The sequence below is a fragment of the Nocardia sp. NPDC050710 genome (assembly GCF_040654375.1).
GTDB lineage: Bacteria > Actinomycetota > Actinomycetes > Mycobacteriales > Mycobacteriaceae > Nocardia.
The window spans coordinates 1-56,109 of record NZ_JBFAHV010000032.1; the positions used below are offsets into that span (position 1 = coordinate 1).

The 56,109-nt window shown below is 67.7% G+C and carries 55 protein-coding genes and 1 pseudogene; 33 read left to right on the top strand and 23 right to left on the bottom strand.

Translation table 11 applies throughout. The annotated features are described in order from the left end of the window. Together AB0H61_RS35025 and AB0H61_RS35030 are read right to left on the bottom strand one after the other, a co-directional pair. Positions 1-91 (bottom strand): annotated as a pseudogene (locus AB0H61_RS35025) (haloalkane dehalogenase); the annotation flags it as partial. Positions 92-240: 149 nt separating this feature from the next. Continuing rightward, the gene (locus tag AB0H61_RS35030) at positions 241-678 is read right to left on the bottom strand and encodes a hypothetical protein (protein ID WP_357312122.1); all 438 of its coding nucleotides are present in this window, start codon (positions 676-678) and stop codon (positions 241-243) included. A gap of 87 nt (positions 679-765) precedes the next feature. On the opposite strand from AB0H61_RS35030, the gene AB0H61_RS35035 reads away from it, so the two are divergent. From AB0H61_RS35035 to AB0H61_RS35060, 6 genes are all read left to right on the top strand, one after another. Continuing rightward, entirely contained in the window at positions 766-1,356 is a 591-nt protein-coding gene (locus AB0H61_RS35035; RefSeq protein ID WP_357312125.1) for a TetR family transcriptional regulator, read from the top strand. 179 nt (positions 1,357-1,535) lie between these two features. Beyond that, positions 1,536-2,756 carry a hypothetical protein gene (locus AB0H61_RS35040; RefSeq protein WP_357312127.1) on the top strand — a complete coding sequence of 407 codons (1,221 nt, stop codon included), beginning with the start codon at positions 1,536-1,538 and terminating at the stop codon, positions 2,754-2,756. Then, positions 2,753-3,490 (top strand): ESX secretion-associated protein EspG, encoded by a 738-nt coding sequence (locus AB0H61_RS35045; RefSeq protein WP_357312129.1) that lies wholly within the window; start codon positions 2,753-2,755, stop codon positions 3,488-3,490. Before AB0H61_RS35040 ends, AB0H61_RS35045 begins: the two co-directional genes overlap by 4 nt. 63 nt (positions 3,491-3,553) lie before the next feature. After that, positions 3,554-3,991 (top strand): hypothetical protein, encoded by a 438-nt coding sequence (locus AB0H61_RS35050; RefSeq protein WP_357312131.1) that lies wholly within the window; start codon positions 3,554-3,556, stop codon positions 3,989-3,991. Between the two features lie 136 nt (positions 3,992-4,127). Further along, positions 4,128-5,114, top strand: coding sequence for a helix-turn-helix domain-containing protein (locus AB0H61_RS35055; protein ID WP_357312134.1), 987 nt, complete (start codon positions 4,128-4,130; stop codon positions 5,112-5,114). Positions 5,115-5,228: 114 nt separating this feature from the next. Continuing rightward, positions 5,229-6,047 carry a dienelactone hydrolase family protein gene (locus tag AB0H61_RS35060; protein ID WP_357312137.1) on the top strand — a complete coding sequence of 273 codons (819 nt, stop codon included), beginning with the start codon at positions 5,229-5,231 and terminating at the stop codon, positions 6,045-6,047. Positions 6,048-6,205: 158 nt separating this feature from the next. On the opposite strand, the gene glyA is transcribed toward AB0H61_RS35060, so the two are convergent. Together glyA and AB0H61_RS35070 are read right to left on the bottom strand one after the other, a co-directional pair. Then, positions 6,206-7,501, bottom strand: a complete 1,296-nt coding sequence (gene glyA, locus AB0H61_RS35065; RefSeq protein WP_357312139.1) for a serine hydroxymethyltransferase — start codon at positions 7,499-7,501, stop codon at positions 6,206-6,208. A gap of 110 nt (positions 7,502-7,611) precedes the next feature. Then, a complete protein-coding gene (locus AB0H61_RS35070) occupies positions 7,612-8,196 on the bottom strand; it encodes a TetR/AcrR family transcriptional regulator (RefSeq protein ID WP_357312141.1) in 585 nt (194 codons plus the stop codon). A gap of 166 nt (positions 8,197-8,362) precedes the next feature. Between AB0H61_RS35070 and AB0H61_RS35075 the strand changes: the two genes are divergently transcribed. The 3 genes from AB0H61_RS35075 (at position 8,363) to AB0H61_RS35085 (ending at position 9,489) form a co-directional block, all read left to right on the top strand. Beyond that, complete coding sequence (locus tag AB0H61_RS35075) at positions 8,363-8,812, top strand: PaaI family thioesterase (RefSeq protein WP_357312144.1); 450 nt, start codon at positions 8,363-8,365, stop codon at positions 8,810-8,812. Between the two features lie 13 nt (positions 8,813-8,825). Then, positions 8,826-9,266: a nitroreductase family deazaflavin-dependent oxidoreductase gene (locus AB0H61_RS35080; protein WP_357312146.1), complete on the top strand. Its 441-nt coding sequence runs from the start codon at positions 8,826-8,828 to the stop codon at positions 9,264-9,266. Between the two features lie 100 nt (positions 9,267-9,366). After that, the gene (locus AB0H61_RS35085; protein WP_357312148.1) at positions 9,367-9,489 is read left to right on the top strand and encodes a hypothetical protein; all 123 of its coding nucleotides are present in this window, start codon (positions 9,367-9,369) and stop codon (positions 9,487-9,489) included. A 265-nt stretch (positions 9,490-9,754) separates the two neighbouring features. Here AB0H61_RS35085 and AB0H61_RS35090 read toward each other — a convergent pair whose 3' ends face one another. Continuing rightward, complete coding sequence (locus tag AB0H61_RS35090) at positions 9,755-10,951, bottom strand: DUF885 domain-containing protein (RefSeq protein WP_357312150.1); 1,197 nt, start codon at positions 10,949-10,951, stop codon at positions 9,755-9,757. A 181-nt stretch (positions 10,952-11,132) separates the two neighbouring features. Here AB0H61_RS35090 and coaA point away from each other — a divergent pair, with 181 nt between their 5' ends. Continuing rightward, positions 11,133-12,065 (top strand): type I pantothenate kinase, encoded by a 933-nt coding sequence (gene coaA / locus AB0H61_RS35095; protein ID WP_357312153.1) that lies wholly within the window; start codon positions 11,133-11,135, stop codon positions 12,063-12,065. A gap of 4 nt (positions 12,066-12,069) precedes the next feature. Here the strand turns inward: coaA and AB0H61_RS35100 are convergent, their stop codons facing one another. Both AB0H61_RS35100 and AB0H61_RS35105 read right to left on the bottom strand, forming a co-directional pair. Continuing rightward, positions 12,070-12,681 (bottom strand): hypothetical protein, encoded by a 612-nt coding sequence (locus AB0H61_RS35100; protein ID WP_357312156.1) that lies wholly within the window; start codon positions 12,679-12,681, stop codon positions 12,070-12,072. A gap of 30 nt (positions 12,682-12,711) precedes the next feature. After that, complete coding sequence (locus AB0H61_RS35105) at positions 12,712-13,530, bottom strand: isoprenyl transferase (protein ID WP_357312158.1); 819 nt, start codon at positions 13,528-13,530, stop codon at positions 12,712-12,714. Positions 13,531-13,700: 170 nt separating this feature from the next. On the opposite strand from AB0H61_RS35105, the gene AB0H61_RS35110 reads away from it, so the two are divergent. Then, the gene (locus tag AB0H61_RS35110; RefSeq protein ID WP_357312293.1) at positions 13,701-14,324 is read left to right on the top strand and encodes a hemolysin III family protein; all 624 of its coding nucleotides are present in this window, start codon (positions 13,701-13,703) and stop codon (positions 14,322-14,324) included. 329 nt (positions 14,325-14,653) lie between these two features. Next, on the top strand, positions 14,654-16,267 hold the full coding sequence (locus tag AB0H61_RS35115; protein WP_357312161.1) for an adenylate/guanylate cyclase domain-containing protein: 1,614 nt from the start codon (positions 14,654-14,656) through the stop codon (positions 16,265-16,267). A gap of 52 nt (positions 16,268-16,319) precedes the next feature. On the opposite strand, the gene AB0H61_RS35120 is transcribed toward AB0H61_RS35115, so the two are convergent. The 3 genes from AB0H61_RS35120 to AB0H61_RS35130 all read right to left on the bottom strand — a co-directional run bounded on the left by AB0H61_RS35120 (position 16,320) and on the right by AB0H61_RS35130 (position 19,632). Next, a complete protein-coding gene (locus tag AB0H61_RS35120; protein ID WP_357312164.1) occupies positions 16,320-18,368 on the bottom strand; it encodes a thioredoxin domain-containing protein in 2,049 nt (682 codons plus the stop codon). Between the two features lie 622 nt (positions 18,369-18,990). Next, positions 18,991-19,416 carry a PIN domain-containing protein gene (locus tag AB0H61_RS35125; RefSeq protein WP_357312166.1) on the bottom strand — a complete coding sequence of 142 codons (426 nt, stop codon included), beginning with the start codon at positions 19,414-19,416 and terminating at the stop codon, positions 18,991-18,993. Continuing rightward, positions 19,417-19,632 (bottom strand): hypothetical protein, encoded by a 216-nt coding sequence (locus AB0H61_RS35130; protein WP_357312169.1) that lies wholly within the window; start codon positions 19,630-19,632, stop codon positions 19,417-19,419. It lies immediately after the preceding gene. A gap of 235 nt (positions 19,633-19,867) precedes the next feature. Between AB0H61_RS35130 and AB0H61_RS35135 the strand changes: the two genes are divergently transcribed. After that, positions 19,868-20,278, top strand: a complete 411-nt coding sequence (locus tag AB0H61_RS35135) for a nuclear transport factor 2 family protein (RefSeq protein WP_357312172.1) — start codon at positions 19,868-19,870, stop codon at positions 20,276-20,278. Positions 20,279-21,127: 849 nt separating this feature from the next. Further along, positions 21,128-21,253, top strand: coding sequence for a hypothetical protein (locus AB0H61_RS35140; RefSeq protein ID WP_357312174.1), 126 nt, complete (start codon positions 21,128-21,130; stop codon positions 21,251-21,253). A gap of 54 nt (positions 21,254-21,307) precedes the next feature. On the opposite strand, the gene AB0H61_RS35145 is transcribed toward AB0H61_RS35140, so the two are convergent. Beyond that, positions 21,308-22,663, bottom strand: coding sequence for an amidase family protein (locus AB0H61_RS35145; RefSeq protein WP_357312177.1), 1,356 nt, complete (start codon positions 22,661-22,663; stop codon positions 21,308-21,310). Between the two features lie 155 nt (positions 22,664-22,818). On the opposite strand from AB0H61_RS35145, the gene AB0H61_RS35150 reads away from it, so the two are divergent. From AB0H61_RS35150 to AB0H61_RS35160, 3 genes are read left to right on the top strand one after another with little or no spacing between them, the layout of a single operon-like run. Beyond that, positions 22,819-23,460: an urea carboxylase-associated family protein gene (locus tag AB0H61_RS35150; protein WP_357312179.1), complete on the top strand. Its 642-nt coding sequence runs from the start codon at positions 22,819-22,821 to the stop codon at positions 23,458-23,460. Next, entirely contained in the window at positions 23,447-24,565 is a 1,119-nt protein-coding gene (locus AB0H61_RS35155; protein WP_357312181.1) for an NADH:flavin oxidoreductase, read from the top strand. Before AB0H61_RS35150 ends, AB0H61_RS35155 begins: the two co-directional genes overlap by 14 nt. Next, positions 24,544-25,434: a polysaccharide deacetylase gene (locus AB0H61_RS35160; RefSeq protein ID WP_357312183.1), complete on the top strand. Its 891-nt coding sequence runs from the start codon at positions 24,544-24,546 to the stop codon at positions 25,432-25,434. Before AB0H61_RS35155 ends, AB0H61_RS35160 begins: the two co-directional genes overlap by 22 nt. A gap of 47 nt (positions 25,435-25,481) precedes the next feature. Here AB0H61_RS35160 and AB0H61_RS35165 read toward each other — a convergent pair whose 3' ends face one another. Further along, positions 25,482-27,065, bottom strand: coding sequence for a PucR family transcriptional regulator ligand-binding domain-containing protein (locus tag AB0H61_RS35165; RefSeq protein ID WP_357312186.1), 1,584 nt, complete (start codon positions 27,063-27,065; stop codon positions 25,482-25,484). A 36-nt stretch (positions 27,066-27,101) separates the two neighbouring features. On the opposite strand from AB0H61_RS35165, the gene AB0H61_RS35170 reads away from it, so the two are divergent. Then, positions 27,102-27,545 (top strand): cytosine permease, encoded by a 444-nt coding sequence (locus AB0H61_RS35170; RefSeq protein WP_357312189.1) that lies wholly within the window; start codon positions 27,102-27,104, stop codon positions 27,543-27,545. 114 nt (positions 27,546-27,659) lie between these two features. Beyond that, entirely contained in the window at positions 27,660-28,226 is a 567-nt protein-coding gene (locus tag AB0H61_RS35175; protein ID WP_357312191.1) for a GyrI-like domain-containing protein, read from the top strand. 16 nt (positions 28,227-28,242) lie between these two features. Here the strand turns inward: AB0H61_RS35175 and AB0H61_RS35180 are convergent, their stop codons facing one another. Beyond that, positions 28,243-28,806 (bottom strand): TIGR03086 family metal-binding protein, encoded by a 564-nt coding sequence (locus tag AB0H61_RS35180; protein WP_357312193.1) that lies wholly within the window; start codon positions 28,804-28,806, stop codon positions 28,243-28,245. Positions 28,807-29,759: 953 nt separating this feature from the next. Here AB0H61_RS35180 and AB0H61_RS35185 point away from each other — a divergent pair. Beyond that, positions 29,760-31,370 (top strand): TROVE domain-containing protein, encoded by a 1,611-nt coding sequence (locus AB0H61_RS35185; protein WP_357312196.1) that lies wholly within the window; start codon positions 29,760-29,762, stop codon positions 31,368-31,370. Positions 31,371-31,406: 36 nt separating this feature from the next. Here the strand turns inward: AB0H61_RS35185 and AB0H61_RS35190 are convergent, their stop codons facing one another. The 3 genes from AB0H61_RS35190 to AB0H61_RS35200 form a co-directional block, all read right to left on the bottom strand. Then, complete coding sequence (locus tag AB0H61_RS35190) at positions 31,407-32,360, bottom strand: pyridoxal-phosphate dependent enzyme (protein WP_357312198.1); 954 nt, start codon at positions 32,358-32,360, stop codon at positions 31,407-31,409. 112 nt (positions 32,361-32,472) lie between these two features. After that, positions 32,473-33,780 carry an FAD-binding protein gene (locus AB0H61_RS35195; RefSeq protein ID WP_357312201.1) on the bottom strand — a complete coding sequence of 436 codons (1,308 nt, stop codon included), beginning with the start codon at positions 33,778-33,780 and terminating at the stop codon, positions 32,473-32,475. Between the two features lie 70 nt (positions 33,781-33,850). After that, positions 33,851-34,372 (bottom strand): DoxX family protein, encoded by a 522-nt coding sequence (locus AB0H61_RS35200; protein ID WP_357312203.1) that lies wholly within the window; start codon positions 34,370-34,372, stop codon positions 33,851-33,853. A gap of 232 nt (positions 34,373-34,604) precedes the next feature. On the opposite strand from AB0H61_RS35200, the gene AB0H61_RS35205 reads away from it, so the two are divergent. After that, positions 34,605-37,595: a BTAD domain-containing putative transcriptional regulator gene (locus AB0H61_RS35205; RefSeq protein WP_357312206.1), complete on the top strand. Its 2,991-nt coding sequence runs from the start codon at positions 34,605-34,607 to the stop codon at positions 37,593-37,595. A gap of 6 nt (positions 37,596-37,601) precedes the next feature. Here AB0H61_RS35205 and AB0H61_RS35210 read toward each other — a convergent pair whose 3' ends face one another. Together AB0H61_RS35210 and mca are read right to left on the bottom strand one after the other, a co-directional pair. Beyond that, positions 37,602-37,865, bottom strand: coding sequence for a hypothetical protein (locus AB0H61_RS35210; protein WP_357312207.1), 264 nt, complete (start codon positions 37,863-37,865; stop codon positions 37,602-37,604). Further along, entirely contained in the window at positions 37,865-38,731 is an 867-nt protein-coding gene (gene mca / locus AB0H61_RS35215; RefSeq protein WP_357312295.1) for a mycothiol conjugate amidase Mca, read from the bottom strand. Before mca ends, AB0H61_RS35210 begins: the two co-directional genes overlap by 1 nt. A gap of 122 nt (positions 38,732-38,853) precedes the next feature. Between mca and AB0H61_RS35220 the strand changes: the two genes are divergently transcribed. Together AB0H61_RS35220 and greA are read left to right on the top strand one after the other, a co-directional pair. Then, positions 38,854-39,321 carry a DUF4307 domain-containing protein gene (locus AB0H61_RS35220; RefSeq protein ID WP_357312210.1) on the top strand — a complete coding sequence of 156 codons (468 nt, stop codon included), beginning with the start codon at positions 38,854-38,856 and terminating at the stop codon, positions 39,319-39,321. 320 nt (positions 39,322-39,641) lie between these two features. Further along, positions 39,642-40,136, top strand: a complete 495-nt coding sequence (gene greA, locus AB0H61_RS35225) for a transcription elongation factor GreA (RefSeq protein WP_357312213.1) — start codon at positions 39,642-39,644, stop codon at positions 40,134-40,136. An 84-nt stretch (positions 40,137-40,220) separates the two neighbouring features. Here the strand turns inward: greA and AB0H61_RS35230 are convergent, their stop codons facing one another. After that, positions 40,221-41,366, bottom strand: coding sequence for a cystathionine gamma-synthase (locus AB0H61_RS35230; protein ID WP_357312215.1), 1,146 nt, complete (start codon positions 41,364-41,366; stop codon positions 40,221-40,223). Positions 41,367-41,507: 141 nt separating this feature from the next. On the opposite strand from AB0H61_RS35230, the gene AB0H61_RS35235 reads away from it, so the two are divergent. Continuing rightward, positions 41,508-42,671: an acyl-CoA dehydrogenase family protein gene (locus AB0H61_RS35235; RefSeq protein WP_357312217.1), complete on the top strand. Its 1,164-nt coding sequence runs from the start codon at positions 41,508-41,510 to the stop codon at positions 42,669-42,671. Positions 42,672-42,805: 134 nt separating this feature from the next. On the opposite strand, the gene AB0H61_RS35240 is transcribed toward AB0H61_RS35235, so the two are convergent. Continuing rightward, complete coding sequence (locus tag AB0H61_RS35240; RefSeq protein WP_357312220.1) at positions 42,806-43,669, bottom strand: hypothetical protein; 864 nt, start codon at positions 43,667-43,669, stop codon at positions 42,806-42,808. Positions 43,670-43,936: 267 nt separating this feature from the next. On the opposite strand from AB0H61_RS35240, the gene AB0H61_RS35245 reads away from it, so the two are divergent. The 5 genes from AB0H61_RS35245 to AB0H61_RS35265 all read left to right on the top strand — a co-directional run bounded on the left by AB0H61_RS35245 (position 43,937) and on the right by AB0H61_RS35265 (position 48,731). Next, on the top strand, positions 43,937-45,559 hold the full coding sequence (locus tag AB0H61_RS35245; RefSeq protein WP_357312222.1) for an HD domain-containing phosphohydrolase: 1,623 nt from the start codon (positions 43,937-43,939) through the stop codon (positions 45,557-45,559). Between the two features lie 216 nt (positions 45,560-45,775). Next, positions 45,776-46,273, top strand: a complete 498-nt coding sequence (locus AB0H61_RS35250; RefSeq protein ID WP_357312224.1) for a nuclear transport factor 2 family protein — start codon at positions 45,776-45,778, stop codon at positions 46,271-46,273. Between the two features lie 210 nt (positions 46,274-46,483). Further along, on the top strand, positions 46,484-47,119 hold the full coding sequence (locus tag AB0H61_RS35255) for a TetR/AcrR family transcriptional regulator (protein ID WP_357312227.1): 636 nt from the start codon (positions 46,484-46,486) through the stop codon (positions 47,117-47,119). Then, positions 47,116-47,889 carry a maleylpyruvate isomerase family mycothiol-dependent enzyme gene (locus AB0H61_RS35260; RefSeq protein ID WP_357312229.1) on the top strand — a complete coding sequence of 258 codons (774 nt, stop codon included), beginning with the start codon at positions 47,116-47,118 and terminating at the stop codon, positions 47,887-47,889. The genes AB0H61_RS35255 and AB0H61_RS35260 overlap by 4 nt, the downstream gene beginning before the upstream one ends. A gap of 101 nt (positions 47,890-47,990) precedes the next feature. Then, entirely contained in the window at positions 47,991-48,731 is a 741-nt protein-coding gene (locus tag AB0H61_RS35265) for an MBL fold metallo-hydrolase (RefSeq protein ID WP_357312298.1), read from the top strand. A 138-nt stretch (positions 48,732-48,869) separates the two neighbouring features. On the opposite strand, the gene AB0H61_RS35270 is transcribed toward AB0H61_RS35265, so the two are convergent. Continuing rightward, on the bottom strand, positions 48,870-50,261 hold the full coding sequence (locus AB0H61_RS35270) for a cystathionine beta-synthase (protein ID WP_357312231.1): 1,392 nt from the start codon (positions 50,259-50,261) through the stop codon (positions 48,870-48,872). Positions 50,262-50,368: 107 nt separating this feature from the next. Here AB0H61_RS35270 and AB0H61_RS35275 point away from each other — a divergent pair, with 107 nt between their 5' ends. From AB0H61_RS35275 to AB0H61_RS35290, 4 genes are all read left to right on the top strand, one after another. Continuing rightward, entirely contained in the window at positions 50,369-50,830 is a 462-nt protein-coding gene (locus AB0H61_RS35275) for a hypothetical protein (RefSeq protein ID WP_357312233.1), read from the top strand. 99 nt (positions 50,831-50,929) lie between these two features. Continuing rightward, the gene (locus tag AB0H61_RS35280; RefSeq protein WP_357312301.1) at positions 50,930-51,943 is read left to right on the top strand and encodes an SGNH/GDSL hydrolase family protein; all 1,014 of its coding nucleotides are present in this window, start codon (positions 50,930-50,932) and stop codon (positions 51,941-51,943) included. A 59-nt stretch (positions 51,944-52,002) separates the two neighbouring features. Next, the gene (locus AB0H61_RS35285) at positions 52,003-53,223 is read left to right on the top strand and encodes an acetyl-CoA C-acetyltransferase (protein ID WP_357312236.1); all 1,221 of its coding nucleotides are present in this window, start codon (positions 52,003-52,005) and stop codon (positions 53,221-53,223) included. A gap of 272 nt (positions 53,224-53,495) precedes the next feature. Further along, complete coding sequence (locus AB0H61_RS35290) at positions 53,496-53,843, top strand: DoxX family protein (protein WP_357312238.1); 348 nt, start codon at positions 53,496-53,498, stop codon at positions 53,841-53,843. A gap of 93 nt (positions 53,844-53,936) precedes the next feature. Here AB0H61_RS35290 and AB0H61_RS35295 read toward each other — a convergent pair whose 3' ends face one another. Then, positions 53,937-54,788, bottom strand: a complete 852-nt coding sequence (locus AB0H61_RS35295; RefSeq protein ID WP_357312241.1) for a Bax inhibitor-1/YccA family protein — start codon at positions 54,786-54,788, stop codon at positions 53,937-53,939. 127 nt (positions 54,789-54,915) lie between these two features. Beyond that, on the bottom strand, positions 54,916-56,067 hold the full coding sequence (locus AB0H61_RS35300) for a methyltransferase (RefSeq protein WP_357312244.1): 1,152 nt from the start codon (positions 56,065-56,067) through the stop codon (positions 54,916-54,918). Positions 56,068-56,109: the final 42 nt, after the last annotated feature.

The window sequence follows — 56,109 nt, forward strand, 5'->3', positions numbered from 1 at the left end:
CGTCACCGGCCGCCACCTCCACGTAATGCGGTTCGAACGGGAAGCCGGGTAGCCCTGCGAACCGCTCGTCGGGCGTCCTCAATATCCGCATGGCCCAATCCTTTTCGCCGAGAAGTGCTAGCTGCCGTTGCTGTGGACGCGACTCGGTTCGACGAGAGCCGCGGCGCGAGGTTCCGCTGTCGGTCAGCGCCCGCCGGACTCGCTCCGCGGGCGCTGATCTCGGTCCGAAGCTCCATCGTGTCAGGCGACTCCCGCCGCCGGCGCGGGCGTGCGTGTGGCGGCGGCCGATGCCTTGCGGATCGCTCGTACGAGCAGGAAGCCCAGGGCGTAGTGGGTCGTGATCGCGGCGACGACGATCGCGCTGCCGTTGGAGAAGATCCCGTCGTCGGCGAGCCAGAGCCACATGACCCAGTCGGCGGTCGCGCTCGCGATCTGGTAGAAGGCGAGGCCCTTCGCGACCCCCAGGTGCGGGTTGTTGCGCAGGACCCAGGCAACCCAGGCCTGCGTGAAGAGGGCGAGGCCGAGCAGCTTGGTCAGCCATTGCCCGTCCGCGGTCAGCACCCAGCCGGTCACGTTCTCGACCTGGCCGGGTGGGGTGAGGACGGCGACGAGCGCGTAGATCAGCTCGAGGCCGGCCACCACTCGAAAGAGGAATCGGAGATCCGACAGTTTGCTCATGGCGATACTCCTTATGTAACCAACCAGATGGTTAGATCGTTGCACCCCGCGCAGCCTCTGTCAACTAACTAGTTGTATGCTTTAGGCATGGCCGCAGCAGCACGCGACTCGGTGGCGACCAAGGAACGGCTCCTGGACGCCGCGACCGAGGAGTTCGCAGCACATGGGATCGCCGGGGCACGAGTCGACCGGATCGCGGCCGCAGCCCGGGCGAACAAGCAGCTGATCTACGCCTACTTCGGAAGCAAGGAACAACTCTTCGACGTCGTCCTGGACACGAGCTGCGGGCCGCTCATGCAGGAGGTGCCATTCGATCCTGACGATCTTCCCGGCTACGTCGGCCGGCTCTTCGACTACGTCATCGAGCACCCCGAAGTGGTCCGCCTCGTTCTCTGGGCCCAGCTCGAGCGCCCGACCGCCGTCGCGGCATTCGAGGCCGAGTCCTACGGCGCGAAGCTGAAAGCGCTCACCGCCGCGCAGCGAGACGGGCGCGTCGAGACCGCCTTCGCTCCGGCCGACCTCCTTGCGCTGCTCCTCGGACTATCGGCCGCCTGGTTCACGGCCTCGGAGGCGATCAGGACCCACGACACGACAGACCCGTGGTCCAGCAAACGGCTCGCGCAGTTCAGACAGGCCGCCGTCGAGGCCGCACAGCGCATCGTGGCGTCCCCTCGCTGAGGGCCCGTCGGCGCATCCGTGCGGCAAGCGAGGGCATTCGACACCGGGTAGAAGCTAGGTGCGCGCGAATCCGGCAACCGGTTTCCCGGCACTGGCGGATCGGCTGTGTTTCGATGGAACCGGAGCGGGGCCGGGTGCGTCTATATGGTCAGACGGCACTGACGGAAGGGGCAATTGCCATGAGACCGACCGACGGCCGGGTGATTACGAATCCCGAGAACGCACAAAACTTTTCACACGCCGAGATCAGACAGGCCGCCGATCGGATGAATCCCGACGGGCTGGCCGGGGCGTTCGCGGCGTGGGCGGCGATCGCGGCGGCGGTGACCAAGGCGGGCCAGCAGTTCGAATCGGCCATTCACAAGGCGGTGGATCAGCGCTGGGAGGGTGCCGCGGCCGAGGCGGCCGTGCTCGGAATCCGCGAATACGCCACGCGGGTGGGTGAACTCGGTGACTCGCTGAACCAGCAGTCCGGTCCGCTCTCGGCGGCCGGGAGTGCGGCGGCGCGATTCAAGGCCGCGATTCCCGAGGTGCCGGACGGCTCCCAGGGTTCGACTCCCGAACAGCGCAACTCGCAGGAGGAGCAGGCCCGCGACGATATGGTCACCTATTACATCCAGCCGTACGGGTCGACGGCACCGGAAATCCCCACGCTCCCCGCGCCTATCAATCCGACGGCGACATCACCGGTGGACAATGTCGTAGGCACCGGTCCGGGCATCCGGCCGGGTGTCACCGAACCCGCGCCGACATCGGATGGCACAGACCCGAATACGGGCGGGCCGAGCAAACCGACCGATGCGGGCGAACCCGGAAAAGGCATTCCGAGCGAGGAAGCCGCGCCGAGCGACGCGGGGAGCGGGGATGCCACGGAAAATCCGGACGCACCCGACGGGCAGGATGAGCCGGGGGTGCAGGACAAGCCGGAACCGGTGACGCCACAGTCTGTTTCGCCGACATCCGGGAACGGCGCGACGACGACACCGAGCACCGTGACACACACCCCCGGCACCTATTCGCCGTCGACGATCGCCACCCCGCAGACCACGCCGACCGCCGTCACACCCTCCTCCGTCAACGGGATTCCGTCCCGGCCGGACACACCCGCGTCGATCAATCCCGGCGCGACGCCGAACCAGTCGAGCCAGCCGCGCCCCGGCGCCTCGGTGCCCGCTCAACCCGCGGCGCAGAGCGCGCCCGCGGCACCGGCCGCCACACCCGGCCGGCCCGGTATCCCCGGCGCGCCCGGCTACGCGGGCATGATGCCGCCGGGCGCCCGCGCCCGCGACGAGGAGGACGGCGAACACAAGTCGCCGAGGTATCTGCGTACCGAGGAGCATGCGACGGAACTCATCGGCGAAGTGAAGCCGACGGTTCCGCCGGTGATCGGGGCCGAATGATGGCGCAGTGGACACTGTCCGCCGAACAGTTCGCGGCGGCCTGGTTCGGCACCGGGCTCGACCGCCTGCCCTTCCCGTTCCGGTTCACCAGCCGTTTCCCCGGGCTGCACGAATACCAGTCCTATCAGGAACAGTTCCGTTCCGAACTCGCCAACACCGACCACGCGCCGCTCCAGCGGGCGCTGCGGGTGTTGACCCAACCCGACTGGCGCATCGAACTATTCGGCATCGACGACCGGCGCGGCGGCGCCGAGATACGCGCCATCGGCGGCGCCACCCGGGGCGGCACCGGCGTCGTCGCCGTGCAGAATCCGGCCCCGGACGGCGGCAAGGTACGGCTGCGGCGCTGTCGCAGCGATCAGCTCGCCACCGAACTGATCCGGCTGCTGCCCGATCCGGCGCCCGGCACCGTCGCCGAAAAGAGTTATCTGCTCGACGATCTCGGCGCGGAACGCCCCGATCCCTTCGGCAACGATCCGGCCCGCGCGATCCAGGATCGGTACCGCCGCTTCTGGCGTCAGCCGTCCACCACCCGCGGCACCGTCACGGTGCTGCTCGGCCCGCGCAATGGAGCGGTGGTCCGCACCGGACGGCTGCGCTGGATCGACACCGAGGACGGACGCTACTGCGAGATACCCGCCAACCGCGCCCTGATGATCCGCCCCGCGACCAGCGCGGATATCACCCGATATCTGGACGAGGCGATCATTCGCGCGAAAGCCAGAATGGACTAACTTCCGCGCGACCTGCCCGGCGAATAGAGCGCGATAGCGCTGGAAGTTTCCTAAATTGGTCCCATGACAACCCGGGATGAAATCGAGGCGTTTCTCCACGAGTATCAGAACGCGTTGAGCTCCTTCGACGCGGAGTGGTCCGCGGCCCAGTGGGGTATGCCGGGCACCATCCTCAGCGACGGCTTCGTCGGCTCCCTGTCCACGACGGCCGAGATGGCGCGGGGTCTGGCGCAGTCCTACCCCTTCTACCAGCGCCTCGGGCTCGCGAACGTCGGTCATACACTGCTCGAGCACATCGATCTCACCGCCCGTATCGTCCGTATCCGGGTGCGCTGGCACTTCTACGACGCCCAGGACGTACTGCTCACCGATGGCGATTACGAATACCTACTACGCCGCGACGACAACGGTTTGCGCACCTATGTCGCGGTCGCCATCGACGAGGCGGACAAGCTCATGCAGCTGGCGTCCGCCAAGGGCATCGACCTGTCCACCGTGTAATCCACCATCCGCTTCCGTCACACCGACACCGACACCGACCAGGGGTGTATACCGAGCGAAGCGACGTATTCCGCAGCTCCGGCGCTGCGGGTGGCCGGTCGCATTCGCAGGCGCTGACGCGCATACCGTGAGAGTCATGCGGATCGGAATCCTGGCGTACGAAGACTGTTTCGCGACCGAGGTGTTCGCCGTCTCCGATATCCTCCGCATCGCCAACCAGGTCGCCCGGCACAACGGCAGCACCGGCGCCGAACTGTTCCGGACGTCGGTGGTCGCCGCACAGGACGGGCCGGTGGCCACCGCGGGCGGGCTCACCATCGGCGCACAGCGGTGGCACCACCGATTCGATCAGCTCGTGGTGCCGGGGTTCGACGTGTCCCCCACCGAGGACCTGGATATCCGTCTCGACGGCCGCAGCCGCGAGATCGAGTTCCTCCGGGCCGCGGGGCGACGTCGCACCCGGATCGCCTCGGTGTGTGTGGGCGCTTTCCTGCTGGGAGAGGCCGGCCTGCTGGACGAACGACGGTCCACGACCTCATGGCTGTTCGCGTCGCAACTGGCCCGACGGTATCCGCGGTCGACGGTGTGTGCGGAGTCGCTGGTCGTCGGCGACGGCCAGGTCACCACCACCGCCGCGTTCAGCGCGTCGCTCGACCTTGCGACCGCCATCGTCCGGGACCACCTCGGCGTGAGTGTCGCTCGGGCCACCGCGCGCATCACCCTGGTGTCGGAGAACCGCACCAGCCAGACGCCGTACGTCGTCGAGTCCATGGTGGCGGCCTCGACCGGGCCGTTCGCGACCGCAATCCAGCGCTGGCTCGTCGATCACCTCGCCGAGCCCTACAGCCTGTCCCGGCTGGCGGACGCTTTTCACGTCAGCACCCGGACATTGTTGCGCCGCTATGCCGACGAAGCCGAGCGGTCGCCGCTGGCCTACCTTCAGGAGGCCCGGATCGGCGCCGCCAAGCGCCTCCTCACCGAGACCGACCTGACGGTCGGGAAGATCGCCCACCGGGTCGGCTACCAGGATCCGGGCACCTTGCGGCGACTGTTCACCGAACGGGTGGGCCTCGGCACTGCCGATTACCGCAGGCAGTTCGGTACCCGGAGACCCGCCCGATAGGTGGCGGAATCGCCCCGAAACATGGCGATCTCGCCCCTCGCCGTCACACGCTGCCATGGAGATGATCGACCTGCTCGCACCGAGCACACCGATCCGATGTCAGGAGCGTCGCCGATGTCAGCCCGCGAGATGAGCGAGGACGATCCACTCGAGGATTTCGAACGCCGCAGTGTCACCCTCGAGTCGGCCACGAAAGTCGTCCTGGTGTCCGGCGCGGGTCCGGCCGTCGTCGTGATGCCGGAGATGCCCGGAATCAGCCCCCACGTCGCACGTTTCGCGCGATGGGTACGCGAGGCGGGTTTCACCGTGTACCTGCCGTCGCTGTTCGGACGCGACGGTGCGATGCCCACCGTCGAGGAGGGCACCGCCGTCATGAAGCGGGCGTGCGTCAGCGCCGAGTTCCGGGCTTTCGGGGCGAACCGCACCAGTCCCGTGACCCGGTGGCTGCGGGCGCTCGCGCGATCCGCGCACGAGGAGTGTGGTGGACCCGGCGTCGGCGCGGTCGGAATGTGCTTCTCGGGCAACTTCGCTCTCACCATGGCCCTCGAATCGTCGGTACTCGCACCCGTTGTCTGCCAGCCGTCGTTACCGCTCGACGACCCCGCAGGACTGGAGATCGCACCGGACGACCTCAGCGCGGTACGCGAGCGCCTCGACCGCGAGGACCTGGCCGTGATGGCATACCGCTTCGATGGCGACAAGTGGTGTCGGGCCGAGCGGTTCGCCGCGTACGCCGCGGCGCTCGGCGACCGATTCGCCGCGCGAGTGCTTCCGGACTGTGCGGCCAACCCCGACCCGTCGCCGTTCTTCGCGGAGGTGGTGGCCAGCCCCCACAGTGTGGTGACGGCCCATCTCATCGATGCCGCCGGTGAGCCGACGATCGCCGCCCGCGACGAGATCCTGGCCTTCCTCGCCGAGCGGCTCACCCGATGACCGACCGGGGTGGGCGCTGCGTACTGATCGGCCACCAGATTGCCGACTTCGCCACGTGGAAGCGGATGTTCGGTGACGCGGCCGGTAGGCGTTTCGCGTCCCGGAAATGACGAAACGCCCGCGCGGATATCCGCGCGGGCGTTCCACTGAAACTTCGCTCAGCCGAGCAGGCGCCAATCCTCCAGCCCCTGGTACAGCGGAACCGACTGGGCCAGCTTGGAAACCCGCCCGCGCAGGGTCTCCACATCGGAGCCACCGGCCAGCGCGGTGCCGATGATATCGGCGACCTCGGTGAACTCGGTGTCGCCGAAGCCGCGGGTGGCCAGGGCGGCGGTGCCGATGCGCAGGCCGGAGGTGACCATCGGCGGGCGCGGGTCGAACGGAACGGCGTTGCGGTTCACCGTGATTCCGATTTCGTGCAGCAGATCCTCACCCTGCTGGCCGTCCAGCTGGGAGTTGCGCAGATCGACAAGCACCAGGTGCACATCGGTGCCACCGGTGAGCACGCTGATGCCCTTGCCCTCGACGTCGGCCGCGGTGAGGCGCTCGGCGAGGATCTTGGCGCCCGACAGGGTGCGCTCCTGGCGGTCCTGGAACTCGGCGCCCGCCGCGATCTTGAACGCGACGGCCTTGGCGGCGATCGCGTGCATGAGCGGACCACCCTGCTGGCCCGGGAAGACCGAGCTGTTCAGCTTCTTGGCGAACTCCTGCTTGGCCAGGATCAGGCCGGAACGCGGACCACCCAGGGTCTTGTGCACGGTCGAGGAGACGACATCGGCGTAGGGCACCGGCGAGGGGTGCAGACCCGCGGCGACCAGACCGGCGAAGTGCGCCATATCCACCCACAGGTAGGCGCCGACCTCATCGGCGATTTCGCGGAAGGCGGCGAAGTCCTGATGGCGCGGGTAGGCCGACCAGCCCGCCACGATCACCTTCGGCCGCGCCTCGCGGGCGATCTTACGCACCTCGTCCATATCGACGCGGTGGTCCTCCTTGCTCACCCCGTACGAGTGCACCTCGTAGAGCTTGCCGGAGAAGTTCAGGCGCATGCCGTGGGTCAGGTGACCGCCGTGTGCGAGGTCGAGGCCGAGCAGTTTCTCGCCCGGGTTCATCAGCGCCATCAGCACCGCGGCATTGGCCTGTGCGCCGGAATGCGGCTGCACATTGGCGAATTCGGCGCCGAAGAGCTCCTTGGCGCGATTGCGCGCGAGGGTCTCGACGACGTCGACGTGCTCGCAACCGCCGTAGTAGCGACGGCCCGGGTAGCCCTCGGCGTACTTATTGGTCAAAACGCTGCCCTGCGCCTGCAACACCGCTCGCGGCACGAAGTTCTCCGAGGCGATCATCTCGAGGGTGTCGCGCTCGCGGGCGAGCTCGCCTGCCATCGCGGCAGCGAGCTCGGGATCGAGCTCACCGAGGGACTGGGTATTGACAGAGGCGGTCGTCTGCGTCACCGCCCCAGTCTATTGGCCGCCGATGCGTTGATCGGCAGGGGGTTGGGCACGGCCTTCCGGCCGCCCAGGTTACCCGGTGTCCGCGGGTCCCGCAGGACGACGACCGGGGGTCACGAACCCGGCACCCGGGTGGTTCCTTGCGGTGAATCCAGCAGGGGCGCGAGGTTGGCCAGCACATCGTCCAGCGGCTGGGTGGATTTCATTGCGCGCGACTGGACAATGGCGCCCTCCAGTGCGCTGATCATGAAACCGGCGACCGAACGGGCCCGGTCTGCCGGCACGCCCGCGCCGGACAGTGCGACCGCGAGCCGACCGGTCCAGTCGGCGAAGACTTCTCCGGCCGCGGCCTGCACCCCGGGCTCGGATTGGGCGAGCGCGGCCCCGAGGACCGGGCAGCCCGCGGAATAGGCGCTGGTCTCCAGGGCCTTCTTCCACCATCCGGTCAGCGCCGTGAGCCATTGTTGCGGCCCACCGGATTCGGTGAACCTGTCGATGATCGTCGCCATCCGGTCCCCCGCCACCTTTGTCGCGGCCTCGACCAACTCCCCCTTCCCCGACGGGAAGTGCTGGTACAGCGAATTGCGGGAGGCCTTGCTGCGGTCGAGCAATGCCGCGAGCCCGGCGCCGTGCACCCCCTGTTCCCGCACCAGTTCGATCGCGCCCTCGATGAGACGGTCGCGCGGCCCAGCCGTCATATCTCCTCCAAAACGGTCCGCATCCTGTCGGTATACACCGGATACGCGCACCTTCGCCCGGTATCCGGCGGCCGGGAGACCGGACGCATCGGTTGCGTGAACCGATCGGTCCATGCTCCAATTATGACAGATGTGGACCGATCGGTTCATCGAAAGGACGGGTTCTATGACCACCGCCGACATCGACATCACGAAACTCTCCGGACTCGAACTGCTGCGCACGGCGATGACTACGACGGAGCGACCGCGCTTCATCGGCGACCTGCTCGGTATGGAGGTCGATGAAATCGAATACGGCCGGGTGACTTTCGCGGTGCGGACCCGCCAGGACTTCGCCAACCCGCTCGGGACCACGCACGGCGGCATCTGCGCGACCCTGCTCGATTCGGTGATGGGCTGCTCGGTGCACACCGCGCTGGAGGCGGGCGTCGGCTACTCCACGCTGGAACTGAAGGTGAACTACATCCGTGCCGTGCCCACCGACGGCACCCGGCTCACCGCCACCGGCACCACCATCCACATCGGCCGCACCACCGCCACCGCCGAGGGCCGCGTCGTCGACGAACGCGGTCGCCTCGTCGCACACGGCACCACCACCTGCGCGATCTTCCGGTGAGGAAGGGAGAAATATGAGCGACACCGCCACCCTGCGCAAATTCAAGCGCGAACGCTTCATCGGCCGCTACCTGGCCAACCCGACGGTGGGGCTACTGGACCGGCTCGGCATCCGCTCGGCATTGATCTCCGAACTCGAGACCACCGGGGCGAAGACCGGACTGCCGCGTCGCGTCCCGGTGACCGCCTCGATCGACGACGCGGGCGCCTGGGTCATCTGCCAGCACGGTCAGCGCGCGGGCTGGGCCCGCAATATCGCCGCCGACCCGCGGGTCCGGCTACGCCGGGGCACGCGGTGGTACACCGGAACCGCCGCCTTCGTCCCCGATGACGATGTGGTCGCCCGCGCCCGCTCCTTCACCGCGGGCGCACTCGCCACCGCGGCGACGGCATGGACGATCAAGGCATTGGAAACGGATCCGATCTCGGTCCGTATTACCTTCACACCCTCCTGACCGGCCGGAACGCCGAAGCCCCCGGTTTTCGGGGCATGACACGACGTAACAGGGCACCCACCTCGACCGGTGTCACGGATGAGTTCGTCCACTTCACCGAATGAGGGAAGACATGCTGAACCTGGTCTCCGTCCCCAGCAATCCGATCGAAGCGCTACTGCGCACCCTGTCGCAGCTGCTGTGCAGCATCTCCGCGGGCGGCGGATGCGTAGTTATTCAGTAGCCCAGCCGATTTCGACGTCCGTTGCCGGGCACTCCTCGAGGTATGAAAGGATGACCGGTCAGATGGACGGCACTGGTCCACCTTGACGTCAAAAGGGAATCGATATGCTGCTCAATTTCATTGCTGCCTCGCCGATCGAAGCACTGCTGAAGGCGCTGCTGCAGTCCTCGTGCTCGATCTCCTCGGGAGGCGCTTCCTGCGGGAACTGGTGAGCCCGCGGACTTCCGAAACCGGCCCCGTCGCATCCGCGACGGGGCCGGTTTTGTCACATGGTGCGCACGGCGCCGGGCGTCAGCGGTTCGTCGAGCAAACGGCGAAAGCGGTCGGAACGGTCATCGGCGTCCGCGGCACGATCCAGCCAGCCACCCAGCAGGCGGTAGCCCTCCACATAGGTGGAGATATAAGCGCGCCACAGCGGGGAGGACAGGAAGCGCAGCGACTGACGGGCGCGGTCCGGCGGCACCAGATTCCAGCGCTGCAGGAACTCCGCCACCTCGGTCTCGTCGCGACGCCGATCGTGCAGTAGCAGTGCGGCGTCCTGCCGCACACCGAGCAGTTTGGCCGATGCGGTGGCCAGCCGCTCCGCGCGGTCGCCGTCGAAACGCAGGCCCAGATCGGCGTAGATCTCCTGGGCCCACTTGCCCCAGCCCGGCCCGACGATCGAACGCAACGCCAGATCCGCGAGGCCCTCGGCCATCAGGCACTGCGGGGTGTTCACCAGGAACAGCGTCTGCTCGGTCTGTCCGGCGGCCACCAATCCGGCCTCCTTGCGGCAGTGCTCGGTGTGGTGGCCCGGATAGGACTCGTGCGCGATCAGGTGCGGCAGCTGTGCCATGTGCTGCTTGAGATCGGAGTTGATCGCGACCCGCGAGTGGTAGTTGCCCAGGTAGTAGTTGAATCCGGACCACGGCTTATCGCCGACCACCTCGTAGGTGACGTGTTCGTGGTCGGGCAGCGGGTAACGCTCCCGCACCAGCTCACGCAATGCGCCGGAGAACGCCTCGACGCAGGCCTGCAGCCGCTCCGGCGGGATCTCGTCGACCTTGCGATACGCGTCCACGCGCTCCGCCAGCGGACCGTCGCCTGCCAGCACCTCGTCCATCTGCCGGTGCGCGTCGAGATAGTCCTCGACAGCACCGGGGGCGATCTCCACATCGAAATAGGCACGCACCTCGTCGACGAAGCCGATCCGCTCGCCCGCGAACTTGCGGCCCGAGCACTCCAGGGCACGCAGGTGCACAGCGAGGAATTCGGTGCGCTCCGGCGCGAGTCCGGCAACGGGCAGTTCCGCACGCAACTCGGCCGCGCGGCGCGCCAGCTCGCGCGGCTGCGGCGCCGGCGCGTTCTCCACCTCCCGGCGCAGCGCCGGATCACCGGTGTACGCGTCGACGAAACCTTCCTCTAGCCGATCGAAGGCCAACCCGAGTCGCAGGTACTCGGTCACGAGCGGATGCGCTTCCATGCCCGCCCACATTAGTAGGGATAACACTTAGCATCGACTTGGTTACCAGCCGGTAGCGGCACCCCGCGTTTCACACATTGTTGACGCAGAGGACAATCCGTCCATGCGGCGAGAGCTAGTCCGAATCTCACAGCGCCCACACGGCATCTGTGCGTGTTTGCCGAAATGGAGCGTCGGGTAAGTGGCACGAATGAGCGAGCCGAGCCCCTATGTGGAATTCGATCGGAAGCAGTGGCGAACGCTGCGCAAATCGACTCCGCTGGTGCTCACCGAGGAAGAACTGATCGGCCTGCGCGGTCTCGGCGAACAGATCGACCTCGAAGAGGTCGCCGAGGTCTACCTCCCGCTCGCTCGACTGATCCACCTGCAGGTGGCCGCGCGCCAGCGACTGTTCGCGGCGACCGCGACCTTCCTCGGGGAAAAGCATCCGGATCAGCAGGTGCCGTTCGTGATCGGCGTCGCGGGCAGCGTCGCGGTCGGAAAGTCCACCACCGCGCGCGTGCTACAGGCATTGCTGGCCCGGTGGGATCACCATCCGCGTGTGGATTTGGTCACAACGGACGGATTTCTTTATCCCACCGCGGAACTGACCCGGCGCGGCCTGATGCACCGCAAGGGCTTCCCGGAAAGCTATGACCGCCGTAAACTCCTACGCTTTGTCACCGAGGTGAAATCCGGCGCCGCCGAAGTATGCGCGCCGGTGTATTCGCACATCTCCTATGACATCGTGCCGGACAAGGTGCACTGCGTACGCCAGCCCGACATCCTCATCGTCGAGGGCCTCAATGTGTTGCAGACCGGCCCGCGCCTGATGGTCTCGGATCTGTTCGACTTCTCCATCTATGTCGACGCCCGCATCGAGGATATCGAAAAGTGGTACGTGCAAAGGTTTCTCACACTGCGCGAGACGGCCTTCGCCGACCCGAACGCCCATTTCCACCACTACTCGGGCTTCACCGACGAACAGGCCACCGCGGCGGCCCAGGAAATCTGGAACTCCACCAACCGCCCCAACCTGGTCGAGAACATCCTCCCCACCCGTCCCCGCGCCACCCTCGTACTGCGCAAGGACGCCGACCACACCATCAACCGACTGCGCCTGCGCAAGCTGTAAACGGCTACAGCGTCCACGCCGCGTCCAATCGGGTGGCGACGTCGATGTCTCGGGCTGCGGCGATATGGGGCTTCCGGATTTCGGTGGCGATGTAGCGGGCGACGAAGCGGCGGATTTCGTGGTCGACGCTGGCCAGGATGCGCAGGAGCTGACCGCGTTTGGTGGCGGTGGCGACATTGATGCGGACGTTGCCGGAGCGAGGTTCGGCGATATCGATGAGGACGCGAAGGGGTTCGGCGGTGCGGACCGTGAGGTGCAGGTGGATGGTGCCGTCGACATCGAAGCGGTGGCGGTCCACCGCGAGGTCGATGAGCATATCCAGGTCGAGCGGGATGACGAGTTCGAAGGAGATGACGTCGTCGAGGTAGCGGTGCAGCCGGGGCTCGCCGAGCTGGACCCGGGCCGTGACCTTGGCCAAGCGAGCCGGGCCGACCCCGATCGGGCCGAAATCGAAGGCGGCGCCGGTCAATTGGGTGAAAGCACCGGAGATGCGCGCCTCGGAGGCCGCGTATTCCAGGAAACGCCTGCCGAATTCCTCATAGCTGATATAGGACACCGGCGGGCTACCGTCCGGAGCCGAGCCGGGCTGTGCCGCCGACCGCGCTGTCTCGTCCACAAGACCGGACGGTACGCGAATTTCCTTGCGTCAGAACCCGAAACGACGATGTCGCGCGGCATAATCGCGCAGCGCGCGCAGGAAATCCACCCGACGGAACTCCGGCCAGTACGCCTCGGTGAACCATATCTCCGAGTATGCGCTCTGCCACAATAGGAAGCCGGAAAGCCGCTGCTCACCGGAGGTGCGGATGACGAGGTCCGGATCCGGCTGACCGGAGGTGTAGAGGTGCTGGCCGATGGCGTTGACGGTGATCGACTGGACCAGATCCTCGCCGGTCTCCCCAGCGGCCATTTCCTGGCGGACCAGCTTGCGCACCGCGTCGGCGATCTCCTGCCTGCCCCCGTACCCGACGGCCACATTCACATGCACCCCGTCGCGCCCGTCGGTGCGCTCGGCCGCGGTGCGCAGTCGTTTGGCGATCAACTCCGGGAAACCGTCCAGCGTGCCGACGATCCGCACGCTCCAGTTCTGCTCCGGCGCGGACAGCTCCTCGACCACATCGGTGATGACCTCGAACAGGGTTTCCAGTTCCTCGGGATCCCGTTGCAGGTTCTCGGTCGAGAGGAGGTAGACGGTGACCATTTCGATGCCCTCGTCGGCGCACCAGCCGACCAGCTCGGCGATCTTCAACGCGCCCACCCGATGGCCGTGACTCACATCGGTGAAACCGTTCTCCCGAGCCCAGCGGCGATTGCCATCGCACATCACCGCTACGTGCCGGGGGTGTTGTTTGCCGGCCAGCTGCTTGGACAGCCGGGCCTCGTAGATGCGGTAAGGCAGACCACGCACCTGACTCGGAAGCTCCACGGCGTCCAACAGTACGCCCCACGGGCACGATCCCGGCATCGACCGCGTTTCCGGGTACAGTGGCGGAGAGTCCGCAACCTACGGTACCGTAGGTTACTCGTCGGTCAACCAGGAGGTAGCTCGTGTCCGAATCAACCGGCGCCGTCGACGCGGCACTGGTCGATGCCTCCCCGGGCGAACAACTGGTCGCCGTACTGGTCAAACCGCGAATGCGGGGCTGGATCCACACCTGGGCCGTCGGCATCGCGGCCGTCGCGGGTATCGCGCTCCTCACGACGGCCACCACCGTCTCGGCCACGGCGGGCTGGTCCACGCTGGTCTACGGGCTCACCGTCTGCGGGCTGTTCGGGATCAGCGCGGTCTACCACCGGGTGACTTGGCAGACCCCGCGCACCCGGATCCGGATGAAGCGCGCCGACCATTCGATGATCTTCCTGTTCATCGCGGGCAGCTACACCCCGTTCGCACTGCTCGGACTACCCGGACGCACCGGGCAGACGCTGATGACGGTGGTGTGGGCGGGCGCACTCGCGGGTGTGGCGCTGAAATTGCTCTGGCCGACCGCGCCGCGCTGGGTCGGGGTGCCGCTCTATCTGCTGCTCGGCTGGGCGATCGTGCCGGTGGCAGGTCAGCTCAACAACCAGGTCGGCATCGCGCCGCTGATTCTGCTGCTGATCGGCGGGCTGATCTACAGCGGTGGCGCTGTGCTCTACGCCACCAAGTGGCCGAACCCGTGGCCCGAGATCTTCGGCCACCACGAGTTCTTCCATGCCGCGACGGTGCTCGCGGCACTGTCCCACTACGTCGCGATCTGGCTGGTGGTACTGCGCTGACCTGCTGAGAGCGTTCGTGCCGTCCCACGCTCGCGCTTCCGGCAATACAGTCGGCACACGAGATTCGAACGATATGGGGCGGCACGGACGATGGCACAGCGGACAATCGAGGTCACGACGCGGAGACCGGTCGGCGACGGGACCGCGAAATCCTCCGGCATGGTCGAGGAGATCACGGGGAAACTGTCTGTGGCGGCCGTATTCGCCCTATGCTGCTCGTTCGTGTTCCTCGTCTTCCGCGGCAGCGCGTTGCCGGTCAGGGCAAGCGCGACGACGCTGTCCGGCGTCCGGAACCGGTCGCTACCATCCCGATCCCCCGTGGGTGTGCGGTGATCGCCAAGCTGGTCGTCTGGGCGCTGAAGGCCCGCTGGGGTCTGGCCGCGGTGGTGATCACCGCCAATCTGAGCGGCCTCGCCGTCATCGTCACCGAGCTGTGGCTGAGCGGATTCCTCGGTCGGCTCGGCGAGGACTGGGTGCGCACCCTCGCGCTGGCCGGGATCTACCCGGCGGTCGGCTTCCTGATCGGCGTCTGGCTCGCGATCCGGGACCGGACGGTTGACTTCGGCTGGCTCGACGACGGGCGCAAACCCACCCCGGACGAGGCACGCCGCCTGCTGCGACTACCCATCGCCATCACCACCCGCGCCCTCGCACTGTGGATCCCGGGCGTCATCATCGCCGCCTCGATATTCCCGCACCTGACCGAACACAACGACAAGGGCGTAACGGCCTCCCTGTTCATCCTCGGCGCCCTCCAATCGGCGGCGGTGACCTTCCTCATCGTCGACCGGCTGATCCGGCCCACCGTTCCTGTGGTGTCCGGGGTGCTCGGCGCCACCATGCACTGGAGTTCTTCGGTGCTGGTACGGGTGGTGGTGACCTGGGCGGTCGCGGGTGCGATGCCGCTGCTCATGCTGATCGTGGTGCTCGCCGACCCGATCTCCGCCGCGCCGGACCGGATCCGCGCCGCCATCTATCTGGCCGGGGTCGGCCTCGGCGTCGGCGCGCTGGCCACCGCGTTCCTCGCCAGGGCGGTGGCCTCGCCGATGCGCACGCTGCGCCTGGCTCTGGATCGGATCAAGCTGGGTGAGCTCGATGTCCGGGTGCCGGTCGGCAGTACGAGCGAAATCGGGCGGCTGGAACATTCGGTCAACGAGCTGGCGGCGAACCTGCGGGAGCGGGAACGGATGCGCGACGTCTTCGGCCGCCACGTCGGCGCCGAGGTGGCCGAACGCGCGCTGGCGGGCGGGGTCGACCTCACCGGCGACGTGCGGGTGGTCTCCGCGCTGTTCGTGGATGTCACGGGCTCGGTGGCGCTGTCCACCGGGTTGGCGCCGCAGGAGTTCGTCGCCAAGCTCAACCGGCTGCTTGCCATCGTGGTCGCGGCGACCGAGGAGAACAACGGTCTGGTCAACAAGTTCGAGGGTGATGCCGCGCTGTGCATCTTCGGCGCGCCGATCGCCTTGCGGGACAACGCGACCCCCGCCTTGCGCGCCGCCAGGCGCATTCGCGACGAGGTGATCGCCAGCGGTGAACTCGACATCGGCATCGGCGTCGCGCGGGGTCAGGTCTTCGCGGGCGATGTCGGCTCCGATACCCGCCTGGAGTTCACCGTGCTCGGTGACGCCGTCAACGAGGCGGCCCGGCTCACCACCGAGGCCAAGGAGGCGCCGCGGCGAATCCTGGTGAGCAGCACGGTCATCGAGGCCGCCGCCGCGCATGAGCGCGCGAAATGGACACTCTACGGGCATATTCAGCTGCGCGGCATGCCGGATTCGACGGCCTGCTGGACCGATGTGGACGCCTCCGATACCGAATCCGGTCGACCGGCGGAAACAGACGTCGAGCCCTCGGGCGCCGCGGAACCGGCGACCGATCCCAGCGCCATCGCCGAGGTCCGCACCGCCGCCACCGAAACGAACCCCGCTCCCACCCGACCCTGATCCTCGGGCGGCGCAAGCGTTTTCCGGGGACGGCTCGAGGAGGAGTCCGGGACTACCGCCGGAGCGCGGCGCGCAATTCGTCGGCGGTGGTCACCGGGAGATCGCAGACCGAGCCGCGGCAGACATAGGCGGCGGATGCGTCACCGACCGTGGGACGGTCGGCCAGCAGCGGTACGGCATCGGGGGCCGCGGCGATGACGACCGTGCCGCCCGGCGCCTCCGTGCGGGCGACAGCGACCAGATCCGGTGCCGTCCCGGCGCTGCCGACGGCGGGTACGGCGACGGCGACCTGCAATGGGCCACGCAACGCGGCCTCCGCGACGGTGAGCCACTGTCCCGCCGAGCGCGGGGCCCGAGCCAGCACGACGGCTCCCCGGCGCAAGGTCTGATCGGCGAGTTCACGGTAACGCGACGCCTTTTCGGGGGCGCTGGACGCGGCGGCGGTGAGCAGGGCTTCGGCCAGGACCGAGGCGCCCGCCGGGGTGGCGCCGTCGATCGGGTCGCGGGGACGGGTGACGAGGGTTTCGGCGTCGTCAGCGGTGTCGTACCAGCTGCCCGGCGCCTCGTGATCGGCGAAATGCTGGATTGCCTTGTCCAGCAGCCGTTGTGCGTGCTCGAGCCATTCGAGTTGGCCAGTGGCCTGGTGCAATGCCAGTAAGCCGGTCGACAACCAGGCGTAGTCCTCGAGGATGCCGGGCGCGGCGCCGACCGCACCGCCTAGCGACGCGCGGCGCACCCGGTCGTCGAGCACATGCTCCGCGAGCAGGAAGCGGGCGCACCGGACCGCGGCCGCGACCCAATCCGGCTGCCGGAGTGCGGCGCCCGCCTCGGCAAGGGCCGTGATCGCCATGCCGTTCCAGGCGGTGACCACCTTGTCATCGCGATCGGGCTGCGGTCGGCCGTCACGTGCCTTGCGCAAGACGGCCCGGGCCCGCTCGAGCCGATCAACGTCCTCGGGATCGGTGTAGCGGGTGAGCACCGAGGTGCCCTGTTCGAAGTTGCCCGCCGTGCTCACGCCGAAAACCTCGGCGGCCCAAGCACCTTCGATGGGACCGAGCGCGCCGGCCAGTTCCGCGGGCGTCCACACGTACGTCGCGCCCTCGACACCGGGACCGCCGGGCTCGAGGTGGGTATCGGCATCCAGCGCCGAGGCGAAGCCGCCCTGCTCGGTACCCAGATCGTCCACGAGGAACCGCACCGTCTCGGCGGTGATCCGATACGCCGACGACGGCCGGTCCGTGGCGGGCGCGCGGCGTGCCACATGCGCGTAGACGCGCAGCAATTGGGCGTTGTCGTACAGCATCTTCTCGAAATGCGGTACCACCCAGGCGGGGTCGACCGAATAGCGTGCGAAGCCACCGCGCAGCTGGTCGTAGATGCCGCCCCTGGCCATCGCCTCGGCGGTGCGGTGCACCACCGCCAGGACCGCCGGATCGGCGGTGCGCTCCCAGCTCCGCAACAGACCCTCCAGCAGCGCCGACGGCGGAAACTTCGGTGCGCCACCGAATCCACCGTGCTTCGGATCCTCCTCGTGCAGTACCGCGGCCACCGCATGATCGAGAAGTTCGGCGGTGATGGTGAATTCGGCGTCCGGCAGTCCCGCCGCCTGCGCCCGCAGCGCCTCGGTGACCTGGGCGGAGGCCTGGTGCACCTCCTCGCGCCGGTTGGTCCAGGTCTCGGCGACGGCGGTGAGCAGCTGGGTGAACGACGGCATGCCGCCGCGCGGCAGCTTCGGGTAGTAGGTCCCGCAGTAGAAGGGTTCGCCGTCCGGGGTGAGGAAGCAGGTCATGGGCCAGCCACCCTGGCCGGTCATCGCGACGGTGGCGTTCATATAGACCGAATCCAGGTCGGGCCGCTCCTCGCGGTCCACCTTGATACAGACGAAATGGTCGTTCATCACCGCAGCGGTCGTTTCGTCCTCGAACGACTCGTGCGCCATCACATGGCACCAATGGCAGGACGCGTACCCGACGGAGAGCAGGATCGGCACATCCCGCCGGCGCGCCTCCTCCAGCGCGTCAGCGTCCCATTCCCGCCAATGAACGGGATTGTCCGCATGTTGGCGCAGATAGGGTGAGGTCGCGCTCCCGAGCCGATTCACCCTTCCAGCCTCTCACGCCCGCCGGGGTCGAGGCACCGAGGGCGCACCTCTACCACCCGTGTGGGCGTCATCGCGTCGCTCCAGCGATCCCGACCGCTTCAACGCTCGGGCGTCCGATTTCGCAAACCGATAGGCGATCTACGCGCAGTGAGCCCGACTCATCGGTCGGGCCAACATGTACTGTTCGACGCGATCACCGCGGGCAGTCGATTCTCGACACCATCCCGTGGGACTGCCCCGCACCGAAATGGATCCGCCAGTCCCGTCCGCCGACAGCCGAGGGGGCGGCGACGGCCCGGCAACTGTTTGGACAGGATTTGGCGGTTGGTTGGAGTTGGCCGCAACGGGGTGGGCTCGGCATCACACTGGTTTGCAACTCCCTGCTTGGCGCACAACCTGATTGGGGAGTTCGGTAGGGGAATCACAGGTATCGATCGATCCGGACGAGGTCGAGACCCACGCCGGGAACATCGAAAAGCTGTCCTCACCAATTAGTTCCGCGCTGGAAGCAACGTAAGCATTCTTGGCCCCCGACGAAATCCGAGATTCCTGGCCCCGAGACCGATCACTCGCCCTCTTGGCAGCGGTGACCAGCGATAATTCGCGAACACCAACGGTAAGGCTAGGAATCGTAGGGCAAGAGAACGAAGCTGTCGAAACCCCACAGTGGACGTAGCGTCCGGAAGTGGCGCTGGTCGAGCGTCATGATTCGATTGGTGCGTTCCCGATCTGCGATAACCACATTCGAGGCGTCCGCGATGCCTACATAGTCCTGGTCGTATTTCGTGGTGACGGCCACCGCCGCGGCGTGATGGTTGGATGTCCACGCTGCCAAGTCGTACGCTCCCCCCGCCACATCCGAGGCAAAATCATGGGCCGCACGGGAACCGAGCCTGGTATAGAGCATGTAGTCCGCCTCGGCGACGATCATCGGCGAAACCACAAGTCGCTCGTCGGCTTTGTCGATGATCTGAGCAAGCTGCTTGTGCTCGCTATATGCCTCGTCGAACAAGGCGAGAATCGCGCTCGTATCGACAATTATTGTCATCTAGGCCCCGAAACCCCGGCGGAGCTCACGGTCGATCTCCTCGGCCGAGAGTGGACGTTGGCTGCGATAGCCCCCCACAGTGGGCTTCGGCCGCGCACCGACCTTGCCGAGCAGATAATCGAGCGCCTGTCCAAGGGTCAGCCCATTCGACGCCGCAACCTCGAGCAGTCGATCCCGGACCGCTTTGGGCACCTTGATGGTAGTCATATCGGACATACCGGCAGTATACCGTCATACTCACGGTAGTCGGCGCTCCGATTCAGAACGCCACTCGGGCCGGCCGACCCACGGGGGTTCCACGAAGGACAGCGCGTGGGCATTGCGGATGCACTGTCACGATCCATGAACACGACTGTCCTCAATCGGCTCGTCCGGTGCTCGGCTCTCGCCGCGGCGACCCTTACCTTGGTTACGTTCGGCGCGATCGCGTGCGAGCAAGTCGGCGGGCGACGTGACCGATAACGCGCGGGACGAAGCCGAAATCACGCGGCTGATAACCCGACTCGGCACCGCCCTCGATGAGGGCAGGATCGACGACCTGCGGTCGATCTTCACCGCCGACGCCACTGCCACAACGCCCGGCGGCACCGCTCACGGCCGCGACCGTGTGATCGCCCAGGCCGCTCGCAACGATGAAGGTTTCACCTGGTTTCAACACTCGATCAGCGACATTCTCGTCGACCTCGGGGATGACCGCGCCTCCGTTCGCGCCAATCCGGTCGGCGTCTACGGTCGCGATACCGCACCCGCATTACGGGTCGGTGGGCTCTATCGATTCGGCGCCGTACGCACACCGGACGGTAGGCGATTCGATCCTCTCGCGGTCCAGCCGCTGTGGCAGATCGAGAACTCCGCGGCGTGAAGTTGTGGATGCCTCGGGAGTCGTTGTCCTGCAATTATATTGGTGTATAGCCGCATCGATGGGGTCACCCGCGTCGTGAGGTATCATCGCGCGGCGCTCCGGCTCTACCCGCAATGACACGCTGGCCCAGTCCGCATGGGCGAGCAGTGTGCTGTCATGTCCGGATGGCCGCGAAAGCAGCAGGCCGGTGCCGGGCAGCCCCCTCGAAACCGCTGCGGGGAGGGTGATTCCGCGCAAGCCTCAACCGACCGCGAATTCTGGGTCAGTCATCGACCTCGTCGGTACTCCAACGGAACTGATCGATCCCGAACAGGGCAGCACCGTCGCTACCGCGGCGTCCGACCTCTGGGGCGGAACCATATGGCACGGGCAAGGTGACTTACCCCTCCGCTTTCCCGGGCAACAACACGACCCGAAACCGGCCTGAACTACAACCTTCACCGCTGACGGCAACTCGAAGTACGGGTGGAAGCACATCGCGACGGCGATAGAGTCCACACCATGTTCCCGACCCTAGGTAGCAACTGGAATGGTCACCTTCGTTTTCTCAGTCGACGATGACCCGCCACACAGCGGATTTTCGTTGGGGCACTTGGATATCACCGGCAGCATGGGTACAGCCACCACTCGCGGTTCCAGGTCCCCTGATGAACGAATGATGGTCTATCCGCAGGTGACCCAACTCCTCTGGGATACCCGTGTCCTTGCTGACGCAGGGAAGGGGCAGCGGTCCTTCACCGGTATCGATACCACGTTCGACCTGAGATCCGGCTGAAGAAGGGGAACGTCGAAGTATGGCACCGCAAGGCGAAGATCGATGTATCGCCCCTGGAGGACTTCCTCGACGCTGTGCTCGACAGCGCTGAGGCTCTGCACAAGTCCGGCGAACTCGAAATCGAGGAAGACCGAGACGTGCTGACAGACTCGGCGCGAGCGATCGCCGATTTCGAGGCATGGCAGGCAGCCCGCGGCTGACGACGTGGGGTCGACTTGATCAGAGCACACCGGGCGGTTGGCGTCCGGGTGCGGTCACCCGCGTCGTGAGGTATCGCCGTGCGGCGCGCCGGCTCTACCCGCAATGACACGCTGCGCCCAGTCCGCATGGGCCAGCAGTGCGCTGTCGTGTCCGGATGGCCGCGAAAGCAGCAGACCGGTACCGGGCAGGCTCCCCGAAACCTTTGCGGGGAGCGTGATTCCGCAGCTACCCAGGTAGCTGAGCACCATCGTGGTGCGCAGGGTGGTGGCGTTGACGCTGTCGTAGTGGGCCGGATCGGACCGGAGGTCGGCCAGGCGCGGCGGCGCATGACGGACGGTGGGGCACAGCAGGGTGGCAGCACCGAGCTCCGCGGCGAACTCGGCGCGCAGTCGGGACATCTCCGCGTAGACGGGAGCAATGGAATCGGCCGTGTGCGTGTTGCTTTCGAGTCTGCGCCGGGTGGCGGGCTCGATCGGCATCGTCGAGTCGAGGCGGTGGCCGTGCAGTCGGAATGCCTCCGCGCCGACGATGGTGCCATTGCTGTCCATCAGCTCTTGGGCGGCCGCCAGCGAAGGCAGTCGGCAGAAGCGGATATCGGCTCCGGCGGAACGGAATTCGGCTATGGCGGAGGCCAGGTCGGCGGCAATCGTGGGTTCCGTGTCCTCCGTCCACTCACCGGCGGGGACGACGAATCGCGGTGGCAGCGATCGACGATCGGTGCGGGTCGGGGCGAGCACGCGGTCCAGCGCGATGACGTCGTCCACGGTCGTCGCGAACATACCGACGCTGTCGAGTGTCGCGGACAGCGGCGCGAAATCGTGCGGGCCGTAACGCCCCGGGCTGGCCCGGTATCCGACGATCCCGCAGTAGGCGGCGGGTACGCGCACAGAGCCCGAGGTATCGGTGCCGACGGCCAGCGGGACGATGCCGCGCGCCACGGCCACCGCCGATCCGGACGAGGAGCCGCCCGGGACCAGTTCGGGGTCGACGGGATTGGCGGGTGTCCCGAAGACGAGGTTGATCCCGAGTCCGGAGAAGGCGAATTCGCTGAGATTGGTCTTGCCGACGGTGACCAGTCCGCCGTCGTGAGCGCGCCGGATGAGATGGCCGTCCACGGCGGCGGATACGTCGTGGAGGTGGCTGGCCGAGCCGCACGTCGTGACGGTGCCCTGGATATCGAATACGTCCTTCCACGCGATGGGGATTCCGTCGAGCGGGCTGCGGGGCGTGCGGCGCAGGCGGCGGCGATTACCGGCCTCGGCTTGATATCCCGCGCGCTCGCCGGTGACGGTGATCATCACCGCGGCCGAATCCGGCTGCCGCGCGTGGTCGACGGCATCGGCAACCAGCTGCGCCGATGTCACCTCGCCGCGTACGAGAGCCTCGGCCATGGCGGTGGCGGTGGTCATGGGTGGGTACTTCCGATCGTCGGGTACGGAATGCTTCGACAGCACGCTACCGAGACATATTCCCGCTTCGACATGTACGAACATCCATCGAATCGCGAGAAGGCTGTGCACTCGTCCATTACGTGGAGTGGCTGCCGTTCGGTTGACTGATCGGCATGACAGCGTTGAGCTATCCGGAGCCCGTCACCGTACCGGCCGGACAGGCCCGGTCGGTGACCTTGCGCGCCGGCGAGCGTTTGCGGATCACCGATATCGATGGTGGCCAGGTGGGCGACGTGTTCGCCTACAACGCCCACGACATCACCGAACACCACAGTGCCGCACATACCCGCACCCACACCAGCAGGCTATTTCCTGCCCTCGGCGAATCCTTCGTGACCAACCGGCGTCGCCCGATCCTCACCTATCTGGCCGACACCTCCCCGGGTGTGCACGACATGCTTATCGCGGCCTGCGACCCGGAACGCTATGCGGCATACGGCGATCCGGCTCACGACAACTGCGCGGACAATCTGCGCCGGACCATGGCCGAGCTGGGACACCGCGGGCTGCCGTGCATTCCGCAGCCGATCAATATCTTCATGCGCATCCCGGTCGCCGCGGACGAGAGCCTGTCCTGGCTCGCGGCCGCCACCGCACCCGGGGACGCGATCACCGTCCGAGCCGAAATGGACTGTCTGGTGGTCGTTTCGGCCTGCCCACAGGACCACAACGTCATCAACGGAGCCGGGCCCACCCCGCTGGCCCTGACCATCCTTCCCCCGATTACCGAGGAGACCATCGATGACCAGCACTGAACTGGCCCATCCCGCGCTCGAGCCGTTCGACCTCGGCACCCTGGCGCTACGCAACCGATTCGCCGTCGCACCGATGTCGCGAATTTCCGCCGAACCCGACGGCACCCCCACGGCGCAGATGGCCGAGTACTACCGCGAGTATGCGGCGGGCGGATTCGGCCTGATCATTACCGAGGGCATCTACCCGGATCCGGTCCACAGCCAGGGGTACTTCAATCAGCCCGGTCTGGTCACCGGGCGGCATCTCGCGGGATGGCGTGCGGTGGTCGACGCCGTGCACGCGGCCGGGGCTCCGATCGTCGCGCAGCTGATGCACGCCGGCGCCATCTCGCAGGGCAATGCCTACGGGTTCGAGACCATCGGACCGTCGGCAGTCCAGCCGCGCGGGCAGATGATGTCCGATTACGGCGGCGTCGGCGGACCATGGAACGCACCCCGCGAAATGACCGCGCGCGATATCGATGATGTCGTCGCGGGTTATGTCGCGGCGGCCGAGAATGCCCGGCAGGCGGGCTTCAACGGGGTCGAAATCCATGCGGCCAACGGCTATCTGCTCGACCAGTTCCTCACCGACTACACCAACCAGCGCACCGACGAGTACGGCGGGCCGGTCGAGAACCGCATCCGCCTGACCGCGCGCGTGCTGCGGGCCCTGCGCGACGCGCTCGGCAACTTCCCGATCGGCGTCCGGCTCTCGCAGACCAAGGTCAACGACTTCACCTACCGCTGGCCCGGCGCGGAGGCCGACGCGCGGATCGTCTTCGCGGCGGTGGCCGATGCCACCTACCTGCACATTGCCAGCGAGGGCCGGAATTTCCTGGAGACCGCGCAATTCCCCGGTGGAGCGACCATCACCCAGCTGGCCCGTGACATATCCGGCCGCCCGGTCATCGCCAATGGCGGAATGCACGTCCTGCCCCAGGCCGCCGATACGCTGACCGGCGGACATGCCGATGTGCTGTCGCTGGGTACGGGCGCTCTCGCGAATCCGGACCTGCCGCGCCGGGTCGAGACCGGGGCCGAACTCGCGTCGTTCGACCATGAGATGCTGCACCCCATGGCCACCCTGGACAGCACCGCGGCATGGCGCGCGCGCAACAGTTGATGAGCGAGCAGCACTGGACCCGCGGCGCGGCGGCGGTGGCGACGCTGACCTTCGACGTCGACGCGGAGACGCCCATTCTGGTGGAGGGGCGCCACTATGCCGATCAGCCGATGGTGATGTCGCATCAGTCGTACGGACCGGATGTGGGCGTGCCGCGGATCCTCGATCTGCTCGACCTCATGGCCGTTCCCGCGACGTTCTTCGTGCCGGGCTGGGTGGCGGAGCAACGTCCGGGTCTGGCGCGGTCGATCGTCGATCGTGGGCACGAGGTCGCGCACCACTCCTACAGCCACCGGCCGCCCACCTCGCTGCCGGCAGGTGGCGAACGCGCGGATTTCGAACGCGCACTGGACGTTTTCGCGGCGCAGGATATCGAAATCGCCGGGCATCGCGCGGCAATGTGGAGCGCCAGCCGCGAAACCCTCGGCCTGGTCGCCGAATACGGGCTCGCCTACGACTCCTCGTTGATGGGTGACGACCGGCCCTACCTCGTGGACAGCGCGCACGGGCCGGTCGCGGAGCTGCCCGTGCACTGGTCGCTCGACGACTGGGAGCAGTACGCGTACCTGCCCGAACCGCGCATCGGATCGGTCATCGAATCACCGGTCAAAGTCGAGCAGATGTGGCGGGCCGAACTCGACGGCATGCGCCACTACGGCTGCCTGTTCAACGTGTGCATGCACCCGTTCCTCACCGGGCGGCCGGGCCGGATCATGGCCCTGCGCAACCTCATCGGCTACGCCAAGGAGTGCGGTGACGTAACCTTCGCCCGCTGCCGAGATGTGGCGGCCTGGGCGCGAGCCGATGCGCAGACCCCGACCCGCCCGCTGCCGACCTACGACGTGGATCCCGCCGTGTATCCGAACTGAGCCCGCGCATCACATCGCCCCGGCGGCGGTATCGCCGTGCGATCCGGTCAGCGCGTTGCGGTGCGTGGCGCGGTGACCGGGCCGCTGGTTTCGGCTGCCAGGGCCAGGAACAGGTCGACGATATCCTCGAGGCGGTTGACGTTGCGGCCGGTCAGTTCGGTGATCCTGGCCATGCGATTGCGCAGGGTATTCACGTGTACGTGCAGGTCGGCGGCCGTGACCGCCCACTGGCCGTCGTTGCGGAGGAAGGTGCGCAGGGTGTGTTCGAGTTCGGTGTGGGCGCGGGTGTCGTGATCGCGGATGATGCCGAGCACTTGATCCGAAAATCCTTGCAGGACTCGCTCGTCGAGTAGACCGAGCAGCATCCGGAAGGTCGCGATATCGGCGAAGGTGGCGGTGTCGGGACCGTCCTGGGCGCGCAGCACCTGGCAGACCTCCCTGGCACGTACCAACGGCTCGCGCAGCGCGCCGGCGTCGGCGGCAAGCTCGCCGAGCCCGATGACGATCCGGCCGCCGGGCACCCGCCTGCCGGTCTCCGCGGACAGGTCGCGGGCGAACCGCGCCAACCCCTCGGCGGTGCCCTCCCACGGGCAGATGGCCACCACATCACGGCTGCCCGCGGTGGCGAACGCGGGTATGCCGTGGGTGGCGAAGAACGCGCCGACCGCGGTGGCGATGTCATCGGGCGGCGTATCGGCGACTGGCGCGAGCGCGAACACACCCAGTGGCCGATCCGACGCCACCCCGTAGGCGCGCAGCCGCCGACTCACCTCGCCGCTGCGGCGCGGCCCGGACAGAATCATCTCCAGTAGCTCGGCGCCGAAACGCGCCTCGATGGCATGTACCGCTTGCTGTTTGGTCACCTCCAGGCTCAGGAAGCGCGCAGCCTGAGCCAGCGCCTCCCGGTCCGCGGCGGCGAGTTTCGCGGCCGGTTCCAGGCAGTACAGCCCGGCGTCGATCTCCCCCATCGCGCCCTCGACGAGATAGAGCGCCGACGGCCCCGAGCCCAGCAGATCGACCTCGATCGGCGGTGGCGTGCGGTTGAGCGCGGCGGCCGCCAGCCGCACCTGCTCATCGGTCGGCTCACAGCCGATACTGGCCAGGCGGCGGCCCTTGCGGTCGACCATCAGCAGCGGCAATTCCGTTTCACCGCGCAGGATTTCGAGCACACCGACCGCGCCGCCGCCGCGCGAGAGCGCCGCGGCCAGCGCATCCCCGCGATGCACGGTCGCGGTCAATTCCGCCTGCAGCACCTCGTTCTGGATTCGGGCGGCGGCCCGGGTGAGCGCGGCGAACGGCACCCCGATACACAGTTCGATCAGCGGCAGCCCACGGGAAACACACACTGCGGCCAGATCTTCGGGCAGCGCGGGGGTTTGCGCCGTCAAGCCGAAGACCAGCCCGGCCGCGCCCGCCCGCGCGACCGCGTCCACGAACTGATCCGCCGGGACGTGCGCCAGCCACAGGCCATTGGTCAGCACCAGCTCGCCGGGCCGGACGTAGAGCGACGGGTCGGGCAGCTCGGTGGTGTGCAGCCAGCGGATCTCCGCGTCCAGGGATCCGGTGAGTTCGGGCGTCACCACCCGAAGCCCGAGAGTGGTATCCGCGACGAGACGGCTAATTGTCAGCACATAGTGAAATATACATAGCTGACCAGTAATTGATGGATGAATACACATCCCGGAGCCGTGCCGCCCGCCCTCGTGCAGGGTCTGCTGACCATGGCGTGGGTCGGCGTGAATACCTGGGTCGTGCTCGATCTCGTACTGGCCGTTCTCGAGCAGATCGGCATCCGGGGCGGTATGGAGCTGAAAGTCGTGGTGGCGCTGGTCATCATGGCGGTTCAGCTCGGCCTCGCACTGCACGGTTTCTACGCGATCCGCGCCTTCGAGAAGTACACCGTGCCGCTCACCATCGCGGTCATGGTGGTGATGACGGGGGTGGCGCTGGCCCGGACACAGCTGGACCGGTCCGCCGCTACGGCGGATACGCCCGGCGAAAAGCTCACCGCCATCACGCAACTCGTCACCGCCATCGGTGTCGGCTGGGGGCTGACCTGGATTCCCTACGGCAAATTCAACACCCGAGGTCTGGTCAGCCTCGCCGGGTGAACCCACCGTGCGGCTGTGATTCGGCGAAACACCGCACCGAGCGGTTCGACTTGACCCTCCCGTGGCGGGAGGCCGCACGCTCGACACCGTCCCCGATCGCTAGAGGAGATCCCGATGAAGCTCGACCTGGCCAAGAGCGATAAGCACTACTACACGGCACCGGCCGATCCGGTGCTACGCACCTTCGACACCTACGCCTATGCGACCGCCACCGGCATCGGCGCGCCGATAGGTCCGGAGTACACCGAGGCGGTCGCGACGCTGTACCGGGCGGCCTACGGGGCGAAGAAGGCGGCCAAGGCCGCGGGACGGGACTTCGTGGTGCCGAAACTGGAGGGCCTATGGTGGGTGGACTCCGACGCGCCACCGCTGTCGGTGCCGCGCGAGGAATGGCGGTGGAAGATGATGATCCGGCTGCCCGATGCCGTCACCGAAGAGATGCTCACCGGCGCTACCTTCGAACGGCTCACCGAGGGCATGGCGATTCAGGTGCTCCACGTGGGTCCGTATGCGACGGAGCCGGAGACGCTGGCCAGGATGGAAGCCTTCATGGCCGCCGAAGGGCTGGCGATGCACGGCCGCCACCACGAAATCTACCTGTCGGACCCGCGCAAGGCCGCCGCCGAGACGATGAAGACCATTCTGCGTCACCCGGTCCGGGCGATCGGCGACACCCGGTAGCGGCCCTGCGCATCGGTTACCGGGTCCGGCCGACGTAGGCGAGTAATTTGCGGTGCGCGGGGGCGTCGGCGGCGATCGCGACCTCCGCACCGAATACGCCCGGCGCGCGAAAGGCGTCGATGCCATCCGTGTCGCGCATGGTGGTGAGCAGTTCCGCGCTGAGCGCGTCGTCGGCGAGATCCGGCCGGTCGATGGCGACCGCGATATCGATGCCGTGCACCAGCACCTCGGTGAGATGGATCAGCGCGGCCGCCGGCGCGGGCAGCGCACCGAGCCCGATATGCACCGTCGCCGTCGGCACATCCGGACGATGCCACGCGGCGCGGTCGATTTCAGCCGCCGCCGCGTAGGCCGCCTGCGGATCCGCGCCCAGCCAGTCGTCCTCGTGCGCACCGCCCGGATCGATCCCGCTCAACTCGGCCGCGAAGATGTGCATCCCGCCCACGACGTGGTTCAACACCGTGCGCACATCCCAATCGACGCACGGCGTCGACGCCGTGAGCCCACCGTCGTCGACCGCGTCGACGATCTTGCCGGTCATATCCAGTGCGCGGTCGATCTGGCCGATCACAATCTCCATGGGGTTCCTTCGCTAGAGCGGGGGTATTGCATTGGTAGCACGGCGGGGTGACATCCGGCGGCGGTCGTATTCCAGGGATACCCTGCGCGGTCACCGTCGAAAACGGTTGCGCAGCACGTCTTGTCGCGATAATTTCACAACGCGTCCGGTGCGTAGGCAACGGTTACTTCGGGTTCGACTCCTGTCGGGCCTCGGTCCGATCGCTCAGTTCGGTGAGCATATCCCGTCGCCGCTGGAACTCGGATGCCTCGATCTCTCGGCGCGCTCGAAAATGGGATGCGGAACTCGGATTCGAGTCGGTACAGTTCGACGCGCACCCGGTGCGCAGGCAACGGTTACTTCCACTCTCAATGGGGCGGTCGCGGGTTCGAATCCCGCCCGGGTCATGACCCGGTAGCTCAGTCCGGCAGAGCACCTTGTACCGTGGCCGATTTCGATCTCGGGTGCACCCTATGGCGACTATCAACGCATTCGAACTCGTCTGCACCACAATTCCTACACCGATTCCGGGGTGAAAAATAAGATGCGGCCCCGAAATCCGTGACGGTACAGTTCGTAACGCACTCGGTGCGCAGGTAACGGTTACTTCTGGTGTGAGGTTGCGGGTTCGAATCCCGCCCGGACTCCGGTCCGGCACCTCGGTCCGTTACCGCCTCGAACTCGGGTGCGCCACAACTTCATTGCACCTCCCGGTGCGTAGCAGGCGGTTACTTCTTCACCACTTCCCGGAAATACCGCAGGCGATTTCGATCTCGGGAGGCTTCGCGTGCACCGGCCCGGTGCGCAGACGACGGCTACTTCCGACCCGCCGATCTCCAGATCGTTCCGGTTCGAGTCCGGATCGCCCCGCGGGGCGGTGGTGGAATTGGAAGACACAGCGGGGTACAACCCGTCGTCGACCTGGAACTCGGGCCACCGCATGCGAAGCCTCCGCAATGTCATGGGGGAATTCGATGAGCAAGTTCAATCCGACGCGTCCGCGTCGCGCCGCCACCTCGCCGATCACGAGCGAGGCCACACCGTCGGCCCGCACCTACGAGGGCGGCGCCGGATACGAGCGTACGGTTCGAGGCGAACTATTCCTCCTCGCCGTCTCGAATATGGTCGGGGAGAACACCTTCTACGAGTCCGCCGGCGAGCGCGACAACCGCTACGCGACGCTGGTCCGCGCAGCCACACTCGCCGACCCCGACTGGACCGCGCGTTTCCTGGGCTGGCTGCGCGGCGACGCCAATATGCGCAGCGCCGCACTGGTCGGCGCGGCCGAATTCGCCAAGGCCCGCCTCGAGGCGGGCGCGTCGGGCCTGTCCCGCCAGGTGATCGACTCGGTCCTGCGGCGCGCCGACGAGCCGGGTGAACTGCTCGCCTACTGGACCGCGAGGTACGGCCGCACGCTGCCGAAGCCGGTGAAGCGCGGCGTCGCCGACGCGGTGCGCCGACTGTACGACGAGCGGTCGCTACTCAAATGGGACAGCGCGGCCCGCGGCTACCGCTTCGCCGATGTCATCGAGCTCACGCATCCGACCGCCGCGGCCGACAAGCCTTGGCAGGGACTGGTATTCGAGCACGCGCTGGATCGTCGGCACGGCAACCGGGTCGTCGACCTGCCCGCCGAGCTGACGGTGCTGCGTGCCCGCGCGGAATTGATGGATCGCCCGATCGAACAGCGTCGCGCGCTTTTCGACAACCCCGAGCGAGCGCGCGACACTCTGCGCGCGGCGGGCATGACCTGGGAGGCGGTCGCCGGTTGGCTACAGGGCCCACTGGATGCCGCGGTATGGGAGGCGCTGATCCCATCCATGGGATACATGGCGAGGCTGCGTAACCTGCGCAATTTCGACGAGGCCGGGGTGAGCGACACCGTCGCCGCCGAGGTCGCGACCGCGCTGGCCGATCCGGAGCAGGTGGCCCGCTCACGTCAGCTGCCGATGCGGTTCCTGTCGGCGTACCGGGCCGCACCGTCGCTGCGCTGGGGCCACGCGCTGGAGCAGGCGATGAGCCGTTCGCTGGCCAATGTGCCCGCGCTGCCCGGTCGCACCCTGGTGCTGGTGGATACCTCCGGCTCCATGGACGCCGGCTTCTCCCGCGACGGCACCCTCCGGCGCTGGGACGCGGCGGTGGTCTTCGGCCTGGCCCTGGCCACCCGTTGCGCGCGGGCGGATGTGGTGTCCTACTCCAGCCGAGGCGAATACGGCGGCCGGACCATTCCGGACAGCGTGGTCTTCGAACTGCGCAAGGCCGAGCCGGTGCTGCGCGCGGTGCAACGCTGGCGCGACGACGGCTACTTCCTCGGCTGGGGCACCGACACGGTCGGCGCGGTGCGCAAGCACTTCGCCGCGCACGACCGCGTCGTCATCCTGACCGACGAACAGGCCGCCGACGGCGACGTCGCCACCGCGCTGCCCGCGACCGTTCCGCTCTACACCTGGAATCTCGCGGGCTACCGCTACGGCCACGCACCCAGCGGCACGCCGTACCGGCACGCCTTCGGCGGTCTGACCGACGCGGCGTTCCGGATGATCCCGCTGCTCGAGTCGGGCCGAAACGCCGACTGGCCCTTCTGAGCCCGGGTAGCCGAGCCTCGCGACGGTGGGCGGCGACTAGCCGGTGTAGCTCAGGTCGGCCGGATCGGTGTTGGCGCCGCAGAGGATGAAGCCGATGCGTTCGCCGGGGTTCGGCTGGTAGGCGCCCGCGCGGAGGGCGGCGAGGCCGGTGGCGGCGCCGTGTTCGACAATGATGCGGTGGCGATCCCACAGTAGTCGGCGGGTGGCGATGATGTCGGCGTCGCCGACGACGACCGACCGTACATCGGCGAGGCAGGCCCATTCCAGGGCGGCGGACCAGATGCGCTGCGCGCCCAGGGAATCCGCGGCGATCGAGTCGACCTCGACGTCCAGTACCGCGTCGGCGGCGAGGGCGGCGTGCAGGGCCTGGCTGCCTTCGGGTTCGGCGCCGACCACCCGGATGCCGAGATGGTCGGCGGCCGAGGTGACGCCGGAGAACATGCCGCCCGCACCGACCGCGACCACAATCGTGTCCAAATCCGATACAGCGGAGACCATTTCGAGAACGAGTGTGCCCGCACCCGCCGCGGTCAGGGTTTCGTCGCTGGTGTAGGCGTCGATGGCGCCGGTTCGGTTCATGAAGGCGCGGGCCGCGCTGTGCGCCTCCGCCTGGGTGGCGCCGCCCAATCGGACCTCGGCGCCGAGTCCGCGCAGCCGCGATACCATCGCGGCCGGTGCCGTCTCGGCCAGGAATACCGTGGCGGGGACACCGAATAACCCTGCCGCCCAAACGAATCCGAGGTCGGCATTGCGACCCGTGGACGCGACGAGCCCCGCGTCGGGCATGGTATTCGATTCCACCAGCGCCGCAACGAGATTGGCCGCACCTCTGGCCTTGAAGGAGCCGGTGTGCTGCAGGAACTCCAGTGCGAGAAAGGACTCGGCCCCTGGCACCAGATCCGTATCACCGGCCGTGACGACGAGCGGTCGCACGAGACCGTCGATGCGATCCGCGGCGGTCTTGATATCGCCGAATGTCGGACTGAGCATGATCTCGACCCTATGGGCACGGGCCGGGTAGAACTATCGGGCATGTGACCCTAATCGACTACCGGCCGCGGTTATTCGAAGTCGAATACGGCCGGTAGTCGGGGCGGCGTTATCAGAGCACGGGGTAGTTGGCGCGCACAACCGTCCGCGGATCGCGGGCGCGTTTGATCGCTTGCAGCCGATCCAATGTCGGCGCGTCGAAGGCCGCGGCGGCGGTCTCCTCGGGGGTGAGGAAGGTGTACGGCTTCTTGCCGCTGATGTGTCCGCTCACCGCGTCGACGATCGCGCGACGCCGGGCCTTGACCGCATCCGTGAGGTGCGGGAGTCCGAGTCCGAGCAGGTACAGCAGGTACGGCTCGGTGACCGGGCCGCGGGCGCCGCCGTCCGGACGGGATTCGGCGAGTGCGCCACCGAGGTGCCGGATCTGAATATTGACCAGCGGCGCGACCGGACCTTCCAGCACGGTCTTCACCACCGCGTCGCCGAGGTCGGTCAGCAGTTCACCGCGCGACAGCGACGGGCTCGGGTCGATCGGTTCGGCGGTGATATCACCGAGGGCGGCGATCGGCAGTTCACCGCGTTTATCCGCGATGGCTCCACCGATCGCGTCCAGCGGTGCCGACAGCGCGCGACCGACCGCGGGGTCGCCGAGGTAGGCGATGTCGAGTGCGACCATCGGCGGCGCGTCCGGGAACTGGAAGCGGTGGAACCACACCGACAGTTCCTCGGGGGCGGAGGCGGTGAGCTCCTGGAACAGCTCGAAGACATCGGCGGTACGGGTGCCGGGCCACATGACCCGGCCGCCGTAGAGCCCCGGCGCGGGGAACAGCTCCAGTTCCAGCCCCGTCACCACCGCGAAGTCGCCGCCGCCGCCCCGCAACGCCCAGAACAGCTCCGGATCCGACGCGGCCGTGACTCGCGCTTGCGCACCCGTCGCGTCGACGATCTCGAAGGCGTGCACCGCATCCGAGGCCCAGCCGTACTTACGACCGAACCAGCTGAGCCCGCCGCCGAGGGTGTAGCCGGTCACCCCGACCACCGGGTTGCTGCCCGCCAATCCGGTCAGTCCGTGCGCACCGGCAGCGGCCTGCACCGCACCCCAGTTGGCGCCGGCGCCGACCTTCGCGATCCGGCGCTCGGGGTCGATCTCGACCCGATTCAATGCCCCGGTGCGCAGCAGAATCGCGTCCTCGATCCCGCCCGCCGCGCCGTGCCCGGTCGGCTGCGCCACCACGGGCACGCCCGCACTGGCCGCGTACGCCACCACGGCCGCCACATCCGCGGCATCGGCGGCGGTCACCACGGCGGCCACCGGCTGGCTCACCGTCACATTCCAAGGGCGGGCGGCTGCGTCGAATCCCTCGTCACCGGGTACCAGCACCGCGCCACGGACCGCGCCACGGACGTCGTCGAATGTCATTGCTCTTCCTTTACTTTCTTCGATGAGTGGAGTTGCGGGCGCGGTCGTCGGGACCGCGCCCGTGCGGGAATCAGCCCCGCGCGCGGCGCAGGAATCCGAAGGACTTCGACAGCGGCTTCGGATCACGTTGGGCGGGTGCCCGCAGCGCCCAGGACACCAGGGTGAGGCCGGTGAAGACCAGCGGACCGATCCACTTGGCGGCCGGGTCGCCGATCGCCAGGTGCGAGGCCGACGCACCGGCGTAGACGAAAACCAAACCGGCGTAGGCCCATTCCTTCAGTCGCGGGAATCCCGGCGCCACGACGGCACCGACCGCGAGGAGCTTGGCGGTGCCGAGGATCGTCGCGAAGTACATCGGGTATTGCAGCTGCGCGAAGGTCTCCTCGACGTACGGAACGCGCGCCAGATCCCAGTACGCGCCGACCACCGATTCGGTGAGCACGATGCCGGAGGTCACCGCGAAGGCGGCGAACTTCGCCCGCGCCGCCCAGGTGGTGCCGGTGACGGAATTGATCAGTCCGACAACCCGATTGGCCGTCGCGGCCTCGGGTGCGCTGGGCAGCAGGACCGAATTCGTGGTGGGAGCGTTCATGATCGATGTCCTTTCGGAATTGGTGATGTTCTCGATGAGGCGGCCGCCCGATACCGCTATGACGAACCAGCCCGCACGAATGTGACAACCCCGACGAAACCGCAGGTCCGGTCGGTCTGCCGCGGTCCGGAACCGAGTGCTGGTGTCCGGCATGTCGAATACTGTGAGCGACCGGGTTGATAGATTCGCTATGCCTCCGCTATGGGCGCTCGATGGGAGGCTGGAGATGGGTATGCGGTTCAGGGTTCTCGGCACCGTCGAGATCGCGGTGGACGGAGTTCCGGTGGCCGGAACCGCGCCGCGGCACCGCGCGGTACTCGCGTATTTGCTCCTCAATGCGGGCCAGCTGGTCAGCGCCGAGCGCATCATCGATGCCATGTGGGGGCCGACGCCGCCCGATACCGCGCGCGCCCAGATCCACGCCGCGGTCACCGCGATCCGCCGGGCGCTGCGCTCAGTGCAAGTCGAGGGCTTGCTGGAAACCAAATCCGCGGCCGGTTATGTGGTACGTCCGGGGCTCGGCGATTTCGATCTGGCCGAATTCGACGCGCTGGTGGCTCTGGGCCATGCGCGGGCCACCGATGATCCGCGTGGCGCGGCCCAGGCGTTGCGGACCGCGCTGGGCCTGTGGCGCGGCGAAGCGCTCGCCGATGTGGCGGCCGACTACGTAGCGGGCACCCGGGCCCGGCTCGGCGAAAAGCGAATCGCCACCATCGAGCGCCTGATCGAGGTGGAGCTGACGCTGGGGCGTCATCGCGACATCATCGATGAACTCGCCGACCACGCCGTGGCCAACCCGCTGCGCGAACGCCTCCACGCGCAGTTGGTGCTCGCCCTGTACCGCTCGGGTCGCCAGGCCGACGCACTCGGCGCCGCGCGCACCTTCCGCGCGCAGCTCGCCGAGCGGCAGGGCCTGGATCCCGGCCGCGCCTTTCTGGCCTTGGAACAGGCTGTGCTGCGGGATGATCCGTCCCTGGCGCTGCCCGAGCAGCGCTCGCCGAATACCGACCACACGCCCGAGCCACCTCGTTCCGACAACGCGCCGAAGACGATCGATGGCCCGCCGGTCGCATCCGATCGGACCGGGGCGGCGCACCGGAGGCAGACGCCGCCCACCTCCCCACCGAACTTCCTGCCCTACGACATTCCCGATTTCGCCGGGCGGGTCGCCGAACTCGACCAGCTCACCGCGCCGCGCACCGACGACACTCGAGCACCGAATGTCGTGGTGCTCGACGGCATGGCCGGAATCGGCAAGACCACCTTGGCGGTGCACACCGCACACCGTATGACCGATCGATTCCCGGACGGCGGACTCTTCATCGATCTGCAGGGCCACACGCCGGGCAGCCGACCCATCGATCCGGGTGCCGCGCTGGAACTCCTGTTGCGGCAGTTGGGCATTCCCGCCGATCGCATCCCGATGCCCGATGCCGATCGCGGCGCCATGTGGCGGGCCGAACTCGCCACCCGGGCACTGGTCGTGGTGTTGGACAACGCCGTCGACGCCGAACAGATCTGGCCACTGCTGCCCGGCGCGTCACCCAGCCTGTTGCTGATCACGAGCAGGCGCCGACTGCTCGATCTGGACGGCGCACAGGCGATTTCGTTGGATTTGCTGTCCTCCGTGGATGCGATAGCCCTGTTCGGCCGGATCGTCGGCGAGCGCGCCGCGGCCGAACCGCAGGATGTCCTCGATGTACTGCGGCTGTGCGGTTTCCTGCCGCTCGCGGTGCGGATCGCGGCGGCCCGCCTGCACCACCGGCCGCGCTGGAGCGTGGCGTATCTGGCAAGTAGATTGCGCGACCAACAGCACAGGCTCGCCGAACTCTCCACCGCCGACCGTGGGGTCGCCGCCGCCTTCGCCCTCTCCTACGAGTACCTCACCCCCGACCAACAGCGGGTATTCCGACTGCTCGGACTGCATCCCGGCCGCGATATCGACCCGCGAGCGACCGCCGCGCTCGCCGATATCTCCGACCGCGCGGCCGAGGAGCACCTGGAGGAATTGCTCGACGCGCATATGTCGGCCCAGCACGAACCGGGCCGCTACACCCAGCACGACCTGCTGCGCGAATTCGCCCGCGCGACCGCGGCCGCCACCGAGCCCCTCGCGGACCGAGAAGCCGCGACCACCCGGCTGTTCGAGCACTACCTGTACCACGCCCGCGCGGCCGTCGACCTGCTCTACCCCTACAACACCGACGCCCGCACGCCGCTGCCCGAGCCGACCCGCCCGATCGCGCCCTTCCGCGATACCGCCGCGGCCGCCGCCTGGCTCGCCGCCGAACGCGCGAATTTGGTCTCCACCACCGCCACCGCCGCCCACTGCGCATGGCCGCTGCGCGTCAGCGATCTGGCCGATACGCTGCGTGTCTACCTGGACGGTAATTCCCGCCACTCCGACGCCGCGATCCTGCACGAGGCGGCCCTGCAAGCCGCTCGCCGGGCGCACGATCGGGACGCCGAAGGCCGGGCACTGACCGACCTCGGCTGGACCGCGTGGCGCCGTGGCGATTACCCGGTCGCCGAAGAACTGTCACGGCAGGCGGTCGAACTGTGCGGGGCGACCGGCATGGACCGCGAGGAGGCGCGCGCCTGGAACACCCTCGGTAATGTCGCGGCCCGCCGCCGCGGATTCGAGTCGGCCCGCGAGTACTACGCGAAGGCGCTCGAACTCGCCCACGGGAGCGACAACCGGGTCGGTCAAGCGCATGTACTCGGCAACCTCGGCGTCATCCTCGACCTCTGCGGACTTCCCGCGGACGCCGACGATCATCTGAACCGGGCGCTGACCCTGCACCGCGAGCTGGGCAATCGGCACGGAGAAGCCCTGGTGCTCAACTACATCGGGCTGGTGCACCGCCGCGGCGGCAATCTCGAGCAGGCGATGCGCCACCACCGGCAGTCCGCGGAACTCTACGCGGCACAGAACAATCACAGTGACCGCGCCGCGGCGCTCAACGGTCTCGGCGAAACCGCCCGCGCGGCGGGCGATCGGGCCGGAGCACTGGACGAGCACGCGGCCGCACTGCGGCTGGCCGAGGAGAACGGCAATCAGCCGGAACGAGCGCGCGCCGCGGAGGGCCTGGCCCGCGCCCATCGCGACCTCGGCAATCTCGATCTCGCGCGCCACCACGCCGAACAAGCCCTGACCGGCTGGTCGACGCTGCGCGTCCCCGAGGCCGACGACGTCCGCGCATTCCTGGAGGAACTGGGCTGATCGGGCTCAGCTCGGCTGGGCGCGGCCCTCGGGACCCTCGTCGGCGCGCCGGGTGATCCCGTGCTCGGTCCCCTCGTCCGCCTCCTGGTCCGGCTCCGGATGTTCCGGTTCGAAGGTCGGCGGCAGATTCTTCAGGTGCCGGTTCATCGATCGCACCAGCAGGACGGTGCCCGCGAGCAGCACCAGGATGATGACGAGCCCGAGCGGCGAGGCCTTGCCGAACTCGGGTCCGGTCGGCGTGCCCGGGGTCTGGGCCAGTAGCTCGAGCATCACCGGTCCACGCCCTCGATCCCCGCGAACAGATCGTTCTCCGGCAGCGCGGTGCTGACCCGGGTCTGGGCCAGCTCGAACTCCTCGGTCGACCACAGCCGCTGCTGCAATTCCAGCGGAATGGCGAAGAAGGCGCCGTTCGGGTCGATCTGGGTGGCGTGCGCCCGCAGCGCGTCATCACGCTGCGGGAAGTACTTGCCGCATTCGATCTGGGTGGTGACGCGGGCCATCTTGTCGCCGCGTCCGGCCGCGTAGTGCCGCATCCGCTCCAGCCACTCCTGCAGCGGGAACGGCTCGCCGATCCGCTCGTACTCGGCGGCGAACACCTCCAGCCGCTTCATGCTGAAACCGTGGTCGTAGTACAGCTTCAACGGCGTCCACGGCTCTCCCGCGTCGGGGAACCGATCAGGATCGCCCGCGGCGTCGAACGCGGCCACCGTCACCTGGTGGCAGCGGATGTGGTCCGGATGCGGATATCCGCCGTTCTCATCATAGGTGGTGATCACATGCGGCTTGAACTCGCGGATCACTCGCACCAGAGCTTCGGTGGACTCCTCCAGCGGAACCAGCGCGAAGCAACCCTCCGGCAGCGGCGGCGGCGGATCGCCCTCCGGCAGGCCCGAGTCGACGAAGCCGAGCCAGGTCTGGCGCACGCCGAGCGCGCGAGCGGCGGCGGCCATCTCCTCGCGACGGATCTCATCGATGCGCTCCAGCACCCCGGGTGTGTCCATCGCGGGGTTGAGGATGCTGCCACGTTCGCCGCCGGTCAACGTCACGACGAGGACTTCGTGTCCTTCGTCGGAGTAGCGGGCGGTTGTTGCGGCACCCTTGCTGGATTCGTCGTCGGGGTGGGCATGCACCGCCATGAGGCGAAGGCCACTCACGTCTCGTTCACCATCGCTCTCGGTCGCGGGTGTCTGGTCTTCGTTCCCTATAGTTTCATTCGACCTACTTTTGTTCCGACGTGCCCCCCGGGAGCGACGAGTCTATGAGCGTGCCTGAGCCCGAAACGACCGGCGGCGCGTCCGCCGAGGGCGCCGCGGCGGCTCGTCGTGCCGACCGGTACGGAACCGCGCCACGCGCCCGGCGCCCCTGGATTCCGCTGGTCCTGGGCCTGGTGGTGCTGGCGGTGGGGCTGGGTGTCGCCTATCTCGGCTTCCAGAAGTACGGGCCCGACGACATCGACGCCGAACAACTCGGCTACACCGTCGTCGACGACTCCACCATGACCATCCGCATGAAGGTCACCCGCGACGACCCCGGCCGGCCTGCGGTGTGTTTCGTCCGCGCGATGGATCGCGACGGGGCCGAGGTGGGCCGCCGCGAGGTACTCATCCAGCCGTCGGAGAGCGGGACGCTCGAGCTGACCACCACGGTCAGGTCCTCGGCTCGGCCATCCGCTGGCAACATTTATGGATGCAGTAACCAGGTACCCGAATACCTACGGGCCGGGTGAATGCACCCCGGCCAACGGGGCAAAGGTCACGAATCGTCGGTGCCACGGCCGACAAAACAAACTCCGACCTGCATGTTTGTGATTCATGCTAAAATGGCGTGACACACGGTTCCGGGGCTCGGAGCCGTGTTTGCTGCATTGATGGCCAGCGCTGTGAGTTCCGGGTTTTCGGGTTTGCCCGGAACCAGTCCTGTTGGGGTTCTCCGAACTTCCCAGGATCGCTCTAGCCGTCGGCTGGTGCACGCCCACCTTCGGGTGATTGTGCGGCAGTTTTCAGGGAATCCCGCCTCGGCGGGAACAACTACTAGGGAGTGATCGAGATGACCGAGACGCAAGTGACCTGGCTGACCCCCGAGTCGCACGACAGGCTCAAGGGCGAGCTCGACGCGCTGATCGCCAATCGTCCCGTCATCGCTGCCGAGATCAACGAGCGCCGTGAGGAGGGTGACCTCAAGGAGAACGGTGGTTACCATGCCGCGCGTGAGGAGCAGGGCCAGCAGGAGGCGCGCATTCGCCAGCTGCAGGAGCTGCTGAACAACGCCAAGGTCGGCGTCGCGCCCACCAAGTCCGGCGTCGCACTGCCCGGCTCGGTCGTGAAGGTCTACTACGACGGCGACGAGTCCGACACCGAGACCTTCCTCATCGCCACCCGCGAAGAGGGCCTGAGCGACTCCAAGCTGGAGACCTACTCGCCGAACTCTCCGCTCGGCGGCGCGCTCATCGACGCCAAGGTCGGCGACACTCGCGAATACACACTGCCCAACGGCAAGACCATGAAGGTCACGCTGGTCAGCGCGGAGCCCTACCACAGCTGATCCCCTGCGCCCCGGAACCCGACAAGAGCGGCCGCTACCCGATACCGGGAGCGGCCGCTCTGTCGTGTGAGGGTGGTCCGGGAATCAGCCCGCCAGCGCCTGCTCGATATCGGTCAGCAGATCGCTGACATCCTCGATGCCGACCGAGAGCCGGACCAGATCCGCGGGCACCTCGAGGTCGGACCCCTCGGTGGACGCGTGCGTCATCGCGGCCGGATGCTCGATCAGCGATTCCACCCCGCCCAGCGATTCGGCCAGTGTGAAGACCTTGGTACGCGAGCAGAAGTCGTGCGCCGCGTCACGGCCGCCGTGCAGTCGCACCGAGATCATGCCGCCGAATCGGCGCATCTGCTTATCGGCGACGACGTGGCCGGGATGCTCCGGCAGACCCGGGTAGATGACCTGGGAGATCGCCGGGTGCCGGGTGAGGAATTCGGCGAGGGTTTCGGCGTTGTCGCAGTGCCGTTCCATCCGCAGCGCCAATGTCTTGGTGCCGCGCATGGTGAGGAAGGCGTCGAACGGGCCCGGGACCGCGCCCGCGCCGTTCTGCAGGAACGCGAATGCGGCGTCCAGCTCCGGATCGTTGGTGATCAACGCGCCGCCGACGACATCGGAGTGCCCGCCGAGGTATTTGGTGGTCGAGTGGGTGACGATATCGGCGCCGAGCAGCAGCGGCTGTTGCAGATACGGCGTCGCGAAGGTGTTGTCCACCACCAGTTTCGCGCCGGCCGCATGCGCGACATCGGCCAGTGCCGGGATATCGCCGATGCTCAGCAGCGGGTTGGTCGGGGTCTCGATCCAGATCAACTTGGTATTCGGGCGGATCGCGGCGCGCATCTCGTCGATATTGAATACGTGCGCGGGCGAATGCTCGATGCCCCACTGGCTGAAGACCTTATCGATCAGCCGGAAGGTGCCGCCGTAGGCGTCGTCCGGGATGACGATGTGATCCCCTGGGCGCAGCGTCGCGCGCAGCGCACAGTCGGTGGCCGCCATGCCGGAGGCGAAGGCCCGACCGTACGCGCCCGACTCCAGCGCGGCCAGGTTGGCCTCGAGCGCCGTCCGGGTCGGGTTGCCGGTCCGGCCGTACTCGAAGCCGCCGCGCAAGCCGCCCACCCCATCCTGGGCGAAGGTCGAACTCGCGTAGATGGGCACGTTCACCGCACCGGTCTGGGGATCGGGATCGAATCCGGCGTGCACGGCCCGTGTGGAGAATCCCAGCTCACTCATGCCCCCCACCCTAATGGCGAGGGCTCACAGACCTTCCACACGCCCCGCAGAGGTTGTACCCCGTGTGGGGCGTGCGAAGGCTCTGTGAGGTGCGCGCAGTGATACCGGACTCGGCGGGATGGGGGGAATTAGGGTGGGTGGATGGTGACTGTGGAAGAACTGTTCGGGATCGATGCTCTGCTTTCGGCGGAGGAGCGGGAGATCCGCGATACCGTGGCCGCGTTCGCGGCGCGGCGTCTGCGGCCGCATATCGCGGAGTGGTTCGAGGCGGGCACCTTTCCGGCGCGGGAGATCGCGCCGGAGCTCGGCGCGCTCGGATTGTTGGGCATGCATCTGGAGGGTTACGGGTGCGCGGGTATGTCGGCGACCATGTATGGCCTGGCCTGTCAGGAACTGGAGGCGATCGATTCGGGGGTGCGCAGCATGGTCTCGGTGCAGGGTTCGCTGGCGATGACCGCGATCCACACCTTCGGTTCCGAGGAGCAGAAGCGGCAGTGGCTGCCCGAGATGGCGGCCGGACGCGCGATCGGGTGTTTCGGTCTCACCGAACCCGATTTCGGATCGAATCCCGGCGGCATGCGGACCCGGGCCAAGCGCGACGGCTCCGACTGGGTGCTGAACGGCTCGAAGATGTGGATCACCAATGGCTCGGTCGCCGATATCGCGGTGGTCTGGGCGCAGACCGATGCGAAGATCCGCGGCTTCCTGGTACCAACCGACACTCCCGGCTTCACCGCCCGCGAGATGCACCGCAAACTCTCGCTGCGCGCATCAGTGACCGCGGAACTGGATCTCGACGATGTGCGGCTGCCCGCCGAGGCGGTACTGCCCGAGTCGAACGGATTGAGCTCGCCGCTGGCCTGCCTGAGCGAGGCGCGCTTCGGCATCATCTTCGGCGCGCTCGGAGCCGCCCGCGACTGCCTGGCCGCGACCATCGAGTACGCCCGCACCCGCGAGGTCTTCGACAAGCCGCTCGCCGCCTACCAGCTGACCCAGGCCAAGCTCGCGGATATGGCGCTCGAATTCGGTAAGGGCCAGCTACTCGCCCTGCATCTGGGGCGACTCAAGGATCGCCACGAGGTGCTGCCCGAGCAGATCAGCGCGGGCAAGTTGAACAGCACGAGGGAGGCGATCGCGATCGCGCGCGAATGCCGCACCATCCTCGGCGCCAACGGCATCACCCTCGACTACCCGGTGCTGCGCCACGCCAACAACCTGGAGTCGGTACTCACCTACGAGGGCACCGCGGAGGTGCATCAGCTGGTGCTCGGCAAGGCGCTGACCGACGCGAACGCCTTTCGCTGAGCGGAATTCTCGGGCACATCGATGTGCCCGGAAAGTCCGATCCACCAGGCACGCTCGGGTGAGACATGACGGCGTCACAGCAGCTGGCGGATAGCTGGATCGAAGTCATGCTTCGGTGCCGGTCGCCCGCCGTGTCAGAGCAGGTCGCGGGGCTCGCGGTACGGCATCCCGGTCCGTGGATACCCGCCAGGGGCATAGTCGCCCGGCGGGTACTCGTCCGGGATCCACCGCTGGCCACGGGTGGCCTGTTGATCTATCCACAGCTGTTCGCGGGCAACGTCCTCGCGACCACGAAGGTAGGTCCGCGCATGGCCCTCGACCTCGGGCAGGTCGCGTTCCCCGTGGCCGAGCCCGCCTTCCCGGCGCCGCCGCATCGGACGGATCATGCCGCCGCCCGGATCGATCACCAGGATGCCGCCGACGGTGGCGAGCACGGTGATGAGAATCGGTGTGGTGACCGAGGTGGCCACACCGATCCGGTTCAGTGCGGCGACAAGGCCGATGGCCCACAGGAAGACCGCGGCCAGTTTGCTGATTACGGTGCCGTGGGACAGCCCGCTCAGCACGGTGGCCACCGTGTCGCGGACCCCGTATGCGACCACCCCCGCGATGACCACGATGACGATCGCGACGGCCGCATCGGGCAGCCGTGCCACCAAGTCATTGAGCATGACGCTCACCGGATTCGGCCCGAACACACCGAATCCGATCTGCAACGCGATCAGCAGGATCGCGTAGTAGGCCAGCTTCGCCAGTAATTCAGACGCGTCGTATCGGCTACGGGACAGCATTCGTTCGATGCCGCCGCGTTCGACCAGGCGGTCGAATCCCACCCGTTCGAGCACCCTGTCGATGATCGCGGCGACCAGCCGCGCGATGATCCAGCCGATGAACAGAATGGCCAGGAATTCGGCCGGCTCGAGGACGAACGTCGCGTAAGAACTCAACGCGCCGGAAAGCCCCTGCTGAAAATCGATAGCCGAACTGGAGGTGTGCACAGCCCTTCCCTTCGCTATCCGATGACGCCAGGGCGGTTGCCGAGGCGGCTTCCAGGCCGGTTATACCCCGGCGCATTCCGACGAATCGTCAGTTTGCGAAGAGTTTGCCAGATTCCTCTGAATGCCCATCGCCGCCTTTCGAGGAATATCCGTTCCAACATCCGCCGACGCGAGGCCCGGCACGGAGTTTGTCGCGAAACGCCGAACAGTTTCGCGGAGAATCGACATGGGACTGCGGCGGAGCGGTCCGAACATTACTGTCGGGACATGTCGTCCATCCGGGTCACCGAGGTGCTCGCGGCGCTGTCGCTGACCACCGATCTCGCGACCGGAATGCCTTTCGAAAAAGGTCTGGCCACCTGCCTGGTGGCCACCGCGCTGGCCGACCGGATCGGGCTGGACGAGGCGGACCGGCGCGTGGTCTTCCACGCCGCCCTGCTCGGTGCCGTCGGCTGCACCAGCCGGGCCTCGGAGAATGCCGACTCCTTCGCCGATGACATCGCCTTCCAACGCGCGTACCACGTGCTCGACCCCGGCGATCGACCCGTATTCACCGACCAGATGCGGGAATTCGGGGCGTGGGAGCCTGCCGCGCAATCCGCGATGCGGCAGCGCTTCGTGACCGAGGCGCCTCGCGACGCCCCCTTCGCGGTCCGCTCGGTCTGCGAGGTCAGCCGTGCGCTCGGCCCTCGGCTCGGGCTGCCCGAGGGTGCGGTGCGCGCGCTCACCGAGGTGAAGGAGCGCTGGGACGGGCTCGGCGCCCCGGACCGCCGCGGCGGCGAGCGCATCTCGCTGGCCGGACGCATCCTGCACCTTGCCGAGCAGACGGTGATCGCCTTCGGTGCGAGCGCCGCGATCCGGCCGGCCGCGGGCGCCGTGATCGGTCCGGCGGGTTCTTCCCTCGGCGCCGCCGCGCAGGCGCGGGCGAGCGTCGCCGACCATCGGCGTGCGGCACAGGACGAATTGCGCAGGCGCGCGGGCGGTCACCTCGATCCCGACTTGGTCGCCGTCTTCGACACCGAACCGGAGGCGGTGTGGCACGCGCTGGATGTGCCGGACCTGCTCGCCGCCGTGGTCGCCGCCGAGCCGGGGCTGCCGACCCTGATCCGCCCCGCCGAACGCGACCGGCTCTGCATGGCCCTCGCGATTGTGGTCGATCTGAAAGGCCGTTACCTGCTGGGTCATTCGGCGCATGTCGCGCGACTGGCCGATGCCGCGGGCGCGCTGAGCGGCATGGACACCGATGCCCGCGCCGCATTGCGGTCCGCGGCATTGCTGCACGATATCGGCCGCGCCGGCGTATCCAGCGCGATATGGGATCGCCCCGGCCCGCTGAGCCTGGGCGATTGGGAACGCGTTCGGCTGCACAGCTATTGGACGGATCGGGTGCTGCGCCGCTGCCCCGGGCTGACCGACCTCGCCGAAGTGGCGGCGGGCCACCACGAGCGGCTCGACGGCAGCGGCTACCACCGTGGCGTCCGCGTCCACGACCTCCCGCTGCCCTCCCGATTGCTCGCCGCCGCCGATGTTTTCGCGGCCATGACCGAACCCCGCCCCTACCGCCCCGCCGCCGACCTCGGCACCGCCGCCGCGGCGCTGACCGCCGAAGCGGCGGCGGGCCGCCTGGACCGTGACGCCTGCGCCGCCGTCATCGAGGCCGCGGGGCTACGCCCACCCCGCGCCGAATGGCCCTGCGGGCTCACCGACCGCGAAGTAGAGGTCCTGCGTCTGGCGGCCCGCGGCCTGTCCAACCGCCTGATAGCCGCCGAACTCGTCCTCTCCGAACGCACCGTGGGTCACCATCTGGCCCACATCTACGACAAGATCGGCCGCCGAACCCGCGCGGGCGCCGCGGTTTTCGCCATGGAGCACGGACTGCTGCCGGGATAGCCGGTACCGTCCGCATACAGTTGCCCGGCGGTAGCCACAACCGTCGGTCGGCTGACGGTAGTGCGCCAGGCCCGAGTGATACCGCCCTAGGGTGCGGTCGGGATAGGCAGATCGACCGATGTGACCGATCCCGCGACGGGACAACCATGTGTACACCCCGAGAATCAATCGCCGGGTGGTCCCACTTCCCGGCGGAATCCCCATCGGAAGTGACCCATGTGCGCAACCCGCAAACCCACCAATGCCGACGTTGTCGGCGCGATGTACCAGGCCTTCGAACGCCGCGATATCCCGCACATCCTGGACCAGCTCGACGACCTGGTCAGCTGGGACGCGGATTGGGACGACAACAGCGCGCAGAGCGCCGACGTCGTGCTGATGCGACCGAGGCGTGGACCCGCCGAGGTCGCCGAATTCTTCGCCCTGCTCGCCGAATGGCGGTTCCAGGACTTCGCGGTGCTCGACATCATCGGCACCGGGCGGCAGGTGGCCGCCGAGGTGCGGATCGACGCGGTGCTGCCGAACGGCGGCCGGATCGCGGATCAGACTATGCACCTGTGGACCTTCGGCGAGGACGGCCAGGTCGTTCGCTTCCGGACCTACACCGACACCGCCAAGCAGATCGCCGCCGATTCGGGCGCCGACACCGTGCACGGCACCGGCACCGTGGTCACCGGCTTCCTGCTCGGACTGCGCGGAGGTCGACTGCGATGAGCCGGAACACCCTGTCTCGCACGGTGTTCGGACCGTGCGCCGCGGCCGCTGGTCGCGGTACCGGCGTGGTGGTTCCAGAATCTCGGTTTCGGTAGGTGATGCCCCTCACCTACCGTGCCGGGACGGACAGGCCGCCGAATATCGCATTCAGCGGCCTGTCCGCGCGTCACACCCTTGACATCGACTGTGATGCGGCTCACACTCCTAATTGTGTTAGGTGAAACTACTCGCGATAGGAAAACCGAACGGCGTGAGGCGACACGCCAGGAAATCCTGGCCGCGGCCTGGGCGGTGGCGCACGAGTACGGACTCGCCCAACTGACCCTGCGGCAGGTGGCACACCGGGTCGGTATGCGGGCGCCGTCGCTGTACACGCACTTCGCCTCCAAGCACGCCATCTACGACGCGATGTTCGGCCAGGCCTGGCAGCAATGCGACGCGCTCGCCGCCGATGCCACCGCCCGGCTGCCGCACCAGCCCCGGGCCATGGTCAAGGCGATATCGCGCACCTTCTTCGACTTCTCGGTCGCCGACCTCGCCCGCCACCAGCTGATGAATCAGCGCACCGTGCCCGGCTTCACCCCCTCGGAGGAGTCGTACGCGCCCTCGCGTCGCGTAGTGGCGCGGACCGTCGACACGCTGGCAGGCATCGGCGTCACCGATCGCGGCGACATCGAGATCTGGTTCGCGGTAGTCGCCGGCCTGATCGATCAACAGTTCGCCAACGACCCCGGCGGTGACAGCCGACGTCGACTGCTGGACCGCGCGGTCGATATGTGGGCCGACCTCGTCGGCCTCCCCGAAGACGACGAACCCATTGACACTGGAACAGGAATCCGGCCATGACCACGACGAACACCGCCGACCTGCCCGGCCTCCGCCGGCCCGCGCTCCCCCACGCCGACGCCATGCGGCTGGCCGCCACGGAATACGACGGCATCGCCGATGCGGTCGAACAATTGGCGCCGCAGGACTGGAACAAGCCCACCGACTGCACGGAATGGTCTGTGCACCAGCTGATCTCGCATGTGGTGGGCATGGCGGCGATGGCCGCATCACCGTTGGAGAACCTCCGGCAGAACCGCATCGCGAATAAGCGACCGGGCGGCGAAGCACAGATGATCGATGCGCTGACCGCACTGCAGGTCCGCAAGTTCGGTACCGCGACGTCGGCGGAACTGACCACCCGGCTGCGCGAGCTCGGTCCACGCGCGGCCGCGGGGCGACGGCGAACCCCCGGCCTGATCCGCGGGCTACGCATGCCGGGATCCCAAGTGGTCGGCGGAATCGACGAGAAATGGAGCCTCGGCTACCTGATCGACATCATCCTCACCCGCGACCCGTGGATGCACCGCATCGACCTGTCCCGCGCCACCGGACATGCGCTGGTGCTGACCGCCGACCACGACGGCCGCATCGTCGACGACGTCGTGCGCGAATGGGCCGGGCGACACGGCAGGCCGTACCGCCTCATACCCACCGGACCCGCAGGCGGAACCTGGTCCGCACCGGCCGCCCCTGATGACGCTCTCGAATTCGATGCCATCGAGTTCTGCCGGATCCTGTCCGGCCGCGGACAGGCGGACGGCCTGCTCGCCACCGTCGTGCCATTCTGAACAGGACGGACCCAGCACTTTCCACCATCCATCGGCGGGAATCATCCAAGAACATCCATTCGCTCACCAGCGATATCACCCTGCTCAGCGATAGCATCGACATCCCCGGCCTCGGCGTCCTACCGATCAACGCCTTCGTGTTGCACGCCGCTCAGCCCGTGGTCGTCGACACCGGATCGAGTACGCCGGACAAGGATTTCGTCGCCGAACTCGGCCGCGTCCTCGATCCCGCGGATGTGCGCTGGATATGGATCACCCACCCGGACCGTGACCACACCGGCGGCCTGTGGCGACTGCTCGACGCCGCGCCCGAGGCTCGCATCGTCACCACCTTCCTCGGCGTCGGCCTGATGTCCTGCGAGTGGGAGGTACCGATGGATCGGGTGTTCCTGCTCAACCCCGGCCAGAAGCTGGACGTCGGCGACCGCATGCTGGTCGGTTTCCGGCCGCCACTGTTCGACAATCCCTCCACCGTAGGCGTTTTCGACTCCGCATCCGGCGCACTGTTCAGCTCGGATTGCTTCGGCGCGCCGTTACCGAGCGCGGAGCTCGCCACCGGGGACGACGCCCGCGCCATCGGCGCCGTGCTGCCCGAGGCCCAGCTGCTGTGGGCCGCCGCGGACAGTCCATGGATTCACGCGATCGACCCCGAAAAGTACACGGCCACTATCGATCCCATTCGCACATTCGACCCGTCCGGCATCTACAGCACGCACCTGCCACCCGCGGTCGGGATGAACGATCAACTGTTCGACACGATCGCCGACGCCCCGAACGCCACCGCCTTCGTCGGCCCGGATCAGCAGGCGCTCGAAGCCATGCTGGCCGGATTCCAGCCATAACGCACCGCGTCGGACGCCGACCTCAGGGGCACCGCCCGTCGAGCCTGGCGCGACGAAAGAGGGAGCGGTGCCGAGATCCCGACTCGCCCCGGACGTCCTCTCCGGTACGCCGAAGGTGACGCGCGGGGCAGACCGGAATCAGTGGCCGATCGAGCCGGTGCTGACGAACCCGAGCAGATCGTGCCGGGTGATGACACCCACCGGCTTACCGTCCTCGACCACCATCAGGGCGTCGGTATCGGACAGTGCCTTGGTCGCGGCCGAGATGGGTTCGCCGGAGCCGATCAGCGGGAACGACGGGCTCATATGCTGGGCGACCGAATCCGTGAGGTGCGCACGGCCCTCGAAGACCGCGGACAGCAGATCGCGCTCGGTAACGCTGCCCGCGACCTCGCCCGCCATTACCGGCGGTTCGGCGCCGACAACCGGCATCTGCGATACCCCGTATTCGCGCAGGATCTCGATGGCATCGCGCAGCGTCTCCGACGGATGGGTGTGCACCAGATCCGGCAACCCACCGGTTTTGGCGCGCAGCACATCGCCGACCAGCGGCTCGGCGATGCTGCCGTCGAGCCGGGTGCGCAGGAACCCGTAGGAGCTCATCCACTCGTCGTTGAAGATCTTGGACAGATAGCCGCGGCCACCGTCCGGGAGCAGCACCACCACGACCGCGTCGGGATCGCGGCGCGCCACCTCGATGGCCGCGACCACGGCCATGCCGCAGGAGCCGCCGACCAGCAGACCCTCCTCGCGGGCCAGCCGCCGCGTCATATCGAAGGAATCGGCGTCGGAGACCGCGATGATCTCGTCGGGGATATTCGGGTCGTAGGCCGACGGCCAGAAGTCCTCGCCGACACCCTCGACCAGGTACGGCCTGCCGGTGCCGCCGGAGTACACCGAGCCCTCCGGGTCGGCGCCGATGATCTGCACCCGGCCGCCGGAAACCTCCTTGAGGTACCGGCCGGTGCCGGTGATCGTGCCGCCGGTGCCTACGCCGGCGACGAAGTGGGTGATCTTGCCCTCGGTATCGCGCCAGATCTCGGGGCCGGTGGTTTCGTAGTGGCTGTCGGGGCCGCCGGGGTTGGAGTACTGATCCGGCTTCCAGGCGCCGTCGATCTCGCGCACCAGACGGTCGGAGACGCTGTAATAGCTGTCCGGGTGGTCCGGCGGCACGGCGGTCGGGCAGACCACCACCTCGGCGCCGTAGGCGCGCAGCACATTGCGCTTGTCCTCGGAGACCTTGTCCGGGCAGACGAATACGCAGTTGTAGCCGCGCTGCTGAGCGACCAGCGCCAACCCGACACCGGTATTGCCCGAGGTCGGTTCGACGATGGTGCCGCCCGGCCGCAACTGCCCCGATTTCTCGGCCGCGTCGATCATCTTCACCGCGATCCGGTCCTTGGAGCTACCGCCCGGATTCAGGTATTCGATCTTCGCCGCCACCAATCCGGCGTTCGGCCCCACGACAGAGTTCAACCGGACCAGGGGCGTGTTGCCGATGAGGTCCACGACATGATCCGCGATGCGCATAGCCCCATCGTTGCAGAAGGCCCGTATGTGAGTTCGCTCACGCCGCGCCCAAGCGTCCGGAGCCGAGTCGGTCCGAGGCGGGGATCGCGGGCTTAGGATCGGGAAACATGAGGCAGCCCAACATCGCCCGCGCGGCCGTGGTGCTGGCCGGCGCGGCAACGGCCGCGGCCGTCGGGTCCGGAGCACAGGCCAGTGCCGCAACCGTCCACTTCCCCCAGGTGCCCACGCTCGCGCACGGCGGACTCTGCTGGACGAGCATCCAGACCTGGGCCGACACCAGCCCCGAATGGCCCGGTCGGGCGGTCATGAATGTCCGGGCGACGCCGGTGTCGGGCATCGGTCCCGGTGCTTACCCGCTGGCCCCGCTGTGCGAGGTGCCGACGACCGTGGCATGGCGCAACCTCGACACCGGCGCGACCGGCAGTTACTTCAACGTCGTGGTGACCGGTATCTACGGCAGCATCCAGTACGCGCTGTTCCAGGACACCGGACCGGGCCGCATCGAGGTCACTGTCAGCACGGATACCGTGAATATCCCCGCGCGCGCCACCTTCGTCGTCCCGGTCTGACCCGCACGCCGGAGGCGATCCCCGGCGCGAGCCGACCAGGGGCGTCCGCGCCCCGAATCGACCACGGCGCCGCACGCCGGTAAAGCCGTACCATTTCTAATCGTGGCACCTCGGATCAGCTGGCGAACCGCCGCGGTGACCGGCGTGGCTACCGTGCTGGCCGGATCCAGCGCGGGCACCGCGTCGTGGGCCGCGTATCGACTACTCATGGCACAGGCGGGCGCCGCGCGCGGCATCATCGGACGAGACACTTCCAAACCGCCCGAGGCCGACGGGATCTACACGACCGGCTGCGACACACCGGAACCGTGGCGGCCGGGCAAACCGGTGGACGTTCATCTGATGATCTTCGGCGATTCCACTGCGGCCGGGGTCGGCTGCGTCACCGCCGAAGAGGTGCCGGGCGTTCGCATCGCGCGCGGTCTCGCCGCGGCCACCGGCGCGCGGATCCGTGTGAGCACCAAGGCGATCTCCGGCGCCACCTCCAAGGGTCTGGCCGGACAGGTCGACGCCATGTTCGTAGCGGGTCCGCCACCGGACGCCGCGGTCATCTTCATCGGCGCCAACGACATCACCAAGAAGCATTCGATCACCGCCTCCGCGCGCAGGCTGGGCGCCGCCGTGGCCCGGTTACGGCTGGCGGGCAGCGTCGTCGTGGTCGGCACCTGCCCCGATCTCGGTACCGTGGCCGCGATTCCGCAGCCGCTGCGCACACTCGTGCGCAACTGGAGCATTCGGTTGGCCAAGGCGCAGTTCGCCGTGACGGCTACCGCGGGTGGACAACCCGTCACGATGGGCGATCTCGGGCCGGAATTCCTCACGGCCCCGGATGACCTGTTCGCCGAGGACGGCTTCCACCCGTCGGCCGCGGGCTATGCGCTCGCGGCCGAACACATCCTGCCGGTGCTGGTGACGGCGCTGGCGCGGCAGCACACCACGACGCACTCGGCCCAATCCGCCGAGCGCAGGCGGATCGTCGCCCGATTGCGCGAATTCGTCATCGTGCGCAACGGCGCTGTCCCGCGGACCGGGATTGTCGCATCGGACAGCGCGGTACCGGCCAGTAGTGTCGAAACACGAAACGACCGGGGCGACGTTCCGGACACGACATAGGTTCGGTACACATAGAGGTGCCAGTACAAAACTGAGCAGAGAGTACATAAGGAGCCCTCATGCCTGAGGCAGTTATCGTTTCGACCGCCCGCTCCCCCATCGGCCGGGCCGCAAAGGGTTCGCTGGTCGATATGCGGCCCGACGATCTCACCACCCAGATCGTGCGCGCGGCGCTCGACAAGGTTCCTGCGCTCGACCCCACGCAGATCGATGACCTGATCCTCGGCTGCGGTTCGCCGGCCGGCGAGCAGGGCTTCAACCTCGCGCGCATCGTCGCGGTCGAGCTGGGCTACGACTTCGTGCCCGGCACCACCGTGCACCGCTACTGTGCCTCCTCGCTGCAGTCCACCCGGATGGCGTTCCACGCGATCAAGGCGGGTGAGGGCGATGTGTTCATCTCCGCCGGTGTGGAGACCGTGTCGCGCTACAAGAACGGCTCCGCCGACAGCTGGCCGGACACCAAGAACTCGATCTTCGCCGACGCGGAGGCCCGGACCGTGGAGACCGCCAAGGGCGGCGCGGGCATCTGGCACGACCCCCGCGAAGACGGCCTGATCCCGGACGCCTACATCGCGATGGGCCAGACCGCCGAGAACGTCGCATCCCTCACCGGCATCACCCGCGAGGACCAGGACCGCTGGGGCGTGCGCTCGCAGAACCGCGCGGAGGAGGCCATCAAGAACGGCTTCTTCGAGCGCGAGATCACCCCGATCACCCTGCCGGACGGCACCGTGGTCTCCAAGGACGACGGCCCGCGCGCCGGTGTCACCTACGACGCGGTCAGCCAGCTGAAGCCGGTGTTCCGCCCCGACGGCACCATCACCGCCGGTAACTGCTGCCCGCTCAACGACGGCGCCGCCGCGCTGGTCATCATGAGCGACACCAAGGCCAAGGAACTGGGCCTGACCCCGCTGGCCCGCATCGTGTCCACCGGCGTCTCCGGCCTGTCCCCGGAGATCATGGGCCTCGGCCCGATCGAGGCCGTCAAGCGCGCCCTCGCGCTGGCGGGTAAGACGGTCGACGATATCGACCTGTTCGAGATCAACGAGGCCTTCGCGGTGCAGGTGCTCGGCTCGGCTCGTGCGCTGAAGATCGACGAGGACAAGCTGAACGTCTCCGGTGGCGCCATCGCGCTCGGCCACCCGTTCGGCATGACCGGCGCCCGCATCACCACCACGCTGCTCAACAACCTGCAGACCTATGACAAGCAGTTCGGTGTGGAAACCATGTGCGTCGGCGGTGGCCAGGGCATGGCGATGGTCATCGAGCGCCTGAGCTGATCCGCCTCTCCGCGTCGCTCCCCCGCCTCTCCGCGTCTTCAAGCCAGACCCAGGTGCCACGAGAGTGGCGTTGGCGGCCGGCGGTGATGTGGTGGACGGGTTAGCTGGTACCCGGTGAGTTACCCATGTGCTCGCGAAATCAGGTGAACGGCTCTCTATCCGATGGATAGGGAGCCGTTCTCGTTGCTGGATTCGCTGGCCGATGTCACAGATCCCGCCCGGGTTCCGTCTACAAGGCGAACAACGATTCGCTTACCGAAGGAGCCACTCCGATGTACACCGCCTATGTCATCGTCACCGTCCTCGCTGCCGCATGGGTCGGCTTCTCGGCCTTCTCGCTGCTGCGGCGCGCCGAGTTCGTGGTGACACCGTTGGTCGAGTACGGCGTCCCCGAATCCTGGTGGACCTGGCTCGGACTGGCCAAGGCCGCGGGCGCGATCGGACTGATCGTCGGCCTGTGGCTGCCCGTCATCGGCATCCTCGCGGCGATCGGAGTGGTGCTGTACTTCGCCGGGGCGGTCGTCACCATCATCCGGGCGCGCTCCTACGCGCACATCCCGTTCCCGCTGCTGTACATGATCCCGGTCATCGCCGCCGCCGGACTCGGCCTCGCCGCTTGACCAGATCCGGTTCAGAGGTACCCGCCAGAGCAAGAACGGCTCCCTAACCCGGATCGGGATAGGGAGCCGTTCGGCGGGGAGTCCCCCGCGACCCTAGTCGTTCTGGAAGTAGCTCAGCAGTCGCAGGATCTCGACGTACAGCCACACCAGGGTCACGGTGAGGCCGAGCGCCACGCCCCAGGCCGCCTTCTCCGGCGCCTGCGCGCGGATCAGCTGGTCGGCGGCGTCGAAGTCGAGCAGGAAGCTGAACGCTGCGATGCCGATGCAGACCAGGCTGAAGACGATCGCGAGCGCACCGCCGTCACGCAGGCCGAGGCCGCCGGAGATGAAGAAGCCGGCGATCAGGTTGCCCAGAGCCAGCACCAGCACGCCGATCATGGCTCCGACGATCATGCGGGTGAAGCGCGGGGTGACACGGATGGCCCCGGTCTTGTAGACCACGAGCATGCCCGCGAAGACACCGAAGGTGCCGAGTACGGCCTGGGCGATCAGTGCGCTGCCGCCGACACCGCCGAATGCGATATCGGTGAACATGAACGACAGCGCACCGAGGAACAGACCTTCGGCCACCGCGTAGGACAGCACGATCGCCGGGTTGTCCATCTTGTTGGCGAAGCTGGCGATCAGCACCAGGACCAGGCCGACCAGGCCGCCGACGATCACGAACAGCGGCGCCAACGAGGTGTTCGCATTGGTCAGGCCGTAGGAGATGATCGCCGAGAGGGCCAGCACGGCCAGCGTGATGCCGGTCTTGGTGACCACATCGTCGATGGTCATCGCCCGGGTAGTGGGAGCCTGCTGATAGGGCTGCTGGTACGGCTGCTGCTGCCCGTACTGGTTGCCGAACTGGCCGGCACCCGTCACCCCGGACCCGAAGTTGGCGTAGCCGCCAACACCCTCTTGCCGGGGCAAGTTTTTGAAGACCGGATTGCTAGAGGTGCGCACCGCGAGTGCCTTTCTGGAGTCGTTGCCGCTGTCTGTCGAGCTGTTACTCGATATCCAACTGCCTGTCCAACGTCTGTTGCCTCGATCGAGTTCCCATGGACGTTCGATGAGGCGGACAATTCGGACTCTACCGCTGTTGCACGTCGTGCAGGCCACGCACCGACCGAGTCACCGTGAACTTCCGGTTTCGTCCGACCACATCGGTCTGCCCCACCATGCGCTCCACCACACCGCGGTAGTTCAGGTGTGAGTTGTATACCGTCCATAGTTCCCCGCCCGGCCGCAGCACCCGGCCGGTCTCGGCGAACATCTTGATCGCCGAACCGGTGTGCACCGCGGCGCCCACGTGGAACGGCGGATTGCACAGCACCAGATCGGCGCTGTTGTCGGCGGCCGAGGACATGGCGTCGTCGCGCACCACCGTCACGCGGTCGGCGACATTGTTCGCCGCGGCGGTGGCGCGGGCGGACGCCACCGCGGCCGCCGACTGATCGGTGCCCACCACCCGGATGGCCGGGCGCGCCTTGGCCAGCGCGACGGCCAGAATGCCGGTGCCGCATCCGAGGTCGATGGCATCACGGGCGTCCGGCTTCATCCACTTCAGGTGCTGAAGCAGGAATCTGGTGCCGATATCCAGGCGCGGTCCGGAGAAGGCGGCGCCGTGCGCCACCACGTCGATATCGAAGTCGTCGAGCCGGTCCCGGACCGGGAACCGCGGCTCTCCTACCGGTTTCGGGCCGCTCACCAGCAGGGTGCGCGACTTCTGCCTGCCGCGGCTCGCCTGCACCTCCGAGAAGGACTGGGCCAGTACGTCGTTCATCGACTTGGTGAGGTATTTGTCGCGCCCGCCCGCGATCACCGTCACCTCGGGGTCGGCGTAGCGCGCGATGGCATCGGCGACCTCGGCCAGCCCGGCCAGCACCCGCGGCAGGCGTAGCAGCACCACCCGGGCGCCGGTGAGCAACTGTTCGGTGAGCGGGTACGCGGCGTACCGGTCGGCGAGCCCGAGGGTGCGGGCATTATTGGCCAGCGCGAGCTCACCGGTCAGTAGATCCTGGTGCACCCGTACGTCGCGCAGGTCGTGACCGGCGATCGCACCGAGGGTGAGCGCGCCATAACTGTCGCCGATAACCGCTATCTTCCCGCTACCAGCGGCCGCGATCGAGTCCGCGGCGACGTCGAGGATGAGCCGATCGGCGGCATCGACGGCATAGAGGTTCAGTGCCTCCACATCCGGATACCGCCGCAGCCGGGCTAGTACGTCCTCGACATCTCCCACGGGTCAAGTGTGCTAGATCGTTGCCCAATAGTCGCGCCCACC

What these genes read in the sequence shown, in the direction of transcription:
- AB0H61_RS35030 (WP_357312122.1), bottom strand. Translation starts at nt 678, where the DNA reads ATGAGCAAACTGTCGGATCTCCGATTCCTCTTTCGAGTGGTGGCCGGC.
- AB0H61_RS35035 (WP_357312125.1), top strand. Translation starts at nt 766, where the DNA reads ATGGCCGCAGCAGCACGCGACTCGGTGGCGACCAAGGAACGGCTCCTG.
- AB0H61_RS35040 (WP_357312127.1), top strand. Translation starts at nt 1,536, where the DNA reads ATGAGACCGACCGACGGCCGGGTGATTACGAATCCCGAGAACGCACAA.
- AB0H61_RS35045 (WP_357312129.1), top strand. Translation starts at nt 2,753, where the DNA reads ATGATGGCGCAGTGGACACTGTCCGCCGAACAGTTCGCGGCGGCCTGG.
- AB0H61_RS35050 (WP_357312131.1), top strand. Translation starts at nt 3,554, where the DNA reads ATGACAACCCGGGATGAAATCGAGGCGTTTCTCCACGAGTATCAGAAC.
- AB0H61_RS35055 (WP_357312134.1), top strand. Translation starts at nt 4,128, where the DNA reads ATGCGGATCGGAATCCTGGCGTACGAAGACTGTTTCGCGACCGAGGTG.
- AB0H61_RS35060 (WP_357312137.1), top strand. Translation starts at nt 5,229, where the DNA reads ATGTCAGCCCGCGAGATGAGCGAGGACGATCCACTCGAGGATTTCGAA.
- AB0H61_RS35070 (WP_357312141.1), bottom strand. Translation starts at nt 8,196, where the DNA reads ATGACGGCTGGGCCGCGCGACCGTCTCATCGAGGGCGCGATCGAACTG.
- AB0H61_RS35075 (WP_357312144.1), top strand. Translation starts at nt 8,363, where the DNA reads ATGACCACCGCCGACATCGACATCACGAAACTCTCCGGACTCGAACTG.
- AB0H61_RS35080 (WP_357312146.1), top strand. Translation starts at nt 8,826, where the DNA reads ATGAGCGACACCGCCACCCTGCGCAAATTCAAGCGCGAACGCTTCATC.
- AB0H61_RS35085 (WP_357312148.1), top strand. Translation starts at nt 9,367, where the DNA reads ATGAGGGAAGACATGCTGAACCTGGTCTCCGTCCCCAGCAATCCGATC.
- AB0H61_RS35090 (WP_357312150.1), bottom strand. Translation starts at nt 10,951, where the DNA reads ATGGAAGCGCATCCGCTCGTGACCGAGTACCTGCGACTCGGGTTGGCC.
- AB0H61_RS35105 (WP_357312158.1), bottom strand. Translation starts at nt 13,530, where the DNA reads ATGCCGGGATCGTGCCCGTGGGGCGTACTGTTGGACGCCGTGGAGCTT.
- AB0H61_RS35110 (WP_357312293.1), top strand. Translation starts at nt 13,701, where the DNA reads ATGCGGGGCTGGATCCACACCTGGGCCGTCGGCATCGCGGCCGTCGCG.
- AB0H61_RS35125 (WP_357312166.1), bottom strand. Translation starts at nt 19,416, where the DNA reads ATGACAATAATTGTCGATACGAGCGCGATTCTCGCCTTGTTCGACGAG.
- AB0H61_RS35130 (WP_357312169.1), bottom strand. Translation starts at nt 19,632, where the DNA reads ATGTCCGATATGACTACCATCAAGGTGCCCAAAGCGGTCCGGGATCGA.
- AB0H61_RS35145 (WP_357312177.1), bottom strand. Translation starts at nt 22,663, where the DNA reads ATGACCACCGCCACCGCCATGGCCGAGGCTCTCGTACGCGGCGAGGTG.
- AB0H61_RS35150 (WP_357312179.1), top strand. Translation starts at nt 22,819, where the DNA reads ATGACAGCGTTGAGCTATCCGGAGCCCGTCACCGTACCGGCCGGACAG.
- AB0H61_RS35155 (WP_357312181.1), top strand. Translation starts at nt 23,447, where the DNA reads ATGACCAGCACTGAACTGGCCCATCCCGCGCTCGAGCCGTTCGACCTC.
- AB0H61_RS35160 (WP_357312183.1), top strand. Translation starts at nt 24,544, where the DNA reads ATGGCGCGCGCGCAACAGTTGATGAGCGAGCAGCACTGGACCCGCGGC.
- AB0H61_RS35170 (WP_357312189.1), top strand. Translation starts at nt 27,102, where the DNA reads ATGAATACACATCCCGGAGCCGTGCCGCCCGCCCTCGTGCAGGGTCTG.
- AB0H61_RS35175 (WP_357312191.1), top strand. Translation starts at nt 27,660, where the DNA reads ATGAAGCTCGACCTGGCCAAGAGCGATAAGCACTACTACACGGCACCG.
- AB0H61_RS35180 (WP_357312193.1), bottom strand. Translation starts at nt 28,806, where the DNA reads ATGGAGATTGTGATCGGCCAGATCGACCGCGCACTGGATATGACCGGC.
- AB0H61_RS35185 (WP_357312196.1), top strand. Translation starts at nt 29,760, where the DNA reads ATGAGCAAGTTCAATCCGACGCGTCCGCGTCGCGCCGCCACCTCGCCG.
- AB0H61_RS35190 (WP_357312198.1), bottom strand. Translation starts at nt 32,360, where the DNA reads ATGCTCAGTCCGACATTCGGCGATATCAAGACCGCCGCGGATCGCATC.
- AB0H61_RS35195 (WP_357312201.1), bottom strand. Translation starts at nt 33,780, where the DNA reads ATGACATTCGACGACGTCCGTGGCGCGGTCCGTGGCGCGGTGCTGGTA.
- AB0H61_RS35200 (WP_357312203.1), bottom strand. Translation starts at nt 34,372, where the DNA reads ATGAACGCTCCCACCACGAATTCGGTCCTGCTGCCCAGCGCACCCGAG.
- AB0H61_RS35205 (WP_357312206.1), top strand. Translation starts at nt 34,605, where the DNA reads ATGCGGTTCAGGGTTCTCGGCACCGTCGAGATCGCGGTGGACGGAGTT.
- AB0H61_RS35210 (WP_357312207.1), bottom strand. Translation starts at nt 37,865, where the DNA reads ATGCTCGAGCTACTGGCCCAGACCCCGGGCACGCCGACCGGACCCGAG.
- mca (WP_357312295.1), bottom strand. Translation starts at nt 38,731, where the DNA reads ATGGCGGTGCATGCCCACCCCGACGACGAATCCAGCAAGGGTGCCGCA.
- AB0H61_RS35220 (WP_357312210.1), top strand. Translation starts at nt 38,854, where the DNA reads ATGAGCGTGCCTGAGCCCGAAACGACCGGCGGCGCGTCCGCCGAGGGC.
- greA (WP_357312213.1), top strand. Translation starts at nt 39,642, where the DNA reads ATGACCGAGACGCAAGTGACCTGGCTGACCCCCGAGTCGCACGACAGG.
- AB0H61_RS35230 (WP_357312215.1), bottom strand. Translation starts at nt 41,366, where the DNA reads ATGAGTGAGCTGGGATTCTCCACACGGGCCGTGCACGCCGGATTCGAT.
- AB0H61_RS35235 (WP_357312217.1), top strand. Translation starts at nt 41,508, where the DNA reads ATGGTGACTGTGGAAGAACTGTTCGGGATCGATGCTCTGCTTTCGGCG.
- AB0H61_RS35245 (WP_357312222.1), top strand. Translation starts at nt 43,937, where the DNA reads ATGTCGTCCATCCGGGTCACCGAGGTGCTCGCGGCGCTGTCGCTGACC.
- AB0H61_RS35250 (WP_357312224.1), top strand. Translation starts at nt 45,776, where the DNA reads ATGTGCGCAACCCGCAAACCCACCAATGCCGACGTTGTCGGCGCGATG.
- AB0H61_RS35260 (WP_357312229.1), top strand. Translation starts at nt 47,116, where the DNA reads ATGACCACGACGAACACCGCCGACCTGCCCGGCCTCCGCCGGCCCGCG.
- AB0H61_RS35270 (WP_357312231.1), bottom strand. Translation starts at nt 50,261, where the DNA reads ATGCGCATCGCGGATCATGTCGTGGACCTCATCGGCAACACGCCCCTG.
- AB0H61_RS35275 (WP_357312233.1), top strand. Translation starts at nt 50,369, where the DNA reads ATGAGGCAGCCCAACATCGCCCGCGCGGCCGTGGTGCTGGCCGGCGCG.
- AB0H61_RS35285 (WP_357312236.1), top strand. Translation starts at nt 52,003, where the DNA reads ATGCCTGAGGCAGTTATCGTTTCGACCGCCCGCTCCCCCATCGGCCGG.
- AB0H61_RS35290 (WP_357312238.1), top strand. Translation starts at nt 53,496, where the DNA reads ATGTACACCGCCTATGTCATCGTCACCGTCCTCGCTGCCGCATGGGTC.